This is a genomic window from Streptomyces sp. NPDC002886, assembly GCF_042888445.1.
GTDB lineage: Bacteria > Actinomycetota > Actinomycetes > Streptomycetales > Streptomycetaceae > Streptomyces.
In genome coordinates this window covers 226,750-283,057 of sequence record NZ_JBIAPV010000006.1, presented here as the reverse complement: position 1 = coordinate 283,057, position 56,308 = coordinate 226,750, and the positions used below count along the sequence as shown (strand labels likewise).

General features: G+C 69.0%; 50 protein-coding genes and 4 pseudogenes (2 of these 54 running past the window's edge). 26 read left to right on the top strand and 28 right to left on the bottom strand.

All coding sequences use genetic code 11. The annotated features are described in order from the left end of the window. Positions 1–565, top strand: partial view of an HpcH/HpaI aldolase/citrate lyase family protein gene (locus ACFYYB_RS27335; protein ID WP_389438261.1) — the 3' portion only. It extends 365 nt beyond the left edge of the window; the window shows 565 of its 930 coding nt (coding positions 366–930); its start codon lies beyond the left edge, outside the window; it ends in the stop codon at positions 563–565. Between the two features lie 11 nt (positions 566–576). On the opposite strand, the gene ACFYYB_RS27330 is transcribed toward ACFYYB_RS27335, so the two are convergent. From ACFYYB_RS27330 to ACFYYB_RS27320, 3 genes are read right to left on the bottom strand one after another with little or no spacing between them, the layout of a single operon-like run. Then, positions 577–2,040, bottom strand: coding sequence for an MmgE/PrpD family protein (locus ACFYYB_RS27330; RefSeq protein ID WP_389438260.1), 1,464 nt, complete (start codon positions 2,038–2,040; stop codon positions 577–579). Then, positions 2,037–2,882 (bottom strand): cyclase family protein, encoded by an 846-nt coding sequence (locus ACFYYB_RS27325; RefSeq protein ID WP_389438259.1) that lies wholly within the window; start codon positions 2,880–2,882, stop codon positions 2,037–2,039. Before ACFYYB_RS27325 ends, ACFYYB_RS27330 begins: the two co-directional genes overlap by 4 nt. A 25-nt stretch (positions 2,883–2,907) precedes the next feature. Then, positions 2,908–4,137 (bottom strand): CaiB/BaiF CoA transferase family protein, encoded by a 1,230-nt coding sequence (locus ACFYYB_RS27320; protein ID WP_389438257.1) that lies wholly within the window; start codon positions 4,135–4,137, stop codon positions 2,908–2,910. 163 nt (positions 4,138–4,300) lie between these two features. On the opposite strand from ACFYYB_RS27320, the gene ACFYYB_RS27315 reads away from it, so the two are divergent. The 3 genes from ACFYYB_RS27315 (at position 4,301) to ACFYYB_RS27305 (ending at position 7,763) form a co-directional block, all read left to right on the top strand. Then, on the top strand, positions 4,301–5,746 hold the full coding sequence (locus ACFYYB_RS27315; protein WP_389438255.1) for a dihydroorotase family protein: 1,446 nt from the start codon (positions 4,301–4,303) through the stop codon (positions 5,744–5,746). A 101-nt stretch (positions 5,747–5,847) separates the two neighbouring features. Further along, positions 5,848–6,519: a TetR/AcrR family transcriptional regulator gene (locus ACFYYB_RS27310; protein ID WP_389438254.1), complete on the top strand. Its 672-nt coding sequence runs from the start codon at positions 5,848–5,850 to the stop codon at positions 6,517–6,519. 239 nt (positions 6,520–6,758) lie between these two features. Further along, on the top strand, positions 6,759–7,763 hold the full coding sequence (locus tag ACFYYB_RS27305) for an alpha/beta hydrolase (protein ID WP_389438253.1): 1,005 nt from the start codon (positions 6,759–6,761) through the stop codon (positions 7,761–7,763). A 113-nt stretch (positions 7,764–7,876) separates the two neighbouring features. Here the strand turns inward: ACFYYB_RS27305 and ACFYYB_RS27300 are convergent, their stop codons facing one another. Beyond that, positions 7,877–8,416: a TetR/AcrR family transcriptional regulator C-terminal ligand-binding domain-containing protein gene (locus ACFYYB_RS27300; RefSeq protein WP_389438251.1), complete on the bottom strand. Its 540-nt coding sequence runs from the start codon at positions 8,414–8,416 to the stop codon at positions 7,877–7,879. 130 nt (positions 8,417–8,546) lie between these two features. Between ACFYYB_RS27300 and ACFYYB_RS27295 the strand changes: the two genes are divergently transcribed. Further along, complete coding sequence (locus ACFYYB_RS27295) at positions 8,547–9,440, top strand: DUF4437 domain-containing protein (protein ID WP_389438250.1); 894 nt, start codon at positions 8,547–8,549, stop codon at positions 9,438–9,440. Positions 9,441–9,759: 319 nt separating this feature from the next. Next, positions 9,760–10,011: pseudogene (locus tag ACFYYB_RS27290) on the top strand (cryptochrome/photolyase family protein); the annotation flags it as partial. Here ACFYYB_RS27290 and ACFYYB_RS27285 read toward each other — a convergent pair. Beyond that, on the bottom strand, positions 10,010–11,653 hold the full coding sequence (locus ACFYYB_RS27285; RefSeq protein WP_389438248.1) for an ABC-F family ATP-binding cassette domain-containing protein: 1,644 nt from the start codon (positions 11,651–11,653) through the stop codon (positions 10,010–10,012). The pseudogene ACFYYB_RS27290 and the gene ACFYYB_RS27285 overlap by 2 nt on opposite strands. Positions 11,654–12,465: 812 nt before the next feature. Between ACFYYB_RS27285 and ACFYYB_RS27280 the strand changes: the two genes are divergently transcribed. Continuing rightward, on the top strand, positions 12,466–13,911 hold the full coding sequence (locus tag ACFYYB_RS27280; RefSeq protein WP_389438247.1) for an MFS transporter: 1,446 nt from the start codon (positions 12,466–12,468) through the stop codon (positions 13,909–13,911). Positions 13,912–14,112: 201 nt separating this feature from the next. Here the strand turns inward: ACFYYB_RS27280 and ACFYYB_RS27275 are convergent, their stop codons facing one another. From ACFYYB_RS27275 to ACFYYB_RS27265, 3 genes are all read right to left on the bottom strand, one after another. Next, positions 14,113–15,345, bottom strand: a complete 1,233-nt coding sequence (locus ACFYYB_RS27275) for a mannosyltransferase family protein (protein WP_389438246.1) — start codon at positions 15,343–15,345, stop codon at positions 14,113–14,115. A 427-nt stretch (positions 15,346–15,772) separates the two neighbouring features. Continuing rightward, on the bottom strand, positions 15,773–16,279 hold the full coding sequence (locus tag ACFYYB_RS27270; RefSeq protein WP_389438244.1) for a SigE family RNA polymerase sigma factor: 507 nt from the start codon (positions 16,277–16,279) through the stop codon (positions 15,773–15,775). A gap of 764 nt (positions 16,280–17,043) precedes the next feature. Beyond that, on the bottom strand, positions 17,044–18,048 hold the full coding sequence (locus ACFYYB_RS27265) for an Ig-like domain-containing protein (RefSeq protein WP_389438242.1): 1,005 nt from the start codon (positions 18,046–18,048) through the stop codon (positions 17,044–17,046). Positions 18,049–18,214: 166 nt separating this feature from the next. Here ACFYYB_RS27265 and ACFYYB_RS27260 point away from each other — a divergent pair, with 166 nt between their 5' ends. Further along, a complete protein-coding gene (locus ACFYYB_RS27260) occupies positions 18,215–18,337 on the top strand; it encodes a hypothetical protein (protein ID WP_389438241.1) in 123 nt (40 codons plus the stop codon). 192 nt (positions 18,338–18,529) lie between these two features. Here ACFYYB_RS27260 and ACFYYB_RS27255 read toward each other — a convergent pair whose 3' ends face one another. Both ACFYYB_RS27255 and ACFYYB_RS27250 read right to left on the bottom strand, forming a co-directional pair. Further along, positions 18,530–19,783 (bottom strand): acyltransferase family protein, encoded by a 1,254-nt coding sequence (locus ACFYYB_RS27255; protein ID WP_389438240.1) that lies wholly within the window; start codon positions 19,781–19,783, stop codon positions 18,530–18,532. Between the two features lie 49 nt (positions 19,784–19,832). Beyond that, on the bottom strand, positions 19,833–20,693 hold the full coding sequence (locus tag ACFYYB_RS27250; RefSeq protein ID WP_389438238.1) for an SGNH/GDSL hydrolase family protein: 861 nt from the start codon (positions 20,691–20,693) through the stop codon (positions 19,833–19,835). A 204-nt stretch (positions 20,694–20,897) separates the two neighbouring features. On the opposite strand from ACFYYB_RS27250, the gene ACFYYB_RS27245 reads away from it, so the two are divergent. From ACFYYB_RS27245 to ACFYYB_RS27235, 3 genes are read left to right on the top strand one after another with little or no spacing between them, the layout of a single operon-like run. Continuing rightward, entirely contained in the window at positions 20,898–21,602 is a 705-nt protein-coding gene (locus tag ACFYYB_RS27245; RefSeq protein WP_389438237.1) for a response regulator, read from the top strand. After that, positions 21,599–23,107 (top strand): sensor histidine kinase, encoded by a 1,509-nt coding sequence (locus ACFYYB_RS27240; RefSeq protein WP_389438236.1) that lies wholly within the window; start codon positions 21,599–21,601, stop codon positions 23,105–23,107. Before ACFYYB_RS27245 ends, ACFYYB_RS27240 begins: the two co-directional genes overlap by 4 nt. Continuing rightward, complete coding sequence (locus ACFYYB_RS27235; protein WP_389438234.1) at positions 23,104–23,706, top strand: hypothetical protein; 603 nt, start codon at positions 23,104–23,106, stop codon at positions 23,704–23,706. Before ACFYYB_RS27240 ends, ACFYYB_RS27235 begins: the two co-directional genes overlap by 4 nt. A gap of 637 nt (positions 23,707–24,343) precedes the next feature. Here the strand turns inward: ACFYYB_RS27235 and ACFYYB_RS27230 are convergent. Continuing rightward, positions 24,344–25,195, bottom strand: a complete 852-nt coding sequence (locus ACFYYB_RS27230; protein ID WP_389438462.1) for a polyprenyl synthetase family protein — start codon at positions 25,193–25,195, stop codon at positions 24,344–24,346. Between the two features lie 1,666 nt (positions 25,196–26,861). Between ACFYYB_RS27230 and ACFYYB_RS27225 the strand changes: the two genes are divergently transcribed. The 5 genes from ACFYYB_RS27225 to ACFYYB_RS27205 all read left to right on the top strand — a co-directional run bounded on the left by ACFYYB_RS27225 (position 26,862) and on the right by ACFYYB_RS27205 (position 32,594). Continuing rightward, positions 26,862–27,941: a hypothetical protein gene (locus tag ACFYYB_RS27225; RefSeq protein WP_389438233.1), complete on the top strand. Its 1,080-nt coding sequence runs from the start codon at positions 26,862–26,864 to the stop codon at positions 27,939–27,941. Between the two features lie 1,936 nt (positions 27,942–29,877). After that, positions 29,878–30,069 carry a cold-shock protein gene (locus ACFYYB_RS27220; RefSeq protein WP_389438231.1) on the top strand — a complete coding sequence of 64 codons (192 nt, stop codon included), beginning with the start codon at positions 29,878–29,880 and terminating at the stop codon, positions 30,067–30,069. Positions 30,070–30,949: 880 nt separating this feature from the next. Beyond that, positions 30,950–31,399 (top strand): SRPBCC family protein, encoded by a 450-nt coding sequence (locus ACFYYB_RS27215; RefSeq protein ID WP_389438229.1) that lies wholly within the window; start codon positions 30,950–30,952, stop codon positions 31,397–31,399. 351 nt (positions 31,400–31,750) lie between these two features. Beyond that, positions 31,751–31,900: a hypothetical protein gene (locus ACFYYB_RS27210; protein WP_389438227.1), complete on the top strand. Its 150-nt coding sequence runs from the start codon at positions 31,751–31,753 to the stop codon at positions 31,898–31,900. A 343-nt stretch (positions 31,901–32,243) separates the two neighbouring features. Then, complete coding sequence (locus ACFYYB_RS27205) at positions 32,244–32,594, top strand: hypothetical protein (RefSeq protein ID WP_389438226.1); 351 nt, start codon at positions 32,244–32,246, stop codon at positions 32,592–32,594. Between the two features lie 86 nt (positions 32,595–32,680). On the opposite strand, the gene ACFYYB_RS27200 is transcribed toward ACFYYB_RS27205, so the two are convergent. Next, positions 32,681–34,462, bottom strand: a complete 1,782-nt coding sequence (locus ACFYYB_RS27200) for a SpoIIE family protein phosphatase (protein WP_389438224.1) — start codon at positions 34,460–34,462, stop codon at positions 32,681–32,683. Positions 34,463–34,725: 263 nt separating this feature from the next. Beyond that, positions 34,726–34,923, bottom strand: coding sequence for a hypothetical protein (locus tag ACFYYB_RS27195; protein WP_389438222.1), 198 nt, complete (start codon positions 34,921–34,923; stop codon positions 34,726–34,728). A gap of 58 nt (positions 34,924–34,981) precedes the next feature. On the opposite strand from ACFYYB_RS27195, the gene ACFYYB_RS27190 reads away from it, so the two are divergent. Further along, positions 34,982–35,521 (top strand): SRPBCC family protein, encoded by a 540-nt coding sequence (locus ACFYYB_RS27190; protein ID WP_389438220.1) that lies wholly within the window; start codon positions 34,982–34,984, stop codon positions 35,519–35,521. Between the two features lie 276 nt (positions 35,522–35,797). Here ACFYYB_RS27190 and ACFYYB_RS27185 read toward each other — a convergent pair. Continuing rightward, positions 35,798–37,011, bottom strand: a pseudogene (locus ACFYYB_RS27185) (IS110 family transposase). A 1,437-nt stretch (positions 37,012–38,448) separates the two neighbouring features. On the opposite strand from ACFYYB_RS27185, the gene ACFYYB_RS27180 reads away from it, so the two are divergent. The 3 genes from ACFYYB_RS27180 to ACFYYB_RS27170 all read left to right on the top strand — a co-directional run bounded on the left by ACFYYB_RS27180 (position 38,449) and on the right by ACFYYB_RS27170 (position 39,347). Further along, positions 38,449–38,721, top strand: a complete 273-nt coding sequence (locus ACFYYB_RS27180) for a hypothetical protein (RefSeq protein ID WP_389438218.1) — start codon at positions 38,449–38,451, stop codon at positions 38,719–38,721. Positions 38,722–39,027: 306 nt separating this feature from the next. Further along, positions 39,028–39,240 (top strand): hypothetical protein, encoded by a 213-nt coding sequence (locus ACFYYB_RS27175; RefSeq protein ID WP_389438216.1) that lies wholly within the window; start codon positions 39,028–39,030, stop codon positions 39,238–39,240. Next, on the top strand, positions 39,237–39,347 hold the full coding sequence (locus tag ACFYYB_RS27170) for a hypothetical protein (protein WP_389438214.1): 111 nt from the start codon (positions 39,237–39,239) through the stop codon (positions 39,345–39,347). The genes ACFYYB_RS27175 and ACFYYB_RS27170 overlap by 4 nt, the downstream gene beginning before the upstream one ends. 583 nt (positions 39,348–39,930) lie before the next feature. Here ACFYYB_RS27170 and ACFYYB_RS27165 read toward each other — a convergent pair. Beyond that, on the bottom strand, positions 39,931–40,911 hold the full coding sequence (locus ACFYYB_RS27165; protein ID WP_389438212.1) for a hypothetical protein: 981 nt from the start codon (positions 40,909–40,911) through the stop codon (positions 39,931–39,933). Between the two features lie 136 nt (positions 40,912–41,047). Between ACFYYB_RS27165 and ACFYYB_RS27160 the strand changes: the two genes are divergently transcribed. The 3 genes and pseudogenes from ACFYYB_RS27160 to ACFYYB_RS27150 all read left to right on the top strand — a co-directional run bounded on the left by ACFYYB_RS27160 (position 41,048) and on the right by ACFYYB_RS27150 (position 43,115). Beyond that, positions 41,048–41,272 (top strand): hypothetical protein, encoded by a 225-nt coding sequence (locus ACFYYB_RS27160; RefSeq protein ID WP_389438210.1) that lies wholly within the window; start codon positions 41,048–41,050, stop codon positions 41,270–41,272. Between the two features lie 913 nt (positions 41,273–42,185). Beyond that, positions 42,186–42,512: pseudogene (locus tag ACFYYB_RS27155) on the top strand (plasmid stabilization protein). 246 nt (positions 42,513–42,758) lie between these two features. Then, positions 42,759–43,115, top strand: coding sequence for an STAS domain-containing protein (locus tag ACFYYB_RS27150; RefSeq protein WP_389438209.1), 357 nt, complete (start codon positions 42,759–42,761; stop codon positions 43,113–43,115). Positions 43,116–43,266: 151 nt separating this feature from the next. Here ACFYYB_RS27150 and ACFYYB_RS27145 read toward each other — a convergent pair whose 3' ends face one another. Then, entirely contained in the window at positions 43,267–43,542 is a 276-nt protein-coding gene (locus tag ACFYYB_RS27145; RefSeq protein ID WP_389438207.1) for an isoamylase early set domain-containing protein, read from the bottom strand. A gap of 197 nt (positions 43,543–43,739) precedes the next feature. Here ACFYYB_RS27145 and ACFYYB_RS27140 point away from each other — a divergent pair, with 197 nt between their 5' ends. The 3 genes from ACFYYB_RS27140 (at position 43,740) to ACFYYB_RS27130 (ending at position 45,875) form a co-directional block, all read left to right on the top strand. Further along, a complete protein-coding gene (locus ACFYYB_RS27140; protein ID WP_389438205.1) occupies positions 43,740–43,949 on the top strand; it encodes a hypothetical protein in 210 nt (69 codons plus the stop codon). A gap of 305 nt (positions 43,950–44,254) precedes the next feature. Continuing rightward, positions 44,255–44,650 carry an STAS domain-containing protein gene (locus ACFYYB_RS27135; RefSeq protein WP_389438204.1) on the top strand — a complete coding sequence of 132 codons (396 nt, stop codon included), beginning with the start codon at positions 44,255–44,257 and terminating at the stop codon, positions 44,648–44,650. 409 nt (positions 44,651–45,059) lie between these two features. Next, complete coding sequence (locus ACFYYB_RS27130; protein WP_389438203.1) at positions 45,060–45,875, top strand: sulfite exporter TauE/SafE family protein; 816 nt, start codon at positions 45,060–45,062, stop codon at positions 45,873–45,875. A gap of 391 nt (positions 45,876–46,266) precedes the next feature. Here ACFYYB_RS27130 and ACFYYB_RS27125 read toward each other — a convergent pair whose 3' ends face one another. From ACFYYB_RS27125 to ACFYYB_RS27070, 12 genes and pseudogenes are all read right to left on the bottom strand, one after another. Next, the gene (locus ACFYYB_RS27125; protein WP_389438202.1) at positions 46,267–47,109 is read right to left on the bottom strand and encodes a DUF4394 domain-containing protein; all 843 of its coding nucleotides are present in this window, start codon (positions 47,107–47,109) and stop codon (positions 46,267–46,269) included. 172 nt (positions 47,110–47,281) lie between these two features. Next, a complete protein-coding gene (locus ACFYYB_RS27120) occupies positions 47,282–47,488 on the bottom strand; it encodes a hypothetical protein (RefSeq protein ID WP_389438201.1) in 207 nt (68 codons plus the stop codon). An 85-nt stretch (positions 47,489–47,573) separates the two neighbouring features. Then, positions 47,574–48,650: pseudogene (locus ACFYYB_RS27115) on the bottom strand (transposase); the annotation flags it as partial. A gap of 285 nt (positions 48,651–48,935) precedes the next feature. Beyond that, entirely contained in the window at positions 48,936–49,997 is a 1,062-nt protein-coding gene (hypE, locus tag ACFYYB_RS27110; protein ID WP_389438199.1) for a hydrogenase expression/formation protein HypE, read from the bottom strand. After that, entirely contained in the window at positions 49,990–51,165 is a 1,176-nt protein-coding gene (gene hypD / locus ACFYYB_RS27105) for a hydrogenase formation protein HypD (protein WP_389438198.1), read from the bottom strand. Before hypD ends, hypE begins: the two co-directional genes overlap by 8 nt. Next, on the bottom strand, positions 51,162–51,503 hold the full coding sequence (locus ACFYYB_RS27100) for a HypC/HybG/HupF family hydrogenase formation chaperone (protein WP_389438197.1): 342 nt from the start codon (positions 51,501–51,503) through the stop codon (positions 51,162–51,164). Before ACFYYB_RS27100 ends, hypD begins: the two co-directional genes overlap by 4 nt. Then, a complete protein-coding gene (hypF, locus tag ACFYYB_RS27095; RefSeq protein ID WP_389438196.1) occupies positions 51,472–53,877 on the bottom strand; it encodes a carbamoyltransferase HypF in 2,406 nt (801 codons plus the stop codon). The genes ACFYYB_RS27100 and hypF overlap by 32 nt, the downstream gene beginning before the upstream one ends. After that, positions 53,877–54,698, bottom strand: coding sequence for a hydrogenase nickel incorporation protein HypB (hypB, locus tag ACFYYB_RS27090; protein WP_389438195.1), 822 nt, complete (start codon positions 54,696–54,698; stop codon positions 53,877–53,879). Before hypB ends, hypF begins: the two co-directional genes overlap by 1 nt. Then, the gene (locus ACFYYB_RS27085) at positions 54,677–55,156 is read right to left on the bottom strand and encodes a hydrogenase maturation nickel metallochaperone HypA (RefSeq protein ID WP_389438194.1); all 480 of its coding nucleotides are present in this window, start codon (positions 55,154–55,156) and stop codon (positions 54,677–54,679) included. Before ACFYYB_RS27085 ends, hypB begins: the two co-directional genes overlap by 22 nt. 150 nt (positions 55,157–55,306) lie before the next feature. Next, a complete protein-coding gene (locus ACFYYB_RS27080) occupies positions 55,307–55,411 on the bottom strand; it encodes a DUF6893 family small protein (RefSeq protein ID WP_389438193.1) in 105 nt (34 codons plus the stop codon). Then, a complete protein-coding gene (locus tag ACFYYB_RS27075; protein ID WP_389438460.1) occupies positions 55,408–55,995 on the bottom strand; it encodes a hydrogenase maturation protease in 588 nt (195 codons plus the stop codon). The genes ACFYYB_RS27080 and ACFYYB_RS27075 overlap by 4 nt, the downstream gene beginning before the upstream one ends. Before the next feature lie 71 nt (positions 55,996–56,066). After that, positions 56,067–56,308, bottom strand: partial view of a hypothetical protein gene (locus ACFYYB_RS27070; RefSeq protein WP_389438192.1) — the 3' portion only. 1,174 nt of this gene lie beyond the right edge of the window; the window shows 242 of its 1,416 coding nt (coding positions 1,175–1,416); the start codon falls outside the window, past its right edge; it ends in the stop codon at positions 56,067–56,069.

The window sequence follows — 56,308 nt, the reverse complement described above, 5'->3', positions numbered from 1 at the left end:
CCTGACCGCAGCCGAGGAGCGCCTGAGGCTCCCCGCGCACACCTTCGTCCTCGCGCCGCTGCTGGAGACGGCTTCGGCCGTCCTCGACGTACACCGGATCGCGAGAGCACCCCGGGTACGCCACCTGCAACTCGGCGAAGCAGACCTGTGCGCCGAGCTGGGCATCACGATGCCTGATACGGCGGACCGGGACAGCGCGGCGGCGGGGGCGGCCTTGGTCGCCATCCGTACGAACGTCCTCCTCGCCTCGGCCGCCACCGGCCTGCTCCCACCAGTCGGACCCGTCAGCACGGACTTCACCGACCTGGACGCCCTGGCCCGCAGCACCCGAACCTTGCGCGGGCTCGGCTACCGATCCCGCGCCTGCATCCACCCGAACCAACTGGGCACCGTGAACGACGTCTTCACGCCCACTACCGACGAGGTGACGGCAGCGCGGGCCCTGCTGGAACGCTTCGAGGAGGCGGCGCGGGACGGCTCCGGCGTCACCACCGGGCCCGACGGGCGCATGGTGGATGCGGCTGTCGTCCGCGCCGCTCGCCGGGTCCTCGCGGTCCGCCGCTGAACCGAAGCCCCCTAACCGATCCGGGTCAGAGCCAGCAGTGCGGTCGCAGCCCCGCGCGGCGCCGCGGCAAGCGCGCGTACGGCCCGGACGACGCGGCCCGCGCCGGCCGCTCCGAGCACCGGCTCCGCGTTGAGCCGGAACTTCCCGGCCAGTTGGGCCTGCGACAGCGGCGTGCCGGGTCCACCCAGAGAGCTGGTGACCCGCGACTCCACGACCCGGCCGCCACGAGTGGTGACCCGCAGGACGGCGCTGAAGGTCTGCGGGAACTCCGCATCGCACTGCTCGTCCACGACGACCCCGACCCGTTCCGCCAGGGCGATGCGACGCGGATCGGTGAACGCACCCGCGGAGAAGTCCGCGTGCCCCAGGCCGGGACCGTCGCCGTCCGCGTCCGAAAGCAGCGCCGCCGCGACGGTGTACGGCCCCGAGAACTTTGCGTGGTAGGGGGTGCGGGGGCGCACCTTCTCGGAGTGCGGCTCGCCGATGGTGCGACGGGGAGCGGCGGCCACCCCGAGCTCGGCGCTCACGACGTCCTCGGCCCGGAGCCCGGCCCGGCGCAGGGCCAGCGCGCAGTCGATCCCCGGGTGCGTGAAGTGGTTGGAAGGGTACGGCTTGAAGACAGTCCGCGCGTACTGCCAGTTCGTGACCGTGTCCATCTCCTCCAGTCCGGCCACTAGTGGACCTGGCGTCCACCGATCGTCCAGGAACGCGGTCAGGAATCCGAAGCGGCCTTCGAGTACGGTCGGCGGTCCGGTCACCCCGCCGGCCGCGAACTGGGCGGCGCACACCCCGGAGTGGGCGGCCCACCCACAGTGCAGGCGCTTGACACTGCCCCCGGTCCGGTTCGCCTCGATCACCCCGGCGCCCATGGAACAGGAAATGCCGATGGCGTGCGCCAGCTCGGCGGCGCTCAGCCCGTACAGCAGGCCCGCGGCGACGGCAGCGCCGACGGTGCCGCAGATGGACGTGGCGTGCAGACCCTTCTCGAAGAACACCGAGTTCCGAAGGGCCGGATCGTAGGAGGCCATGCCGAGGCGTACGCATACCTCACCGCCCACGGCGAGCGCGGTCAGCAGCGAGGCCCCCGAGGCCCCCGTGGCCTCGGCTGCCGCGAGCGCGGCGGGCAGTACCGCGGCGGTGGGGTGCAGGACGGACGGAAGGTGCGTGTCGTCGAAGTCCAGGGCGTGCGCGAGCGTGCCGTTGACGAGAGCGGCCCGGTCGCCCGGCATCCGAAGACCGCTGCCCACCGCCGTCGCCTCGCCGGCTCCGCCTGCCGTGCGGGCCATGGCCAGCGCCGCTGCCTGGGGGGAGCCACCGGAGAGCTCGCCGGTGTGTGCACCGAGCGCCCCCAGAGCGTTGCCCAGGCAGTCCAGCGTCCGCGCGGCCGCGTCCGCCATGATCTCCGGAGGTATGCCGCTCTCCACACGTCCGGCCGCGAATGCTGCCAGGCGGGCCGCGTACCTCTCGCTGCTCATGCCGGGACCGCCGTGTCGTGGTCGGGCAGGACGGCGAGCGGGCGCACGGGGGAGCCGGTTGCGCCCACCAGCGGCAGTGGAGCGAGCACCAGGAGAAAGTCGGCCCGCCGTGCCGAGGCGAGCTCGGTGAGGCGCATCGTCTCGACGATGTGGATTCCGGCCTCGACCAGCAGCATCCGGTGGACGGGCAGTTCGGCGTGACCGCGCCCCGGTGCGATGTGTTCGAAGGCGATGGTCTCGCCGCCGGCCACCCGCACGCCGTGGTCCGCGATCCATGCTCCGGCCGCCGGGCCCGGCCCGGGTGCTCCGCCCTCCTGTCCTGTGAAGACGCGCGCGTCGTCCCAGTGCCGGGACCAGCCCGTGCCCAGCAGGACCGCCCCGCCCGCCTCGATGTCCACTCCGGCGGTGTCCTGTGCCCTTTGCAGGTCGGCGACGGTGATCTCGTACCCGGCGGGGAGCACCGGGACGCCGTGCACGGAGGCGACGTCCAGGAAGACGGCACGGCCCACGTACGGCGGGAACTCCTCGATGCCGTGCCGGGAGAACCCTTCGTGGTTCTGGACCGAGGCGGCCGGCACGTCTCCGTGCAGCATCCCCGCCTGCGACACGTGGGCGAGGGCATCGACGTGCGTGCCGACGTGGCCGCCGGTGACGATGAGCTCGTTCGCGGCGGAGCCTCCGTCATCGCGCACGTGATCGCCGTGACGGCGTTCCAGGAGCATGCGGAACGGCGGATGGTTGGGCGACTGCGGCATGCCCCGGCGCATCGGCTGGGCCAGGTCGATCACGGGAGAGCCGGTGAGTGACACCGGCCTTCCGAGGTACCCGTGGACTCTGTTCAATGCTGCCTCCCTGAGAGGGGTCGGGTCAGATCGTGCGGTCTGCGGCGAGCGCGTCCAGTTCGGCGGGTGACAGTCCGAGACGGGCGCCGTAGACGGCGCGGGTATCGCTGCCGTGGGCGCGGCCCGTCCAGCGGATGGCGCCCGGCGTGGCGGACAGCCGGAACAGGACGTTCTGCATGCGCAGCGGGCCCAGGACGGGGTCGTCCACCGTCGTCAGTGAGTCCAGGGCCTGGTACTGCGGATCCTCGAAGATGTCCGCGATGCCGTACACGGGGGAGATCGCGGCCTCGGCTTCTTCGAAGGCGGCAATCACGGTGTCCCGGTCGCGGGCCGCTATCCATTCTCCGACCTGGGCGTCGAGGAGATCCGCGTGCGCCGCGCGGCCGGCGCCGCCGGCGAACCAGGGCTCGTCTGTCACCTCCGGATGCCCGACGAGCTTCATGACCCTCTCGGCAACGGACTGCGCCGAGGTGCTGACGGCCACCCAGGCGCCGTCCCGGGTCGGGTAGATGTTGCGGGGTGCGTTGTTCACGGACCGGTTGCCGGTCCGCGCGGGAACAGTGCCGAGCTGGTCGTACGCGGTGGGCTGCGGTCCGAGCAGGGTCAGCAGCGGTTCGATGATGGCGAGGTCGACCACTTGCCCAGGGCCGCCGTGCACGTCGCGGTGGTAGAGCGCGGTCTGTACGGCTGACGCGGCGACCAGCGCGGCCACTCCGTCGGCCAGCCCGAAGGGCGGCAGGGTGGGCGGACCGTCAGGCTGGCCGGTCAGGGCGGCGAAGCCACTCATGGACTCCGCGAGAGTGCCGAAGCCGGGCCTGCGGGCGTAGGGACCGTACTGGCCGAAGCCGGTCACGCGGGCGATGACGAGGCGAGGGTTTGCCCGGTGCAGGTCCGCCGGTCCCAGTCCCCACCTTTCCAGGGTTCCGGGGCGGAAGTTCTCGATCAGGACGTCAGCCTGGGCGACCAGCCGGAGCATCAGCCCGGCCCCGTCGGGACGGCTCAGATCCAGGGTGGCCGCGTGCTTGTTGCGGCCGAGCATCTTCCACCACAGCCCCTCACCGGCCTTGGACGGGCCGTGGGTGCGGGCCGGGTCGGGCCGCACCGGGTGCTCGATCTTGATGACGTCCGCACCGTAGTCACCCAGGATCGTCGCGGCCAGCGGTCCCGCGAAAAGGGTGGCGCAGTCTAGGACGGTCACTCCGTGCAGAGGCCCCGGAGCGGCGGAACGGGCGACGTGGGGGAGGGGAGGTTCCATCGGGGCTCACGCACCTTCACGGGTCGCTGTTTCTCCTTGTGGAACGCTGTTTCGGAAAGCTAGCATGACCGTCCATTACGCAAAAGGGAAACGGCGTTTCCCCCAAATCCACGGATGCGGAAGGGAGGTACGGGTGGTGCCGCCTGCGGCTACCCGGCCTGTCATGTCCCGTTACGACCTGCTCATCAAGAACGGCACCCTCGTCCAGCCCGGCCTCGGCGAGATCACTGCGGACCTCGCGGTGCGCGACGGCAAAGTGGCCGCCCTGGCACAGCGCATCGACGACTCGGAGGCGACCGAAGTCATCGACGCGGCCGGCCGGGTGGTCTTCCCCGGCGCCGTCGACGCCCACTTCCATCTCGGTATCTACCGCTCCCTGGAGCAGGACGCCGAGGAGGAGACGCGTTCCTCCCTGGTCGGTGGCGCAACGAGCGTCCTGTCCTACTTCCGCACGGGCGAGCACTACCTCAACCGGACCGGCACCTACGACGATATCTTCCCGGAAGTCCTCGCCGCGGTCGAAGGCCGCAGCCACACCGACTACGGCTTCCACCTCGCCCCGATGGACACCGCCCAAGTGCGCGAGATACCCGAGCTCGTCGCGAAACACGGCGTCAGCTCCTTCAAGTACTACATGTTCTACAAGGGCTTCAACCTCTCCGCCGACTCCAGGGACGCCAAGGGATTCCGGATGACCGCCGAGGGCGAGGAGTACGACCTCGGCCACCTCTACCAGCTCATGGAAGCGGTGGCCGCTGCTGGCGCCGCCCGCCCCCGCGGCCGGGTTTCGCTCTCCCTGCACTGCGAACAATCCGAGCTGATGCGGCTGTTCATCGACCGTGTCCGCCGGTCCGGCGACCCCCAAACCTTGCGCGCCTACCACGAGGGCCGCCCGCCGCTTACCGAGGAAGTCGCGATCGGCGAGGCTGCCGCTCTGGCCCGCGCCACCGGCTGTCCGGTGAACCTGCTGCACCTCTCCAGCGCCGCGGCCCTCGACGGAGCCCGCGCGGCACGCGCCGCTTCGCCCGGCCTCGACCTGCGCACCGAGGTGACCCTGCACCACCTGTGCCTCGACCACGAGAGCCTCGACGCCGCCGGCCGCGGCCTCGGCGCCAAGGTCAACCCGCCCATCCGCACCCGCGCCGACAACGACGCCCTGTGGCAGGGCGTCCTCGACGGAACCGTGGACTGGATCGCCTCAGACCACGCCTGCTGCATGGAGGAATCCAAAGGCGACGCCCTGTGGCCCGCCCTGCCCGGATTCGGCGGCACCGCGCTCCTCTACCCGATCCTGCTCTCCGAGGGTTACCACAAGCGCGGACTACCACTGCGCCGCGTCGCGGAACTGCTCTCCGCCAACCCGGCCGCCGCCTACGGCCTCACCGGCAAGGGGTCGCTGATGGTGGGCTCCGACGCCGACCTGGTCGTCGCCGACCTGGACTCCGTGCGCACGGTCACGGCCGACCTCCTCCTGTCCGGACAGGACCACTGCCCCTTCGAAGGGCAGGAGCTGCGCGGATGGCCCACGATCACCATCGTGGGCGGCCGGATCGCCTACCGCGACGGAGCCGTCGCAGCCCACCCCTCAGGGCGCTACCTCTCCCGTTGAACGAAAGCGCGGGGTAGCCCCGTGCGTTGACACAATGTCCGCACGCACCCGACGATGACCGGGCGGTCACCCGGCCGCCCGGTCGCTGTCGGGGAGCGCGCATGCCCACCACCACCTGGACGCACCTCTCGCCGGAACGGCGGGAACGCATCCTGGTCGCCGCTATGGACGAATTCGGCACCCACGGCTATTCGACCGGGAGCCTCAACGTCATCGCCCGCCAGGCCGGCGTCGCAAAGGGCTCACTCTTCCAGTACTTCGCCGGGAAGCTCGACCTGTTCACCTACGTTGCCGAGCAGACCTCCCTGCGCATCTTCGAGGCGATGCGGCCCTGGCTTGACGGCTACCGACCAGATGGCCGCGGCAGCGCCCCGGACTTCACCGCGTACCTCATTGAAGCGATGGACGCCTGGGTCTCCTACTTCGAGACCCACCCCCTGGAACGCGGGGTGACCGCGGCCACCAACATGGAGATCGACCCTGTCGTGCGCCAGGCGGTGCTCGAACCCGTCCAGCACCTCTACCTCGCCGGCCTGCGTCCCCTGGTCCAAGAAGCGGTTGCGGCCGGAGATCTGAGCCCCGACGCCGATGTCGACGCCCTTCTCTCCCTCTTGCTCCTGCTGCTTCCGCACATCGCCCTCGCACCGTTCTTCCCGGCCGTTGCCGGCCCGGTCGCACCAACGCGAGGGGATGAGGTAGCCCGCCGCAACGCTATCGAGCGGCTCGTACAACCCGTTCTCACCGGATTCCGCCGCTCGCCCGCGAGCGGCTGACCAGCACGTACCAGGACTTCAGCCCCGTCACCACGCCCGCGTGACGGGGCTTCAGGCATGTTCCGAACAGGCGGGAGCGGCGCGAAAGAATCCCCGTCGCACTGCTTGACGTGCCGTCTCCGCTGGGGCCCAATGGGACCCGCTAGAGAAACAAAGTTCCAACAGAGGAAACAAGCTGATCCGGTCCGGATCGGCTGGCGCCGCCGCGACGCCACGCGGCCCCCTCCTTGGGAGTCCCCATGACAGACACCGCGCACAGACGAACCTTCCTCCCCCGTGCCCTCCTCGCAGCGGCCCTGACCACCGTCGCGACCCTGACGGCCGTGTCGCCCGCCCCCGCTGCCGAGCAGGCTTCCGCAGGCGTAGTCAAGGTCTCCAACACCGTCGAAGTCCGCTGCGCCTTCCTGGTCTACAAGCGCGCCGGGGACTGGTACTTCCCGGCTGGCACACCGAAGGGGACCGTCTGGCTGCAGCACGGCTTCAGCCGTGCCAACGACCACCTCGAAGACGCCGCCCGCCGTTACGCCGCCGCCGGCTTCGTGGTCTTCGCCCCGACGCTGCCCTCCTCCGACACCTTCGGCTGCACGGTTTCCAACCTCGGGAACAACACGGCATTCCTCAACAATGTCGCCGACCTTTTCGGGAAATCCGCCGACCCTAACGACAAGCTCGGGCGCAGCTTCGCCGACGCCGCGGCCAAGGCCGGCCGGCCGGGCCTGCAACTGCCCGCCGAGTTCGTGTTTTCCGGTCACTCCGCAGGCGGAGAGGCCGTCAGCTACGTCGCCAACCGGCTTCGCACGAACTACCCGAATGCCTTCGCCCGTCTCTCCGGACTCGTGCTCCTGGACCCCGTCAACTCATTCACCGGGCTCAACATGGCAAACGCCCTCAATGGCCTGAACAACACCACCCTCCCGATCCACGCCATCTCCTCGCCGCCCTACAGCGCCAACAGCCAGGCCTCCGGCACCGTCGAACTGACCACCGACGTCCACCGGGACTTCCTTGGCATCAGGCTCACCACCGGGTCGCACTGCGACGCCGAGGGTGCCAGCACCGACTCGCTCTGCACCGTGCTCAACGGCACTCCCCAGGCCGCCAACGTCGCCGTCCTCCAGGAGTTCGCCACCACCTGGGCCACCGATGACGTCAACGGCACGGTCACGGCCACCCACCGTCCTGGCGGCAGCCGATACGAAGCCCTGCGCACGGCGGGCACCATCCAGACGCTCAGCGGATCCTGATCCCTCCCGACACGCTGCCCGCCCCCCAACGCCGACGGGGGGCGGGCAGCATGTCGTGGAAGGGGCACGGCCCGGACCCTTGCATGGCTGGCTGGCTGGCTGCGAGCGGAGCCTCACCGAGGAGCGGCCGGTCGGCGCCGAGCCTGGGCCGACCCGACATCGTCCGCGATCGCGTCGACCGTCTGGTGGGCGCGCCCACGAGCTGCCGGCCTGTCCAGCAGCAGCGAGTCCAAAAGCAGGGGCGAAACGATCGCCGAGACCACCTCGTCCCGTTCGGCCGAAGCCAGACCGGCGGGTGCCAGGGCGGCTCGAAACGGCTCCAAGAGGTCCTCAACGTATCTCCGGCGAAGTCCTGCCATCGTGGAATCCCAGGCCGCCGCCGCGACGATGGCCTGCAAGAAACCGCCGACCGGCTTGTCGCGCAGCCGGTCGCACAAGACGTCGACTTCGGTGTGCAGATCGATCCGGACATCCCCGGTCGGGGTGGCCTCGCGTCGCGGAGCGACCTCGACCAGGGCTGCTAGAACCGCATGGGGAGTGGGCCAGTGCCGGTAGATCGTCGACCGCGAGACCCCCGTGGCAGCGTGCAGCCGCTGCGCCGAAAGAGCCGCCGCGCCCTCGGCGAGCAGCAGGTCCAGGGCGGCGGTCAGCACGACGGCCTCGGTCTCGGAAGTAGGTCCCGCAGGGCGGCCAGGTTGGGTCACCGAATTAACGATACATCTTGTGCCGCAAATAGGTTACCGGTACTTTCTGTATCGGAAACCCGACTCGAAGGGAGCCGCCATGCGGCCGCACGTGGAACTGGTGGACGAGCGCGATCTCATCTGGCACACCGGGGAGTTCGAACACGCGGAGGGAAGTGCCCGCCAGCGCAACCTCAGCTACGACGAGGAGGACGGATCGGCCTCCCTGAAGGTCCGCTTCACCACCGACTGGTCACGGCCGGCCGGCGTCCACCACGCGGCCACCGAGTGGTACATCCTCGCCGGCAGGGTGACTGTCGGGGACACCGTGCTCGGCCCCGAGGGCTTCTGGATGGCCCCGGCCGGAGTCCACACTCCCCCCGTCACGGCCGAAGCCGGCACCGAAATCCTGCTCTTCCGCGAATACGGCGACTGGCACTTCGACCTCACCGCCACCGACCGAGAAGGCCTGCGTCCGGACCAGAAGCTGGTTGTCCTACAGACCTCGGACATGCCCTGGATCGATGTCCGCGACGGCAGCCCGATGCGCTTCGACCTCGGCGGCACACCCGTACCCGGCCTCTACATCAAGATGCTGGCTCGCGACGAGAAGACCGGCTTCTACAGCAGGCTGATCAAGGCCAAGCCGGGCTGGCGCGAAGAACCCCTCGCCCACCACCCATGCACGGAAGAGGCCTACTGCCTCGACGGCGCCTTCGACTACAACTACGGCAAGATGTGGCCCGGAACCTACTTCTGGCGCCCCGCCCTCATCCGACACGGCGACTTCACTGCCGACGCGGAGAAGGGCTGCACCTGGATCGTGCGCTCCGACAGCGACCTCGTGGACTGGTACACCTCCGACGCCCGTGTGGTCAGGGAGGGAGAGGCCACCAACTGGGGTCCCGACCACCCGCACAGCGTCCCACCGCGCTTCGTGGAACCGGTCCGCTCCCGCAGCATCGGCCCCTGGGACAACCCCTCCTACCAGTGAGCCAGTGCTGGGATTCCTCCATCAACTGCACTAACTTCCGAACTGCTTGAGCGGGGCCGCGCGAGCGCACGTGCCGGCGCAGTTCGTGGAGGGCGTGCCGGGGCGGGTCCAGCAGCGCCGACACAGCCCGCCCCGCGCTTGCGGCGTCCAAACCGTGCGGGTCGAGGCACAGACCCGCTTCCGACCATTGGCATTGAGCACTGCCGACACGCGCCCCCTCGTCCCGAGAAGGGCGCCGAGGGGAGGGTGCCCAGCTCCCCACGTGACCAGGCCCAGACTCAGCTCTGGCGTCTGGCAGCAAACACTCTGGAATCGATGGGGAACCGCAGATGGCGGCCGGTGGAACCGGGACCACGACAACCGCGAGCCACCGCTCCGCGGCCGAACCACCCTCGGTGCACCGCCGCTGTACCGGCCGCGCGAGGACGAGATCGACGAGGAGGTCAGGTGGGACCTCGACCGCTGGGAGCGCGACGAGGGCAGCAACTTGGAGGGGCGTGACGGCCCCCGTCTCTTTCCCGTCAGCCGCCGCGAGGCGCTTGCTCAGCCCTCGGAGCGGCTGCGCGGCTTCACACGGGGGTGTCGGTGACCTGCCCGTCCTTGAGGTGCAGTCGGCGAGTGACTCTGAGGGTTTGCAGCAGCCGGCGGTCGTGGGAGACGAGCAGCAGGGTGCCGTTGTAAGTGTCGAGGGCGGCTTCCAGCTGTTCGATGGCTTGCAGGTCGAGGTGGTTGGTGGGCTCGTCCAGGACCAGCAGGTTCACTCCGCGGCCTTGGAGCAGCGCGAGCGCGGCGCGGGTCCGCTCGCCCGGTGACAGGGTGTGTGCCGGTCGCAGGACGTGGTCGGCGCCCAGGCCGAACTTCGCCAGCAGAGTGCGGACCTCGGCGGGTTCCGTCTGCGGCGTGGCGGCCTGGAAAGCGTCGATGAGCGACTCATGCCCGTGGAACAGTGCCCGGGCCTGGTCGATCTCCCCGATCACCACGCCGGTGCCGAGCGTCTGGTGGCCGGAGTCGAGCGGGATCCGTCCTAGGAGAGCGCCGAGCAGGGTCGATTTGCCGGTGCCGTTCGCGCCGGTGATGGCGACGCGGTCGGCCCAGCCGATCTCCAGCGAGAGCGGCCCGAGCGTGAATTCGCCGCGCCGGACGGTGGCGTCGCGCAGCGTGGCAACCACACTTCCGGAACGGGGTGCGGTGGCGATGTGCATGCGCAGCTGCCACTCCTTGCGGGGTTCCTCCACTTCTTCAAGACGCTCGATGAGCCGTTCGGCCTGCTTGGCCTTGGCGGCCATGTTCTCGCTGTTCTCCATACGGGCGCTGCGGGCGAACTTGTTGTTGTCCCGGCCGCGGCGCTGCGCTGTGCGCACTCCCTTCTCGGCCCAAGAGCGGGTGATGCTCGCCCGCTCCTGCAGAGCGGCCTTGCGGTCGGCGTACTCCTCGTACTCCTCGCGGGCGTGTCGCTTGGCGCGCTCACGTTCCTCCAGATAGGCCGTGTAGCCGCCTCCGAACAGGCGCACCTGCTGCTGGGCGCGGTCGAGTTCGAGGACCTGGGTGACGGTGCGGGTGAGGAACTCACGGTCATGACTGACGACGACCGCGCCGGCCCGCAGCCCGTGGACGAACTGCTCGAGTTGTTCCAGGCCGGCCAGGTCGAGGTCGTTGGTGGGCTCGTCCAGGAGGAAGACGTCGTAGCGGGACAGCAGCAGAGATGCCAGCTGAGCGCGGGCGGCCTGTCCACCGGACAGGGACGTCATGTCCTGCTCCAGGTGGACCCCGAGACCGAGGGTGGCGGCGACCTGTTCCGCGCGTGCGTCCAGGTCAGCCCCGCCCAGGGCCAGCCAACGCTCCAGACTGTTGGCGTAGGCATCATCCGCCCCGGCCACGTTGTCGGCCAAGGCGTGTGAAGCAGTGTCCAGGGCGTGCTGGGCGGCGGCGACACCGGTGCGCCGGGCAAGGAAGGCATAGACGCTTTCGCCCGGGCGACGGTCCGGCTCCTGGGGCAGATACCCGACTGTCGCTCCGGCCGGGGCGGTGTAGACCTGTCCCTCCTCGGGTCGGGCGAGCCCAGCGAGGATGCGCAGCAGGGTGGACTTGCCCGCCCCGTTGGCGCCGACCAGCCCGATCACCTCCCCCGGGGGTACGACCAGGTCGAGGCCGGTGAACAGGGCGAGGTCTCCGTGGCCTGCGGAGAGGTTCTTGGTGGTGAGGATCGCGGTCATGTGGTCGCCTTACGTACGCGTCCGGCCACCTTTGGCGACCAGGAACGAATGCGGAGTGTGAGAAGTTGTGCACGCTCGGCAGCAAGGCGGCAGGTGGGAGTGCAGCGCATTCGACATCGAATAGTGACTAGGACGCAGGCAGCGTCAACCGGTACCCAAAGGGCCGGGACGAGGCGCAGAGGTCGCACGCACATCACCACCGCCGGCACAGCCGACCGCGGCAGGGCAGCACAGGCGAAACGCCGTGCTGACAGCAGGGGCACGAACCTCAGATGCGCAAAATCCACCTCAATCGGCGACAACAGAACCGTCCACCACCGTACACATTGACCCCACCACCAGACCATCCCCCTTTCGGCCGATGCCACCAGCCAGTCGACCCAAGAGGGCAGGCCATCTGCCCAACGCCTGCTCTCATGCACCCACTTTCCTGAGTCCGTGCACCGCCCCCCGCCCACGAGGAAGACTCCGCTGGGGGTGAGTGAGCCGATATGCGAAGTGAGACTGCCCGCTTTGCGTGGATAGCAACTCTTCCTCTACGCTAATCGGGTACCGTCGGCTCCTTTCCCGGACCCGGCCATTCCCGATTCCGAGGTGACTCCGATCCGCCAGGCCCTCTAGCCGCTCGTCTTGAGGCTCCCCACCAGCCGTCCGCAATAGCGGACCGCTGCCGCATGCCTCGACGACGGCGCCCTCCCATGGCCTGGGCCCGTTGTACCCTCTTCGCTCCACCCTGTCGCGCTACCGGCGTGCGGGGGCCTGCCCAGGCCCGCCCCTGTCACGATCCCCTCCATGCGAACAGGAACTTCTCCGTGTTCACCAAGACCCCCACGCACACCCACCCACGCCCCGCAGCTGCTCGCCGCGGCCCCACGATCATCCTGGCCGTGGTGCTGATCGCCGAGCTGATGAACGCGCTCGACGCCTCCATCGTCTACACCGCACTGCCCCCGATCCAGGCCGACACCGGCGCCTCCAGCGCCGCGATGCAGTGGATCCCGGCCGCCTACGCCCTCACCTTCGCCCTCGGTCTGATCACCGGCGGACGTCTCGGTGACCTCTACGGACGCAAACGCGTCTTCCTCGCTGGCACCGCCATCTTCACCCTGGCCTCACTGCTCTGCGGGATCGCCACCAGCCCGCAACTCCTCGTGGCCGCCCGCGCCATCCAAGGCATCGGAGCGGCGGTGATGGTCCCTCAGGTCCTGGCCACCCTCGCGGTCACCTTCGAAGGGCCCTCCCGGGCACGGGCCTTCGGCCTCTACGGCATGGTCATGTCGCTCGGCGGAATCCTCGGCCCGGCCCTGGGCGCCGTACTCACTGCCGTCGACATAGCCGGCCTGGGCTGGCAGATGATCTTTCTGATCAACCTCCCGATCGGCCTGGCCACCTTGCTGTTCGGAATCCGCTTCCTCCCCGAGTCCCAGGCCCCCCAAGCCCAACGCCTCGACCTCGCCGGCGTGGCCCTCTCCGCCGCAGCGATGCTGCTCATCGCGTATCCGCTCACCGTCGGCGGCGAACAGCACTGGCCGGCCTGGAGCGTGGGCATGCTGGTTGCCGGAGCTGTTGTGCTGGCCGTCTTCCTTTTCCAGCAGCGGGCCAAAACCACCAAGGACGGCTCGGCGCTTGTAGCCCTGTCCCTGTTCAAGAATCGGGCCTTCACCGGCGGCCTCGCCGCGCAGCTGCTGTTCGGCCTCTTTCTGGGCGTATTCCTGCTGACCTGGGTCCTGTTCATGCAGGACGGCCTCGGCCTGACGCCATGGCAGTTCGCCCCGGCCAACATCGCTATCTCCGTCGGCGGCATGGCCGGCGCGATGCTCGCCTCCAAATGGGCCACCCGCCACCAGCGACGAGTGCCGCAGGCCGGCACGGCACTGATCGCTCTCACCCTGATTGCCTATCAGCTGATGATCTCCAGTCAGGGCACCCACATGCCCTTCGCGGCCGCCGCTGCCCCGATGATCCTGATCGGCATCGGCCTGGGCGCGATCGGCGCCGGCCTGTCGGCACTCACCCTCAGTCAGGTCAGCAACGACGATGCAGGGTCCGCGGCCGGGCTGTTCAACACCGCCATGCAACTCGGCACCGCACTGGGACTGGCAATGGCCTCGTTCATCTTCTTCAACCACGCCCCAGCCGGCAGCCACGGTGCCACCGTCACTACCGCCTTCGCGGAAACCGCCTGGTACGTCATCGCGGCTTTGGCCGGTATGTGGGCGCTGATGTTCATGCTTCCTAAACCGCCCAAAGCTATTTGATCGAGAGTAGAATTTCTTTCACCCGTCGAGGGCCCGCCGTTCAGGAATGGCAGGCCCTCGACTTTACTTACTGAGATTCAAGCGGATCATCCTGCATGATCTCAGTATCCATGCGCGTGTACGCGTATGGACGCGTCGGCGATATGACGGCATCCGATTTGCGGCTTCGATGCGTTGCGTCCCCGCCGTCGCCCACGTCACTCAGCCGGCCCACCGGCCGGTGAGGAAGGTGATGGCGACGATGGTGGTGAGGGGGCCCGCGGCGTAGAAGTAGAGGGCTTGTACGCGTGGGCGGCGAAGGCTCCATCCGGCGAGGACGATCCACAGTGGCCACCACAGGAGTGTGGAGCGTGGGATCGAGGTGTACCAGTAGGAGGTGCCTAGGGCGTACAGGGTGAGTCCGAGGTAGAGGGCTTCGGGGAAGTGGCGCCGTCGCACGAGAAGGACGAGCAGGGCGATGCCGGCGAGCATGGCGAGGAGTTCGGCCTGCCACATGAGTGCGTTGCCGGTGGGTTGGGTGTGGCCGAAGGCGGCGGTCCAGGTGTTCGCCCAGGCCTCCCACGGTGTGTGGAAGTCCCGGTACCAGCCGCGTTCCTGGGCGTGTTTCCAGGCCATCCAGTCACCGGTGTGTACGTGGAGGTACCAGAAGTACAGGGCAGGGGGGAGCGCGGGCAGGGCCAGCCAGGGCGCCGCACGCCAGGAACGGTGCTCCCGGCCGGTGAGGAAGAAGTGGAGCAGGAGCGCCGAGGCGAGGAACAGTCCCGTGACGCGTACGGAGCAGGACAGGGTGGTGAGTACGGCGGCCGCCGGCCACTTGTGGTGCTGGGCCGCGTGCCAGGCGGGCAGGGCGAGGGCGAGGAAGAGGGCTTCGGTGTAGCCGGCGGCGAGGAACACGGCACACGGGGAGAGGAGGAAGAACAGTGCCGTTCGGCGTCCGGAGTCCGGGTCGGTGAGGTGGTGGCGGGCGATCCTTGCGAGGGTCAGGGCGGCGACGGCGCCCGAGACGAGCGAGATGAGTGCTCCGGATGCGGCCCAGTGGGGGATGAGTGTGTGGACGGCGCGCAGGGTGAGGGGGAAGCCGGGGAAGAAGGCCTCGCGGTTGTCCCATCCTGGGGTCCAGGGGCCTGTGTGGTTGGGGAAGTAGCCGCCCTGGGCTATGTGGAGGAAGTGCCACCAGTCCCATTGCTGCCAGACGGTCAGGAACGAGCGAGGTATGCGGTCGGTGCGGTTTGGGGGAAAGAGCCAGCCGACGGCTCCCGCGGTGGTCCAGATTCCGACCCGTGTCAGGAGATACAGCCAGAGGACCTCACGGTCTGCGGCGCTGAGCCACTGGTGCAGATGTTCGAGGGGTCTCCGGTCGTGGCTGGAACGCCTGCCTCGCTGTGCGGATGGGGTGGGTTTCCTGGGCGGTGCGTGTGGTGTGGACATGGGCATCGTGGGGTTCCGAACGGGTTGAGGGTGTGAGGAGCCAGGCTCTTGGCCTTGGGCCAGGGACCGTGATGGAAGCTGTCGGGTTGGTTACGGCTGTGGGGACCGGGTGGTGGACGCGCCGGGGCTTGCGCTCCGGGTCGGGGTGCCGGGCGGTGTGGTGGGGAGGGTCGATGAGGTCGTGACCGGGGATGGGAGCGGGGGAGAGGGGGTGGTCGCGGGAAGGACCGGTCGCGAATTGCTGGGGAGGAGTACCGCCAGGGTGGCTGCGGATCCGCCGAAGAGGAGACAGCAGGCGAGGGCGATGCCGGTGATACGGCGCTGCCGGGCCCGCTCTCCGCGGCGGGTGATGACGGCGATGGGCGCCAGTCCGGTCCTGGGCTGGGCTGCGGAGGCCGTCTCTTGGAAGAGTGACCGCAGCGGATCTCGGGGGTCAGGCACCGTGGGCCTCCTCAATGCTGGGATCCTGCAGGTGCCTGGCGAGGGCGGTCCGGCCCCGGGACAGGTGGGTTTTGACCGTGCTTGCAGACAAGGAGGTCTCGCCGGTGATCTGCTCGACGGTCAGGTCACACACGTAGTGCAGGGTCATGATCCGGCGCTGCTTGAGCGGCAGGTGGCGCAGTGCGTCGACGAGTGCGACGTGTTCCGGCCCGGGCCCTTGGACGTGCCCCCCGATGTGGTTCCCGGCGGTGCGCTGCCAGGCGTCGGCAGTGCGCCGTCGCACTCGCCACCGGCTCACCGCGAGCCGCCATGCGACGGTGCGGATCCACGCTTCGGGCTGCCCGTCGCGGTCCAGCTTGTGCCGTTGCCCCCAGCCCTTGACGAAGGCCTCCTGGACGACGTCTTGAGCCTCGTGGTGATCGCCGAGCATGACGTACATCTGCCCTGTGAGCCGGCTGGCGGCCTGTGCGTAGAACTCTTCGAACTCCTCGCCGGTCAAAAACACTCCTGAATCTGTGTGTCCTTCTCACAGCGCATACGCCTGCCGCACCTCATCCGGTCTACACGGAATCCTGTGACAGCGCTCACAGCCAGCTGTGGTGGGTGTTGATACGAGCCTCGAATTTTTGCCCTGACCAAGGTCTTGTGAGGATCTTCGGGCGACACCCGATCGGTGTCGAAACGGAGGATGGTCAAGGGCGCCGCGGTTTCTGCGGGCTTCGATTTCGGCGGACGCGCTCTGGAATGGTGTGCCGGATCTGCCTTGCTGCAGCTGACGGCGTGCTTTCCGCGACGTGGAGGTCGTGTCCGCCAGAACGCGGTCGGACCGTGTGCCGGCCAGCCGGCCTGGCTCCGATCAGGGGAACGAGGACACGTTCCAAAAGCGCTCAAGCTGAGGGCCGTCAGGGCCGCAGGCGACGAGGATTCGGCTGAGCGATCGGTGCCGGTCCGGCGACATCAAGAGGGACGCGAAGGACGCGTCCATCATCGCGGCCGCTGCCCGCGCTGCGGGTGATTGGCGGCGAGGGCTGGATCATCGCCGAGCTGGAAATGCTGTTGGGTTCGCCATCGATCTGGCCGACGAGGTGACCCGGGTAGCCAAGCGGCTCCGCATCCTGTCGACGCAGATCTGTCCGTCGTCTGAACGTGTGCTCGGGCTGACGCTCACCTCACAGTTTCGCGCCGGCCGAAGGGTTCCTCCGCGCCGGCGCGACAGCCGTCTCATCAGGATTCGTTCGCAACCACCTTGTTCATCGCAGGCTGTCAGGAATGGGCCGCGCTTAGCGCCTGCCACTGGTCCCAGGTCAGGTTCCAGTCGGCGTAGCCGTTGCCCGGGCCGCCCAGGGGGCCGGTGGCCTCTTGGCCTTGAATGGTGACGAGGTCACCTAGCTGGGAGTTTTCGAACAGCCACTTGCTGTTGGTGTCGGACATGCCGATGCATCCCGCGCTGGTGTTCTTCTTCCCCAGATCGCCCTTGTCGTCGGCCCAGGGCGCGGCGTGGAGGTAGCCGCCGGTGTCGGTGAAGCGCATCGCCCATTGCACGAGGGTGTCGTACTCTTTCGGACCACCCACCGACGCTGATGTCATGCGGACTTGTTCTTCCTTGGTCTTGAGGACGAATATCCCCGGGCGTGATGCGCGGTCCTTGACTGGTTCACCGCCGGACATGGGGATCGTTTTCACCGCCTGGCCGTCCCGTGTCACGGTGAGGGTGTGCTTGTCCAGATCGGCAACCATCCGCTGGTCGCGGCCGATGGTGAAGGCACGGTCGAGAGTGCGGGTGAAGTGTCCGTTGCCGGGGTCGACGACCGTTAGATCGCCTTGCACTCGTACCTTGGTGTTCGGAGTCCAGTAGTCCTTGGGACGCCAGTCCAGGCGGTCATAGCCGGTGGGGGTCTTGACCCAGCCCCAGGAACCTTCGGTGCCGTTGTCGGTGGTGACAGTGAGGGCGTTCTCCACGGCGGCCTTGTTCTTCACTGGCTTGTGGAACTGCAGAGACACCGGCTGGCCGACACCGACCGTCTTGCCGTTGCCCGGGGTCAGGTCGAAGTCGAGTTCCGGACCGGTGGTGACCTTGGCGGGGGTGCTCGGCTGCGGGCTTGCGTCAGCCGGGGCTCCCTGTGCTTTAGCCTCGTCCGCGGAGCTCGGCTTCGGATGGTCACCCCCGCTATCGCTGCACCCGCTCAGCAGGAGCAATGAGGCGGCCACCACGACGGCCGATGCGCACGAGCGGGCAGGGCGGTCAGCGAGGGAAAGGAGGGTGGGCATGGTGACTCGCTCTGTTCGTCTGGGGCTTTTGGAATGCTCTGGTCATGTGGAGGGCCGAGCCGGCTGGTGTCGAATGAAATGGGCGTTTTTCAGGAGGTGGTGGTGGCGCCGACCGGAACTCAGGGTGGGGTCTGGCATCCGGCACGGAGATTGCGAGGAGGTGGTGGTGATCATGTTCGTGGCCAAGGCTGTGTTCCCCGCCGTTCAGGAGAGGTTGGATCGGGCCGAGGCCGCGGTGCTGGCCGCTCATGCCGCGAAGCCGCTCGTCGGGGCGCTGAGCGCGGGCTAGGCCTGTAACAGGCCGGCGCCGCTGGTTTGGTTGGGCTGCCCTCGCGGGGTGGAGGCCCTGGAGCGGTGCTTCCTGCCGTATCTCCCCCGGCCGCCCCGCTGGGTAGCCGCACGCGGGTGTGGGGGAGGGGTCCGCCTTCGTGGCAGGACGGAGAGCCTTTTGGTGGGGGCTTGGCGGGGGTGTGGTCTGCGGTCAGGGGGGCGGTAGGCGTGTCACGTCAACGGCTGGGGTGGTGTCGTGCAGGAAGTGGGGGAGGGCCAGCCACAGTACGGCGAGAGCCGTGACGGCGGTGAGGAGGGCGAGGGCGCCTGATCGGCTGTGTGCCCAGTGGGCTCTGTAGCGCACGGGATCCTCGAGGAGCTTCTTCGAGAGAACGGCCGCGGCCAGGGTGGCTCCGCCGAACAAGAGGGTTTGCATCCCGCTGTTCAGCGGGGGGCCGGAGTTCTCCAGGAGGAGGATGAGCGGCCAGTGCCAGAGATAGAAGCCGTAGGAGAGTCCTCCTAGTGCAGTTGCGGGGCGCCACCCCAGGATTCTTCCGACTGGGCCGCGAGGGGCGCGGGCGAGCAGGAGGATGAGAGCTGCGGCTGCCGCGGAGTGCAGGAGCAGCCCACCGCGGAAGAGGAGCGGCAGCCGGCCGTCGCAGGCCAGGGCCCAGCAGGCGGCCAGCAGTGTCCCGGGGATCAGGGCAAGGCGCCCTGCCGTTCGGGCGGGGAGCCCGGCCGCCCAGCGCCGGACAGGGGGCGAGGCGGCGAGTGCGCCGAGCAGCAGGGAGAAGGCGCGGGTGTCGGTTCCCTCATAAACGCGGGTCGTGTCCACGGGGGCGACCAGCCAGGCCATCAGGGCTGCCGAGGCGAGTGCACCGAGCAGGGCGGTGATGGCGAGTGCGCGACCTGAGGCTGAACCGCTGCCGCTGCGTCGCCGGCGCAGGAGGAGCAGGAGCAGTGGTGGCCAGAGCAGATAGAACTGCTCTTCGACGGCGATGCTCCACATGTGAGTCAGGACCCGGGTGGGGGTGGCCTGGAAGTAGCCGACCTGCTCGGTGATGAAGTGCCAGTTGGCGAGGTTGGCCAGGACCCAGGGAGCGTCCTGGTGGGCGAAGCGTTTCATTGCCGGGGTGCCGAGGAGCGCTGTCAGCACCATGGTTCCGGCCAGGCAGGCGAAGAGGGCGGGAGCCAGGCGGCGGGCCCGGCGGCCCCAGAAGGCTGCCAGGTCGATCCGGCCCTCGTTGATGGCTGCCTCTCGGACCAGGAGCCCGGTGATAAGGAACCCGGACAGGACGAAGAACAGATCGACGCCGAGGAACCCGCCTGGCAGGACACCGGTGTGGAAGAGGAAAACCCCTAGGACGGCGAGACCACGCAGGCCGTCCAAGGGCGCGATGTGCGAACGGCGGGCGCCGCCGGGATCGTGGGTGGAGGCAGCCCGCCGGTGCCTGCCTGGTGTCACCGGGCTATCGGACCGCGGGTCGCTCGGTGTGATGGGTGTGGGGCGCATGTCAGGCGCAGTTCAGCTTCGAGAACACATCCGACTTGGTCCACTCGCCGGCCGCCCACTTCTTTGCGTCGGCGGGCTTGAAGCCATCCAATTCGCCGAGCTCGCTGATGAACCACTGAGCGAAGGAAGCGGTGCCCTGCTGACAGGAGTGGATCTTGTCGGAAGCGCGCTGGGCCTTCGGCGCCTTGTAGTCGGTGCCCCACAGGGCGACTGAGTCGAGGAAAGAGGCGTCATCGAAATGGGCGGCCACTGCGGCCTTCGCTGCCTTGGGGGCACTGGCGATGGCGGCCTTGGACTTGGCGTAGAAATCGGAGTCCACATCGAAGGGCGGGGAGGAGACGATCAGCGCACGGGCGCCGGCGGCCTTCGCGGTGGTGATCAGCTTCTCGTACGCCGCCTGCTGCTCGGCGGCGGTGCCCCAGTCGTAGGTGGTGATCTGGTAGGCGACGGTGTCCGGGTGTTCGGATGACAGCTTCTTTGCGAGCTCCTGCCAGGTGGCGTCGGTGATCGGCTTAGGTCCCAGGACGCCACCGCCTCCCTCGGAGGCCATGGAGGCGAAGCCGATCCCGGACGCCTTGAGCGAGGCTTCCAGCGGCAGGGCCTCACCGACGGCGACCGAGTCACCCATCCACAGCACCTTCTGGGGCTTCTTCCCCTGCGAACCGGTAGAGAAGACTTGTCCGCCCTGGACGGCGGGGGTCTGGGCGTCGCTGTCCTGAGGGGCGTTGCCACAGGAGGTCAGGGTGAGCGTGGTGGCGAGCGCGGCGGCCGACAGGATCGCGGCTCGGCCCAGACTGCGGCGGAACGCGGTGGCCTCCTCAGAGGCGGGGCTGGATGCGGTGTAGGGCTTGGTGTTGTTCATGTGGAACAGGCAAACAGCCGCCGGTCGGCGATTCCGGGCTCGTCATCGTCCCGTCATGGAGCCACAGCCGAGCCGTCACTGCAGCCCGCGGGCCTACTGCCTTCCGTCGTTGTCCCGTCATGAGCTACGAGTCCAGCCGTCACACACCCAAGGCAGATGATCAGGGACAATGACCAGACTGCTTCGAAATGCCCGGAAGGTCTCATGGTTCACGTTTTGCTCATCGAGGACGATCCCGCGGTCCGCAAAGGACTGGTTCTCGCACTGCGCCGCCGAGGCCACGAGACCACCACCGCTGCCACCGGCGAGCACGGCCTCGACGCCTTCGAGGACCTCAGCCCCGACCTCGTCCTCCTGGACCTGATGCTCCCGGGCATCAGCGGCCTGGAAGTGTGCCGCCGCATCCGCGCCACCTCCAGCGTCCCCCTCGTCATCCTGTCCGCACGAGGCGAAGAACTCGACATGATCGTCGGACTCGAAGCAGGCGCCGACGACTACCTCGTCAAACCCGCCAGCAGCGAACTCCTCGAAGCACGCATGCGCGCCGTCCTTCGGCGCGTGGCACCCGAGGACCCCGAGCAGATCACACCCCGCCGCACCCACGACGGCCCCGAAACACACGGCTCACTCACTATCGACCGGGCCTCCCTCATCGTCTTCAAGAACGGCACCGAGACCACCCTCGCGCCGACCGAACTGAAACTACTGCTGTTCCTCTCCGGCAACCCCGGCCAGGTCTACACCCGCCAGCAGCTCCTCGAACGCGTCTGGGAGTACACCTTCCACGCCGACGTCCGCCTCGTCGACGCCTGCGTCCTGCGCCTGCGCGCCCGCATCGAGGACGACCCCCGCCACCCCCTCCTGATCCAGACCGTACGGGGCTTCGGCTACCGCTTCGGCCCCCTGTGAACCGCCACCCCACGGCATGGACCAGCGGGCTCCGCGCACGCCTGGTCGTGGCCTTCCTCCTCGCCACCGCCTTCGGATCGCTCCTCACCGCCGCCCTCACCTTCCGCGAAGCCCGCACCGCCGCCCTGGAACGCACCCAGAACTCCGCCGTACGCGACCTGCGCACCCAGCTCACCTCGCTGGCCCCAGACCTTCCCCAGCCCCCCACCGTCGCCGACCTGAACACCCTCACCGCCCAGCTCGACCTGGCGGGAGGCTCACGCAACTGGACCACCACCGCCGCACTCGCAGACGCCACCCCCATACCGGCACCGGACCGGCCGGCGGCCCCTGCCCCGCCCCAATCCCTGACCAACACAGTCCGAGACGGTGCGGCCTCCGCCTACCAACGCTTCGAGCACGACGGACACCCCTGGCTGGCCGTCGGCGTACCCCTGAGCGCCACCACACCCACCGGCGACACCCGCCCCACCGGCCTGCACGTCTACGCCGTGTTCCCCCTCGACAACGAGGCCACCGACGTCTCCGCCCTCCTCACCGCCGCCCAAGCCGGCATCATCCCCGCCCTCGCCCTCGCACTCATCCCCGCCCTCCTCGCCGCCCGCCGCGTCCTACGCCCCGTACGCCGCCTGCACCACGGAGCCCAACAACTCGAAGCCGGCCACCTCGAAACCCGCCTCAAAGTCACCGGAAACGACGAACTGGCTCAACTCACCACCACCTTCAACTCCATGGCCGCCAAACTCCAGCACGACGACGCCCAACTACGCCTACTGGAAGACAACGCCCGCCGCTTCGCCTCCGACATCGCCCACGAACTGCGCACCCCACTCGCCGCGATGTCCGCCGTCACCGACGTCCTCGACGAAGACGCCGCATCCGGAGCCCTACCCCCCGACACAGCCGACGCCGTCGCACTGATCGCATCCGAAACCCGCCGCCTGGTACGCACCGTAGAAGACCTCATGGAAGTCGCCCGCTTCGACTCCGGCCACGCCGAACTGCACGCCGAAACCTACGACCTGCGCACCGCCCTGGCCACAGCACTGCGCCTTCGCGGCTGGGAGGAAGACCCACGGATCACTACCGAACTGCCGGACGCGATAAAAGTTCACATCGACACCCGGCGCATCGACGTCGTGCTGGCCAACCTCATCGGTAACGCCCTCCACCACGGCGCGCCACCGGTGACCGTCACCGGCCGGATCTGCCCGCACCACGCCACGGCCGTACTCACCGTCACCGACACCGGCCCCGGAATCGCCGAGAAGGACCTCCCGCACCTCTTCGACCGGTTCTTCAAGGCCGACACCGCGCGGCCTCGCTCCGAAGGCAGCGGCCTGGGCCTGGCCATCGCCGCGGAGAACACCCGACTGCACGGCGGGACTCTCACCGCCGCAAACGCCGCACACCCCAGCGGCAAGAGCGGCGCCGTGTTCACCCTGAACCTGCCTCTGTCCCCACCGCCGGCAAGCACGGTGCCCGGAGCTGAGGAACCCACATGACCCCCACCCCTCGAGCCCGCCGCCTCCTCCACACCAAGGCAGCGGCCGCAGCCTTGGTTGCGGTCGCCGGCTGCGGCATCAGCACCACCGACGCGGTACGCGCCGGCGGCCCGGCCACGGGCGTCCAGCAGCAGCCGGGCCACACCCAAACCGTCCAGCTGTACTTCGCCAGCGCGTACGGAATCCGCCAGGCCTCACGGCCCGCCACCGGCCCCACCACTCCGCAACAGGCGCTGAACCTGCTGCTGGAGGGCCCGACCGACAGTGAGCGCGCCCGGGGTCTGGCCAACCACATTCCCCAGATGCCACACCGCCCCAGCGCCTTCGCCGGACCAGGCACGGTCGACCTGTTCCTGCCCCTTTCAGTGGCCGCGGGCGAACTCGACAACATCGTGCTGAGTCAGATGGTCTGCACGCTGGTTCACGCCAAGAACCTCGACGACACCCCGCCCGACCGCATCGTGGTACGGGTCCACGAGACCAGTGCAGGCCGGCCCGCAGAGGACGATGCGGGTTTCCCGGTCCGCTGCGGAGCCCGCTCCCTGTCCGAGCCCGGCGGCACCCCACCGGGCGGCCTACCCGGGACAGAGGTGAATTGACGTCGTCGAAACGAACGATGGGTCCCGAGTGGCTCCCTCGTCTCTCCCGCGCTGGCTCTGCAAACGCGGTCACCTACGGGCCTGCCCTGATGACCTTGGGCCACCGCATGTGCAGGGGTGGCAGGAACGAGCACATGCAGAGATGCATAACCCCGGTCTGTCCCCCCACACTGGGTAGTTGATGAACTCGGCAGTTGGGCGCCTGGCCGGCCCCAGCGGTCATGAGACGGGACGAAAGTGCCACTGTGCGTGTCGATGGTGCCGAGCAGGTCCCTGCCGCCGTGGCCCTCGCTGCCGCTGCCGCTGCCGCTGCCCTCTGTCGGAAGTCCCATCTGCACGCAGCCTGAGCCGATCGGGGCTCATATCGCCGCCAGGGGGATACATTGCCCTGCACTATCCGGTGAGGGCTCCCCATTCCTTTCGGCCAGGACTCCTCGGTGGCTACCGGCTGGGCTCCGAGTTGCTGGGCCTCGACGACGGTGCCGTAGTCGTTCAGCTGCGGCGTGGGCTGGACTAGGATTCAACGGCAAGCCACGCCGCCGTTGCGGCCTCCCATCCAGCGACTTCGCACAACCGCTAAACCGGAGGAAAACGACATCTCTGAATGGCGCCAGCGATCAGCGCCTGGTTCAGGGTTTCAGCGGTCGCGGTGGGTGATCATACGGGCGAGGACGTTCAGGTCCTCGGCCGCGCCTGGGCTAGGACAGGCGGCGACCAGGTGGCGGCGTGCCGCGCGGATGTGGCTGGCGGCGGTCTTCTCGGCCCACGCGCGGCCGTTGGCCTGGTCGACGAGGCCAGCGACCAAGGTCAACTCCTCCTCGGAGAAAGGTTCCGCCCGCGCGTACAGCTCGCCCAGGCGCGCGGCAGCCGGGCCGCCGGCGTTCAGAGCGGCGGCCACGGGAAGGGACTTCTTGCGAGCGCGTAGGTCCGAATAGCCAGGCTTGCCGGTCTGTAGCGGGTCGCCCCAGATCCCGAGGATGTCGTCGACGAGCTGGAACGCTGCGCCCAAGTGGACACCGAACCGCTTCAGAAGCGAAATGGTGGCGGGTGAGGCGCCGCCAGCCAGAGCCCCGAGCGCGCAGGCCTCGGCAATCAGCTCCCCCGTCTTGGCTTGGGCCATGGCCTCGACGACGGACAGGGGTGCAGAGGTCTGCTCTTCGAGAAGGACGTCGGTGTACTCGCCCCCGATGAGCTTCTGGGTGGCTGCGGTCAGCGAGTTGATGCCGCCGACGGCGAGAGGGCCGCCGGCGTCGGTGAGAACGTCGATTGCGAGGAAGAACAGTGCATCCCCGGCCAGGATCGCGGCAGGCAGTCCCAGCTGCGCCCACAGGGTCGGGCGGCCGCGCCGTGTGGCGTCGTGGTCGATGATGTCGTCGTGGAGCAAGGAGGCATTGTGGATCAGTTCCACGGCGACGGCCGCGGGCAGGCCCTGCATCTTGTCTCCGCCCACGGCGCGGCAGCAGGCGAGTACCAGAGCGGGGCGGACCATCTTCCCTTGCGACGCCCGCAGAGGTCCGCCGGTGAGGTCCCACCACCCGAAGTGGACACCGACCGCGTGCCGGACGTCGGGTGCGAGACCGTCGACCGCCTCCCTGAGCGCCGGCACGGTCAGTGCAGATGCCCCGGCCAGGATGCGAAGGGCGGTGTCCTCAGGAGTGCCGCGTGGGGATGGGACCCCCGATGGCACCAGTGTTGCCCGGGTAGATGAGACGTCGGGCGGGTTGTGAAGTGGACCAGGCAGACTGGGCGTGGGGATGTGTGGCATCGCTGGACTCCTGTCGGTGTTAGAAGAGCGGCGCGGGCATCTGCGAATTTGCCTTCCGCTGCATTCCTCTGGCGGTCGGCGGGGGACTGCAGTTGCCCGCGGCGAGAAGTTCGCCGATCACTAGCGGCGGCCGGACCGATGATCGCTGTGAGTGCGTTCTCGGTAAATTGGGGCCACCGCAAGTTGTCGGGCACCAACGGCTGTCCGCTTTGCGACGTCCTGCACCAGGCCGGTGCCGGTACGGCTACCCAGGGAAACTCCTGAGCAGCGCCGACGGGACGGCGCACCGGAAGCACGCAGCGCTCGTTCACTGCCCGGCACAGCCGAGCACACACCCCTTTCCCAACGTGCTCCGGTGCTCTACGCCCCCTGCGCCCGCCAACGCAAACACCTGCGGTCAGCTGACGATGCCGGCCCAGCCCTGCTGAACTGGATGCGGCGGCAAGGGGGGCGTATTCCTTGGACCGGAGGGTGGAGCACAAAGATCGGTCGCCCCTTTGAGGCACTGCCCACGCCCCGCGAGACTTCCGGCGCGCCGGGCCCGGGTTGCTCTCCGGCATGGCGGGTCACGGGATCGGCCGGGATTGAAAGAGGTGTGCGCCGGTCGTGCGCCGGCACGGTCCCCATCCGCATCCGCCCCGCACAGGCCTGGGCACCCCCACCGTTGCTTGGCAGGCCGGCGCAGAGCCCCGGCCTGCACCCGGCTACTGACCGCTTTCTGCAGATTCCTGACACCGCGCCCGCTAGCCCACTGGACGCTTCCTGCCAGCAGTCAGGCAAAGCCACGCGCCGAGCGCCGACCGACCACCGCGGCCGTGGGCTCTGGCATTGTCGGCATGCGTACCGTTCTTGCTCACCCGCCTGCGGAAGGCTGGGGGAGTGGGGACAGCCGGCCATCCGACGGCCCGAGATCGGACACGACGGCGTCGCCAGGCAATATCTGAGCGCTCAGCAATGTCGCGATGTCTCGCCCCGACAACGTGCCTCGCGGAGTCGAGGGGCGGCTGATGCGCCCAACGAAGTGCGCTCCCCCTCAGATCATTTGGGATTGCTCGTGAGGCATTCCTGCTGTTGCCCATCCGGCGTTGCAGCATTGGCTCAGAGGATTGACCATTCCGCAGTGAGCGGGCTGGTTGAGCTGTTTGCTTCCGCACGCCCCGCACTGCGCTCTGCACACAATCAGACCACCGTGACACGCTCGGCACACACCAGAGGAATCCGCGAACCGCGGAAGTCAACCGCAGCGACGCGAAGACTGCGTGACGGCTGGGAGCGCCCAATGGGTCTGGCAGCAAACTCGTCGCCTGAGCAACCCGCCTGTCGCAAGGACCTCGGCATCTAATGCTCATTCCGGCGAACGAAACCGTCGAACACTACAAGGAGCCATGCAATGACCGACGACTCCACCACGCGCGCACAACCCGAGACAACGGCACAGACCACGAGCTCCGGCGCCCCTCCGGCTCTCAACCTCACCTTGTACTGCCCCTTTCCCCCAGGTAAGTATCAGGGGCGGCCCTGGCGCGCTATCGAGGAGGAGTCGGTCGCCTGGTACGCCTCGTTCGAACCACCCACGGCCCCCGAGCTCTACGGAGGGACGGCCTCTGCCCTCCTGGTGACCGACGCCTACCCCGCCCCTGCAAACGACAACGTCCTGCGGCTGATCACCGATCACGCGGTCTGGGGCTTCTTCTACGACGACCACGTCACCTCAGGAACCGCGGACCCGCAGCACACCCGGGTCTGCTTGGCCGCCGCGCAGCGTGTGCTCGACACCCCTGAGTGCCCCGTGCCAGACCCGTGCGTCTTCGTCAGGTGCTTTCGAGACTTCGTACGCCGCCTCTCCCGGGCCGTCACGCCGGACCAGTGGGCGCCGATCGCGGAGGGCAATCGCAGGTGGCTGACTGCAATCATTCCTGGCCGCGCCATCACCACGGTGAACGACTACCTGCCCTGGCGCGTAGACGACGATTCCAGCCCCGTCTACACCGGCGCGGTCCCGGCCGTCGGAGGATTCGAACTGTCCGCAGCCCAGTGGGCCGACCCGCGGCTGGTGGCCATCCGCGAACTCATGGGCGCCATTGGCGGCATCGACAACGATCTGGCGTTCCCACCTGCCGAGGAGGCCAGTGCGCACATTCTCGACGTACTCGCTACCGAACACGGCATCACCCGCACAGAAGCGATCTCCCCCGCGGTAACCCTTCGCGACAGGCTCTCTTGCCAAATGGGCCGCCTCGCCGACGACCTGGCCGCATCCGGGGACATCAACCTGGCACGTTCGGCCCAGGCCAACCTCCAGATCGTGCGAGCCAACCTCGACTGGTACGCCACTACCGCCCGTTACCGCCAGCGCATTGCCGGTGCCTCTACGCCTCCCGTCACCTTCACACTTACCGACACTCACCCCGAACACGACTGCGTGACACCACCGCGCTATCCCTCCGTAGCCTGGTGGTGGAAGGTCTGACTACCACTGGCGCCCAAGAGGACGAGCATGAACCCCGGGTGACGAATGAGCTCGTGCATGGTTGGCGTGATGAGGGTTGGGCTGGGTCGTGGGGCTGTTCGTGGTGGGATCGCAGCACGCAGTCTGATCATGTCTGGATGTCGGACCACGGGACTCTCAACCTCCGTGATCGCTGACCTAGTAGCGGAAATGGGGCCGGCCCGGCAGAGCCGCAGATAGGCCGAGCTGCTCCTCCGGGGCCCGGGCCTGAGAGCTCTCTCGACAAGACGAAGCTGGCTCACGCCCAGCAGCCTGAACAGGAGTGTTCGAAATCAGGCGCGGTTCGTTCTTCGTGAGCCACAACGACGTCCTGTTGCTGCGGGACGCTCCAGCTCCGGCTCTGAGCCGGTTGGCTGTTCGTAGTCCGAGCCGGTGCCGCGGGTCACCTCTCAGCTCTGCTTCAGCCTTCAGCTCTGACCCAGACCGAGGGCCGCGTGACTCGCTGGGGTTGCCGACCGGTCGCGGAGCCCGCAAGCGGGCCATGACCAGCGGAAACACGGTTGCGTCCCCGGCCTGTCCAGCTCTGATCACGAAGGCCAGGGGCCAGCAGCGACTATCGGCCGCAACGTGAATCTTTATAGTCAGTCCGATGCAGGAGCGCCCGAGAACATGATCGTTCAGCTCGCTGGCCGGGGCCCTCTTGACAGGCCCCGGCGGCGTGCTGATGAGCACGCACGATCGTGGAATCGACCGCGACGACCCATTCAAAGTCGCCTTCGGCGTCGGCCTGAGCGAGCAGGGCGGTGAAGACCTTCTACCAGGTCCGTCGGCGGCCCACTTCCGCAGCCGATTGTGGTCACCCTTCCAGGACCAAACCGCTCGGGCAGCTCTATCCACGGCGTGCCCTACGCTACTTGAACGCGATCGCGTCGATCACCTGCCGGTGTTCACGCCACCGACCGCCCCTCTTCGGCATCCGCTGCGCCAGGAACGGCCCGAAGCACGCCCCCTGCGAGTCAGTCAACGACACACTCGACCAACGATCCGATGATCCGAAGAAAACTGCTCAACTGCCATGGCGCTGCAGACGCTCTTTAAGTCGCTGCACATGCCTGGCGTACGGCCCGGCCCGCGGCCTCTGAGCCCGAACGATCGAAAGTACATGGGTATCCGCCGCGCGCTCGTACAACTCGACTTCGAAAGGGTCTGCGTCCACCTCGACAAGCCGTGCCAACGCGTCCCGATCCTCAGCCGTCGGACGCACGCGAACCTCGTTCGCCCACAACTGACCGCTCGCTGCGGCTTCGTCCACCTCGCCAATACATGTACGGACAGGCCGCATGCGGACTCCTCCGAACCAAGATCCGAAGGAGAAGGCCTAGACGCTGAGCTCGCCTCGGTGGGCGTGGAGACCGGGCATGACATGGAGACTGTCGGCGGGGCAGGCCGTAGGTACGCTTGAAGACGCACTGGGGTCAGGGCAGCGAGAACTTGACGATCTGGTCGCGGAAGACCTTTGGCTTGCCTCCCTCCGTTTCCGCTAACTCCGGTTCGACACCCGACAGCGGCCGGTGGATGCTCCCTGTAGTGGCCGTTTATCTGACACTTTGCGACCTTGAGTAGGCCAGATGCCTTCCCGGACCTGGACGCACGTCGGCCGGCGAAGCCGGCTGGTGTGGAGACGCGCTGGCCTATAGGCGCGCGCCTTGACACGGTTTCCCTTCGGGCTTTGAGCCGGTGGTGCGCCGGGAGTACGCGTGGCCGTAGGCGAGCCTGCATTCACTCCGGGAGCCTACGGAATCACCCGCTGGAGCGGTCTTCCGCATGAGGAGGACGAAGCGGACGAGACGCATGGCGAGGGAACCACCCAGGCATCCACGCTGACCAGGGTGATTCCGCCAAGAACGCCAGGCGGGAGCGCACGATGTATGAAGCCGAAACACTCGAGGAGCGGGTCATGGGGTTCGTCCGGTGGTGGGACCGGCAGCATGGCCGGGGCGAGATCATCCCTCTGAACTCGCAGGTCCCGGTCCCCGTGGTACGGGCCGACCTGCTGAGCAGGTCCGGGAGCCTTTCGGCGGGCCAGCGGGTCACCTTCACCCTCGAACTGGGTCCCACACGCTTCGAAGCCAGAGAGGTACGCCCCTGAACTGCCACGTCCCGCCTCGCACAGCCCCACCCGACACGGCCACGCTGCGGACTGCGCGGCACCATCTGGCTGCTGCTGTCCTCGCGGAGGACCCTGACCGGTGACACCGTCCCCCACATCCACATCGCCGACGTATTGGAAGGCGCTCTGTGCACAGGCAGCTGGCCAGACGGCGGACCGGCGCTGATCGTGCCCGTCGTCCTGGCCGGCGGCACCAGCAGGACCCTGGCCATGACGGAGTAGGTGGCCGCCGCCTATGGGGCTCCCTCGACGGCCGCGACCCCACCCTGCTCGACCCACCGCCCACACGCGAACCCTGAGGAGCAAGACCGGTACAGACCCACAGAGCCAGTGCTGGCGAGCGCTGCGCCATAGTCAGTGGCCATGGTCTGGTTTTGTGGGATCGCGTTCTATTCGAGGTGAGACTCCACCCATGCCCTGGAGGTCTCCGACCATCTCCCGGAAAGCCATCACGATCTACGGCGGCACACGTGTTCTCCCGCGCGAACGGCGTGGTGCACACGACCGAGGCGGGCATCCAAGGGGACGCCCCCGACACCGCGCTGTCGTTCGGCGACGTGGGGGCGATGCCGAGCCGGGCGCGCAATACCCACTCCATGAGCGCCGGTGCGTGGGCCATGCACCGCATGGCCCACGCACCGGATGGGGCATCAGCGACGTCGGGGCCACCCGGCGGGCCGCAGCGCAGCACCCCATACCGCAGGGGGGACCACCGTCCCCAGGGAGGATCCGCACTACGGGGATCGTGCGTCTGTTCGGGGGACATGGATGAGGGTAGCGGGGGCAGAGGCGACGGCAGGGGAAGGTCTCCCCGGGTACGGCCGGGCACAGCCCGGCTGGCGAAGAGGAAGGAAGCCTTGTGTCGAAGGTCGAAGAGTCCATCGAGGTCGACGTTCCCGTGCGTACCGCCTACAACCAGTGGACGCAGTTCGAATCGTTCCCCCACTTCATGGACGGGGTCGAGCGGATCGAGCAGCGCACGGACACCCTCACGCACTGGGTGACGAAGTTCGGCGGGGTGGACCGCGAGTTCGACGCGGAGATCACCGAGCAGATCCCCGACGAGCGCGTCGCCTGGACCACCGTCGGGGGCGAGGTGAAGCAGGCCGGTGTGGTCACCTTCCACCACCTCGCCGACAACAAGTCCAAGGTGATGCTGCAGCTCGACTACGACCCGGAAGGCTTCGCCGAGAACGTCGGTGACAAGCTCGGGTTCGTCAAGCGGCAGATCACCGGCGACCTGAAGCGGTTCAAGGAGTACATCGAGGACCGCGGCCGTGAGACCGGCGCCTGGCGCGGCAACGTCTGACCCCTGAACCCTGCTGAATCGTCAGCGCACCCGCGGCTGCCTCCAGCGCTGCGGGTGCGTTCGTTTCCCGACTACATGAAGACGCGTCCCAGGGTTCCTGCGAGGCCGTCCAGCGCCCCGGCCTGCGTCACCAGCGGGCCAGCTAGCACCTCCAGATCGCCCTCGAGGCCGCCGCCTAGGCCACCGGCGCCGCAGTGAACGTACTGGAGGCGATGAACGTGATCCTGCCGTCCCGACTGGTCGTGCCGGGCATCGTCGTCGCGGACGCGGACGCTGCTGCGAGGACAGGATCAGCATCGACGCCGACGCCATCCAGCCGACCGTCGACTCGTCTCACCCGGCAACCAGACCATGGACCGCAAGTTCAAGCCCGTGCTCTACGCCAAGGCCGGCATCCGGCACCACTGGCGCCTGGAGCTCGACCCCTCCCCACGCCTGATCATCAGCGAGCTCGCCGACGGCCGATCACCACGAAGACGACCGCTCTGCCCAGTGCGGTAGCTCGCGTTGAGGCTCCATTCGTCTTCGAAGTCAACCCAGCCGGACTGACCGAGCCCAAGAGGCGTGACCTGAGGCCCCGACGGGGCAGTTCTCGCTACGCAGGCACTGCACGGTAAGCGCACCTCCGGCCACACCACGGCCGTTAAGCCGAACACACTCACAAACAACCCTTGGTAAAGTCACGTCGATCGGCTTCTGCCCGTGTCCAAAGACGGTGGCCTCCCCACAGCTCCGACCGACACCGTTGTTGTCAACTCCAGCCACCACGAATCGTGACCGGCCACCCCCATGGGAGGTTGCTCTCCGGGAGCCCGCCTCTGCCGGCTCCGGGACAGGGGAGAAGATGGACCTGCACAGTCGCCTGCTGCTCGATGACAACATCTTGATCATCACCGTCCACGACTCCGTCGACACCGAAGAGCGTGCCGCACTGACCGAGGCCATCGACCTGCTCATTGAGGAACACCACCCCGCGGCCCTGGTCATTACGCTCGAACCTGCCGCCGGCACACCCGCTGGCGTCTCCGTCGTCCTGCGCACGCACCGCCACTGCACCGAAATCGGCATCCGCATGACCGCGGTCGCCCCGCACCCCGCGACCCGCTACCTGATCAAGTCCAACCAGCCCACTCTGCCCGTCCACTCACATACCGAGCACGCACTGCTCACCGCCCGAACGCTTCTACGCCGGTAGTCCCCGCCGAGAGCCAATGCCTGCCCCTCACATGGACCGGCCGCGCGGTGCCGCGGGCGCGTCCTGTCGTGTGCCGATGGCGGCGTCTAGCTCGCGGGGATGCGGACCGCGAAGAGCACGGTGTCGTCCTCGGCCTCACGCGGACCGACCGCGTCGAGAAGGGACCGCAGCAATGCGTGCAGCCGGATCCCCGGTGGTGATGTTGAGAGGAGGTGGGCGAGCCGGCCGATGTTCACCTCGATGTCCTCGCCGCGTTCCTCGACCAGTCCGTCGGTGTACATGAGCAGGGTGCTGCCCGGGGCCATTGAGCGGCCGGCGCAGGTGCGGGGTCGGGGCGGCAGGGCGTGGTGCAGGAGGATGTCGTGCTGGGTCAGGCTTTCCACGACGCCGTCGGCGGTGACCAGCATCGGGGCGGGGTGGCCGGCGTTGCTCCACTTCAGATGCCAGTAGCCGTCGGCCGCCGGACGGATATGGGCGTGGACGGCGGTCCCGCTGGCTTGGAGATCCAGTCGGCGGCAGGCATGTTCGAGTGCGGTGAGAGCTTGGTCGGGGCCCTTGCCGGGGTGGTCGTGGTCGGCCTGGCGGAGCATGCTGCGGACCTGGCCCATGAGGGCGGCGGCCTGCATGTCGTTCCCGGTGATGTCGCCGACAGTCAGGGCCAGTCCTCCCGTGACGTCGCCGTTCGCTACGCCTGGCAGCGGGTAGGCGTCGTACCAGTCACCACCGACCATTTCGTCGTGCATGGCTGGCCGGTACAGGGCGGCCAGCTCCAGGCTGGGGGTGTCGGGGAGCTTGGTGAGCATGGCCCGCTGGAGCTGGTGGGCGGCGGTGACCCGTTCGTCGAGGTGCAGGGCGCGCTCGACGGCCTGGGCGGTGTAGCCGGCGAGCGTGGTCAGCACCGCACGCTCCTCCACACCGAACTGGTAGGGGGCGTCCCAACCCAGGACCAGGACACCCAGGATGCTGCGCGTCCCGCGCAGGGGCAGGCAGGCGGCGGTCGCAAGGTCCTGGGTGGCGAAGGCCGGACTGGCCAACGGGCCGCTCGCAGTGCCGTTCTGTGACGGTGCATCGACCACGACCATCCGGTTCTCCCGCACCGCCTGCGCGGCAGGCCACGGCGAACCAAGATCGAACGACTCGGGAATATCAGGCCATTCACCGTCGATGGGACTGCGGACATGCTCGAGCCTGCCCTGCCGCAGCAGGACCAGGTCGATACAGGCGGGCTTGAGGTCCCCGCTGACCAGGTCCCCGACACGCTGGCGCACGTCGTGCAGGCCGCTGGTGTCGGCGAGATCCTCCGCCGCCCGCAGAAGTAGCTCGGACCGGTTCAACCGTTTCTGCGCGCGATGCGCTTCCCCCTCAGCCGCGTACGCGGCCTCCTCGGCGGCTTCGCGGGCCAGACGTCCGTTCTCGGAACGCTTCCGCATCCGCATCTGCGCACTGCAGGCCGCAGCGAGGTCCGACAGATCCTGTTGGTCGTCCTCGCTCCAGACCCGGGGCGAGGGGTCAACGACGGCAAGGACCCCCAGGAGCTCGCCTGAACTCCCTATGAGGGGTACACCGGCGAACGCGAAAGCCGCCGCACCGTCCTCGGCGCGCGCGAGGAACTGGGGGCGTCCGCTCTCCGCGACCACCCGGCAGCGCCCCAGCACCTCTGTGCCGGGATCCGTTTCGGGCGGCCAGCACTCGGGGAGCGCCCCCGCGGCCGTGCCTGCGGGCTCCAGCCAGACCAGCCCGAGTGGGGCATCCAGGACCCGGGTGGCGAGCCGGGCGAACCGGTTCAAGCGTTGCCCTCCAACGAGCGTGGGGTAGAGCAGGGCGAAAGCTTGTCGCGACCTGGCCCGGGAGACCTTTGCCTCGGGCACCTCATTTTAGGCGGGAGAGCGCCGTGAAGCGCGTACGCCAGCCGGGCGAGCGAAAGTCCCCGGAGGCCCTCGACTACCTGCGATCCGGCGAGACCTCTATAGTCCCGTCGCTCGAGCGGCTCGGGCGCTCCAACCAAGACCTCATCTCCACCGTGTCCAGCCTACGCAAGTACGGGTATCGGCTTCACGGCGTGGTCGTGGCTGAGCCCGGCCGGATGAGCTACTTGGTGCCGGCCGGGCTCTGCGTGCGTTGGTCTGCGGGCCTAGAAGTCGTCGTCGCGTTCGCGGTCGTCACGGACCAGGTCTTCCTGGTGGCGCCGCTCCATCTCCTCGGGGCGCTGGCCACCGCGGGAGGGGGTGCGAGGCTCGGGGTGGACCGGGTCTTGCCCGTGGCGCTGCGGGTGCTTCTGCTCTTCGCGGCCCTTGCCTGGCTGCTGGTGCCTGTCCTTCATAACGCCCATGACGGTGACTCCTTGATGCGTGGGGGACGATTCCTCGCTAGCCAAACTTGCATGAAGAATGGCAAATCGCATCCCCTCGGCTGTGAAGCGAAGCGAGAGGGCGATATATCGAGCAGGTTCCCGTTGCGACGGAAGGCGGGGCCGTGCCTCGGGTGCGAAGAAGGGGGCGTCGACATGTGCCCCCACAAAGGCCGCGCGCCGGACTCCGCGCGCGTGCTGCGCCAGACGGGTCCATTTCGCCGCTGCGTCAGCTGGGCCGGTACAGCCGTACCCGCCCGGCAGCCGGGCGGGTACGGCTGCGCCGGTCCTTTTCGCCGCACCAGGGCACCACTCTGCGGGGGTTTTGCGTCTGCTGGAGCAGGGGAACGGGATCCCCATGAGTGACTACGACACTTCGATCACCGTGGCGGTTCCGGCGGCCACGCTGTTCAGCTACCTCGCCGACGTGCAGAACCTTCCCTCCTACATGCCGCGGCTGACCTCCGCGAAGCCGCACGGCGGCGACAAAGGTCACCGTCACCGCGCACATCGAACCACCCGGCGAACCGGAACAGGACGTCAAGAGCGAGGCCTGGATCCACGTCCTCGAAGAAGGTAAATCCCTGGAGTGGGGCGCGGCCGGCCCGCACGATTACCGCGGCCGGCTGCACGTCGCCGCCGGAGACGACGCCAACCACTCCCGGCTCTCCGTAGAACTGCACACCGAGCGCGTCGAAGGCCAGCAGGTTGACGACGGCCTCACGGAAGCACTGGAGGGCATCAAGTCCGCCGTCGAGGCGGCCGAAGCCGGACAGTAGCCGACGCTGGGCACCGGGGGGTGTCTCTATGTCCTTCGTCAAGGACGTGGTGCCAGGTATGTGGGTGTTTGGGCTGGTCATGCGGCGAGGGTGATAGCCGGGGTCCGGGATTCGTAGAAGGTGCCGTCGCGGAGCATGGCGAACAGGACGCTGATGCGTTGGCGGGCGAGCCGCAGGAGTGCCTGGGTGTGGGTTTTGCCGCGGGCTCTTTGCCGGTCGTAGTAGGTGCGGGAGGCGGGGTCGGCGTTCATGCAGGCGAAGGCGGAGAGGAACATGGCCCGTTTGAGCTGCCGGTTTCCGCCTCGTGGTGCGTGCTCACCATGAATCGAGGTTCCCGACGACTTGGTGGTAGGGGCGAGGCCGGCGTAGGACGCGAGGTGGGCGGCGCTGGGGAAACCGGTGCCGTCGCCGATGGTGACCAGCAGGACGGCGCCGGTCCTGACGCCGACTCCCGGCATCGAGGTCAGGATCGGGTGAAGAGGGTGGGCCTCCAGCAGTGTGCTGATCTGGGCCTTCAGGGCCCGGCGCTGGTCGTGGACCGCGGCGAGTGAAGGGGCCAGGGACGGGATCACGATGTCGAGGGTGCCGGTGCCGGGAACCATGACGGTCTGTTCGTCAAGGGCGTCGAAGACGTCGTTGCTCAGCCGGGCCGCCATGCGCGGGGCCTTGGGACGGATGAGTTCGACGAGTCTGCGGCGGCCGGCCTTCCTCAGAGCGGCCGGGGATCCGTGGCGTTCGAGGAGCCAGGCGACGGCGGGGTGGTCCAGTCGAGGCCCGAGCACTCGCTCAAGCGCTGGTGGGACTGGGTGAGCAGGCCGCGTATCCGGTTGCTGGTGCGGGTCGCCTCGGCGGCGAGGTCCTGGTCGAAGCCGGTCAGGACGGTGAGCTCGGCGGTGATCTCGTCCGTCAGCTCCAGAGAGCGCAGAGTGTGAGGCATAGTGCGGGCCGCGTCTGCGATGACCGCGGCGTCTTTTGCGTCGGTTTTCGCCTCGCCTGGATAGAGGTCGGCAATCCGTCGCATCGCGAGTCCGGGCAGGTAGGCGACCTCGCAGCCCGCGTCGCGGGCGACGGTCAGGGGCAGGGCGCCGATCGAGGCGGGCTGGTCCACAATGACCAGGACGGTGCCGAACTTGGTCTTGAGTTTGTCGAAGACGGCCCGCAGTTTCTCTTCGCTGTTGGGCATCGGCCTGTCGAAGACCTTCTTCCCCGCCGGGGGGAGCCCGTGGCTATGGTGGGCGGTCTTGCCGACGTCTATTCCGAGGAAGACGCCCACCCCTTCGGTGTCTAACATCGCACCCTTTCCAGCTCGTTGACCGGGCCGGCCTCGGCAGTGGCACCGTGCTCGCGCATCCACGTTATGCAGACCTGCCGCCCGCAGGCTGCCCGGCATTGCACCGGACCGGGCAGTAGCCGGGTCTCTCATCAGCGTCTGTGACGGCACCTCCCAGGCCCGGCGACACCACCCCCCAGCCCCATTGCAGGACCGCGAAAAACATAACGGGGGCAGCCCGCGCCGATAGGGCGTGTGCGGGTCAGGCCCAGTGCCCGCCTTGATCGGGGGCAGTACCGCCGGGCAGCCTTCAGCCTTCCGTACGGCGTGGTGACTCCCTTGTCCGCTCCTGCCCTTCAGATCGATTCGGCGACGCCCACCTCTACCCCAACGCCCGGCCCGCGCTGCCTGCGAGCGGCCGCCGCTTTGTAGGCGGCTGCAGCCCTTTGACGTCGCTACGCGAGCAGGGGTGTGGGGTCGCCTGTTCCGGCCGGATACACCTCCAGGCCGCCGTCGGGGTTCAGTACCGGCGGCCTGGGCAGGGTCGTGCGGTGTCCAGGTCGAGCTCGTCGAAGTCACCGGTGAAGACGATGACGCCGTGGAGGAGTTCCACTTCTGTGCGCCGGTGGGCCACCGTGCGAGCAACGCTTCCGTGCGAGCTCGGCGGTGGGGCGGGTGCCCTTGAGGACAAGATTGTGGCAGCCCCGACAGAGCGACCGTGCGCTGTCGTCACCTCCTCGCCGCTGAGGAAGAGGCAGCCCAGCCCACCATTTTCAGCCGGAACCCACATGGAGGCACCAACGGGGCAGGATGGGGAAAGCCCGTGTACTAATGAAGCAGGCGTTCACAGGCCGTGGCCCTCACGCCATTCCTCTCCCACACTCTGGAGCCCCATGTATCGCCTCGCACGCATGACCACAATCGTGTTCCTCGGTACCGCAGCGCTCTTCACCAGTACCGTCACGGCCCATGCCGATGTCATCGATGACACATTCTGCATGACCGTACGATTCTATGACGCCTTCAGCCACGAACTCGCTTGCTCAACTCAGCGCGCTGAGGAAGCAGTGCTCAATAGGAGCCTCAACTGCGTTCAATGTGTCTGAGCAACTACTCCTGGCCTCCCCGTCGCCCCTGAGCTAGCTAGCTGCCCCCTCGGCTTTCCCGGACGGCCCACCCCGGCAACCGGCCAACGGCCGTGGAGTTGGCACACGTCTTGAGCCGAGGGCACGGACGGCAGAGCGTCCGTTCGTGCCCGTCTCTCCAGCCGGCGCCCTCACCGGCATAGTGGGGGCGTTCGTATGTCCGCAGGTCAATCTGTCAGCATCACATGCGTTCCTACGGCCTGCGAACGGGAAGCCAAGCTGCGGTGACTTGGAACATGGTCGGGAGGCTCATTCCCGTCACCGACCAGTACCTCGCCACCCCGCCCCGGCCCACCGCGAAGGAATTGAGATTGTGACCCTCGTGCCCTCGGCGAGCATCGGCCCGATCCAGATCGGCGTTTCCTGCCCGGCCACCGAAGGCGTCGCGGCGCCCTACGAGCTTCTGCTGGGCAGGCGCCGCTCGGCGCAGGCCGGGCTGGGGCAGGGAGCAGGTAGCAAACACATGGTGCTGGAGGCCGATACGCAGATCAGCGCCGCCCACCTTGCCGACCGACGCGGCACCCGCGTGATGCCGTCACTGTCCTGCCACCGTCACCCACACCGCAGACTTCCTCGTACCGTCTGACGCTCCCGCTGGCCACCCATCTTGCCGGGGAGACCGTCCTCAGCTGGCTCAGCCTAGGCAGCGGTCTCCTCGTCACCGCCATCGGCCTACGCCTGCTGCACTCGCCCTGCGTGGCCGCCCTATCCACCACGGCCAAAGTCACGTACACCACCTCTGCGATCACAGCCACGCACACCACAGCGACCAGAGCCATGGGCATCACCACTGTGACGACCACGGACACAGCCACGAGCCACCGGTAGGCACGCCGGTCTCCTCTACCGCCCACTCACCCACGGTCTCCGGATCGTACGAGAGGCCACCGGAATGGAACGGATCAATCTCGGCGACTACATCACCGCCCCGGCTCAGGGGATCGTCGCCACGACCGCAGTCGGCGACCTGGAGAAGTTCGAGCTGGCCGCATTCGTGGCCCAGTGGAAGGGCCTCCAGCGAGAAGCCCTGGTCACACTAGGCGAGGACCGGCGCATCACCCCTCCGCGTTCATCGACCCTACAGCGATCATCGGAGACGACGTGATCATTGGACCGGACGTCAAGGTTCACGAGTTCACCACTGTCAGGAAGGGAGGCGTCCTGTGCGCCGACGCCCATGTCGGCTTTAACACCGCCACGTTCGTCGGGTAAGGCGCCGTCCTCGGGCACCGGATCGGCTTCAACCGCACGACCCTCGGGGCCCGAGCCCACCTGTCCGCCAGCGTCACCGTCGCCGCGATCAAGATGACCACTGACATGCGCAAGCCAGACCGAGAAGTGATCATGCGCACTGGTAAGGCCTGTACCGGTCGGGCACCACCGAGTTCGGGGCCGTCGTCGGGGACGACACACAGACCGGCAACAACATCAGCATCGGACCCGGCGTCGCCATCGGGCGCCGCTGCCAGAGCACCAGCGGTGTCACCCTGGCCATCCGCACCGTGCCGAAAGACTGCACTGTCACCGCCCCGCACGCGCATCCGCCGTCGCCGGAGCACTTTCGCACGCTGATCCACAGCCGACCGCCTGCACGTCCACGACGGCGGGCAGCAGCTACGGGACCCGGCCTGCCACTGCCCCGGCCCTGATGGGACTCTTGCGTGCCAGGCACCCGCTAGAGAGAGCGACAACCCTCCGCCGGGTGCCTGCGCGGCCGCGAAGCGGGCTGCGAGGCCGACCCTTCCGGTGGGGAGCAGAGCGACCGCGACTGGGACCGTGGGACGGAGCAGCGCGGCTACGGCCCCTCGCTTTTGTCAGCCTGGTGCTGGAGGAGAAGGATTTCCCCGCACAGGATGTAGGTGTTCAGCGCGCAGAGGTTCGCTGCCTGCAGAGCGACGGAAGCGTGAACGCCCTGGCTTGTCAGTTCGTCGATGGCCACGAACCGCTCGTGCAGGCCCTTCCCCAGTGCCACCGTCACCTTTGCCGCCGTTTTGCTGGTGTTTGCTTCCTTGATGAACTGGAAAAGCCGGTTGCGGTAGGCGGGCTGGTCCAGCTTGTGGCCTGATTCGCTCGGCTCGGAACGAGGCCGCAATACGTGGTCGACGACTGCCTCAAGGATGCGGCGGCAGGTTGTCAGAGCGTGCGAGAGCTCCTCGCCTGCCGGCCCGTCCGGGTCGCTGGTGGCGGCATCGTTCATGCGCCTGTAGACAGCGGTGAACTTCTCCACCAGGTCCGGGACGCCTTCAGCCAGCATTTTGTCGACCTGTGCTTTGTAGTCGCCGAAGATGGACTCGTTGACCGACACATAGCCAAATCGCCGCTCCCACGCCACCAAGTAGGAGAACGTCCGCAGCCGCGCCCTCTCAGCGATCTGCCGCAGCGCGAAGTCGGCTTCGAGACCAGCGGATGTCTGGGTCATCGGCGGCTGCTTAGTGAGGTACTCGATGTTCGCGAGCGAGTGAGCCAGGACCGTTCCCGCGGCGTCGCCCTTTGCACGGTCTCGTATGTACTCGCGCATGGCGGTTACGGCAGGGCCGGGTTCATCAGGTGACTCCCAGCGGGATGGGTCAGCCATCAGCCGATCAAGGTCGCCCCGGTGCTGGGCAGGGTCGCCGCCAGTGACCTGAAGGTCGAGCCCGAGGCGCACCGCTGCATGTGAGTCGCCGATCAGACTGGCGATCCGTACAGCCCGCCGCACCGACGTTTCGAGCGGGTGGTCATCGAACTCGTCCAAAGCTCGACGAATGAGATCCAGAATGTGTGCAGTGGAATCCATCATGAGAATCTACCCGAGCTGGAATTCCACCCACCCAGGGCACCTAACCGCGGCGGGCCGCGCGGCGAGCGCCTGGAGCTTGTCGGCGGTCAGCTTGGCCCGGCAGCTGATGCTGTTGCTCAGGAACACCCCGCGCTTGACCTCCGACCCGTCCGGCAACGCCTCCGTGCCCCACGTCGCGAACGCGCTGACCGAAACCCTGATCTTGCAAGAGGCCGCGAAGGTTCCCTCCGAGGACTACACCGGCGGAGCCTTCCGCCACGGACCCATCGAACTCGCGGGACCTGGCCTCATCAGCGTGATGTTCACCGGAACCGCCCCGATCGCGTGTCAGGCGTGGCAGTCCTCCTGGGCGGACTAAGGCTGTTGGAGGCCGGAGTGCAAGGCCGACGTGCGCCGAGATCGTGCCCGGCGCACTAAGGAGCTCAAGGTCGGTAGGCCCGCTCGGATCCCCGCGGACGATCCGGCATCCCATGCCTGCCAGTTACGAGTGAGCGGATTGTCGGCGGCGGACATCGCTGAATTCTCCGGGGTCTCGGTCACTTTGGTCCGGCGGCTGCTGCGACCAGCCGGCCAACGCCCGGTCCTGGTTCACCGGGCCACCTCCGAAGCCATCCTCGGTGTACCCCTGACCAGTATTTTCCGACGGGATCGCTCCCTGCCTGGACTGGCACCTGCAGACCAAGCCGGCGCACTCCTGCAGAGCCTCGCGGAACGAGGGTGGCCGACGAGCTTCCTGGCCAGCGATCTAGAGATGAGCACGCAGACCGCCGCCGTGGTCCGCAGCCGCGGGCGTCGCCGGCTCTCCTTGATGCTAACCCGCAGGATCCAGCGCCCTTGCCGGACGCCTGATGGCGAGTGATCCGGTGGATCACGGCATAACAGCCCAGCGAAGCCGCCGCGTCCAGACTGCGGCTCTGCGGCGAGGCCAAGCGGTGATGGCAAGGCCGGTTGGAGCAGTGCACTCTGCAGCGTGATGCCGTTTGTGGTGGCACGTGGACCGGGACGCCGCGCTTCGCGCGGTCGCCGAACGCGCCACGGATCGAGCCGACCTCGCACGGCTACTGGATATGCTCGGGCTGCGGCCCGGTGACGATCCGCCGACACCAGGCAAGGCCACAACGTCGGCGGAATCAAGGCTCTCGATGACGGCGTAACACGGCATCAGATTGGAAACCGGACGTGTCGCGATCCGGGTGAGCCGGACACCGGGTACGCGAAGTCCTGACAGAGCGGGTGTGGCCGAGCGGCTGTGCTGGTCTGGAAGGAGGGTCATGCCGCAAGGTTCCAGCGCGAAGCATGAACGTCCATGCGAGCGCATCAAGGAGAACGCCGAGAGTCTCGGTACCGCCAAGGACCGGGCCAAGGAATTCGCGGCCCGCACCGTGAACAGGGAGCTGGCCCGCTCCGGAGAGTCCGCGACGTCCAGCAAGACATCCACAGGCGACAAGACGTCCGCCCCGCAGCGCGGAGGCTAGCGGTCGCACAGCGGTGCGCAGGGGCCGACTACGGACGAGCTGTACGCGGAGGTGGGGAAGCGCGGTATCGACGGCCGCTCGTCGATGAACAAGCAGGACCCGGCAGGGGCTCTTGGGCGCTGACCAGCCGCCGGAGCGTTGCTCGCCGCAGAAAGCCTTGCGGCGCCAGAGGCGCGGCACTCGGCGGGCCCCTGGGTATGCGTCACTGTTCGATGCATGAGCCTGCAACCTCCGCCGCCGACACGGCGCGGGCACCTTCCGTACGCGCGCTGGGCGGCCCCGGGCGCCCCCACGGGTGCGTCCGCGCTGGTGGACATCTCACCACCGCAGGCATTCCCTGGCCATACAGCAGGACACCCAGGAGCGTCGGTGGACGACTTGTTCCGTGTCACGGTCCGCCATGTGGGGCCGGGCGTGTGTGAGGTGCGTGTGGCCAGGGAGCTGGACGTCGCCACCGCCCCGGGACTACGCGATGCCCTCGGTCAGGCGATGGTCGGCTGCCGGCAGGTCACGATCGACCTGGCGGGCGTGGAATTTTGCGACTGCTGCGGTTTGAGCGTGCTGCTGGCCGCGGCTCGGACTGCCAGGGCCGACGGTGCCGAGATCCACTTGCGCGCCGTCCCCCATGCCGTGTCCAGGCTTCTGCGGCTCTTCGACACCGTCGGCGCCTTCACCATCGAGCCGCCCGACCATCCCGGCTCAGACCGCCAAGCCGTCACCACCTAGGGTCCGTCCACCGCGGGAAGGGCTGCGGCCCCGCCGCCGGGCGCGGTACCGGGGCCGCACGCTTGCAGCCCGCGGGGTGAGGGGGCCGCAAGCGCGCGTCGCCGTATCAACGCCCTGCGCAGGCTCAGGTCACGCCTGGTGCCGGGCCGGTTCAGGTGTGGAGGCGGCTGTTGCGGCCGTCTTGGTCCCCGGCGCTGTCGTCGTTGAACCAGTAGTCCCCGGCCGCCAGGTAGCGGAACGAATGGACGCTTGCACTTGGCAGTGCGACGGTGACGGCGCGTTTGCCGTCCTTGCGGGCCTTGAGGGTGTGCACGCCGGGCTGCCAGTCGTTGAAGTCGCCCACCACACTGACTGGCCCCAGCGGGTTGTCGGGGGGAAGGATGAAGGTGACCTCGGTGCGGTCCTTGTGCAGCGTGCGCTCCAGCATGGGGTGGTCTCCTGACAGCGGCGGATAGGGGCAGGCGCCCATCGTCGGCGCTGGAAGGGCCCGCCGCACTGCGACTGCCCTGCCCCGCCCGGACATCACCCGCCCGCCACAATCAGTGACGCCTGTGATGAGGTGAGTCATGTTCGGTGTCGGCGTGGAAGGAGGAGGCTTCAGTCGCGCATCAAGGAGTCGCCGTCATGGGCGGTACGCACAACCAGCGCCAAGACCCGGACAAGGGCCGCGAGCGCGAGGAGCAGGAGCGGATGCGCCGCACCGGCCAGGACCCCGTTCACGCCGGGGCCGGCGAACGCGATTGGGGCAAGAGCCCCGAGGAGCTCAAGCGGCGCCGCGAGGAAGACATGAGGCGCGGGCTCGCCGAGGACGAGATGCGCGACGAGGAACGCTGACCCGTTAGCGCCGTCAGCCCACGCACTCCAGGAGCCGGCCGGGCCCGTAGTCACCCGGCCGGGTCCTGGCCTGTGATCCCGGCTCCAGGCCCGAGGACTCATCCCAGGCCAGGGCACCGGGTCTCCTGCCGGGGCGACCCGGCAGGAGACCCGGTGCCCTGGGTGGCGGAGTTGCGGCCGTGCAGCGGGCGGGAGGACCATCGAGGAGCCACCAGTCCGCGGTGGTGCGCGTCAGCTTGTTGTGGCGATTCGAGACAGCCATGGGAAGCGAATTCCGGATCAGGATCAGGCGCTACGGCCCGACCATGCACCTCACGCCCGTGGGAGAGCTGGACCTGGACACCAGCCCCGCCCTCACCAGTGTGCGGGCAGCCCTGGGCGACGGGATCGCCGTGGTGGCCTGCGACATGCACTTTCTCTCGTTCATCGACGTAGTCGGCCTGCACCGCCTGCTCGACCTCGCCCGCCACACCCAAAGCCGGGGCAGCGCCTTCTTCGCCTACAACTGGCAGCGCCAGCCCCAGTGGCTCTTGGACCTCGTCGATGACCTCGACCCCGCAGGACAAGGCCGGGGAAGCCACACCTCGCCCACCAGCCCGCTGCGCCGCACCCTCCGTGCGCCCAGGTCGGTCAGCCCCCCCCGGGCAGCCCCGCTCGGTGACCGTGCCCCGCACCGGTACCCGCAGGCGGCTGGCGGCTAACTACACCCCGCCGGTCCCGCACACCGCGCTAGCGAGGGAAAGGGCGTCGCCGAGATCAGAGAGGTCGCTTTCCCGCTGGGCGCGTTTCTCGATCAGGCGGTGGAACCCCGTCAGGGCGTAGCGCTCTCCCGCCGCGGCGCCGGGCCCCGGCATTCCGGCGACGTGTGCCATGAGCTGTTGGGGCTGGGGCTGCCAGCCGAGCATCAGGACGCGCAGGCCCAGGCATTCCGCGCGCCGGTGCAGGTCCAGCAGGTGCAGCAGGCCGGCGGAGTCACCAGGGCGCCGTCAAAGGCCAGGGGAGGCGGCTGTCGGAGGTCTCCACGAATCCGCATCGGATGTCCAGTGCCTTGCCCCGAAGGTGAGGGTGTGCCGTAGCCGAACGGCCTCTCCACCAGCGAGGATGCCCGTCATGCGTATTGCCCGGACCCTGCATCCTCTCCGACCCACGTACTCGGCACCGGTGGTGTTCGGCGCGGGTGCAGCCATCGGTGTTCTGGGCGGGATGATCGGGTTGGGCGGCGCGGAGTTCCGCCTGCCGCTGCTGATCGGCCTCTTCGGGTTCGCCGCGCTCTATGCGGTGATCCTGAACAAGGCGATGAGCCTGGTCGTGGTCCTGGTCGCGCTGCCCGCCCGCCTCGCGGCGGTCCCGGCCGCCGAGGTCGCCACTCGCTGGCCCGTCGCGGTGAACCTGCTGGCCGGCAGTCTCCTGGGCGCCTGGGCAGGTGCATCCTGGGCCGTGCGCATGCGCAGCACCACCCTCTACAGGGTGCTGGCGGCCCTGATGGTCCTCATGGCTGCCGCCCTGGTCCTCACCCACACCACCCCCCTGGGCACCCTCGACCTGCCACGGGCGGCCCAGATCCCCGTCGGCGTCGCGGCTGGCTTCGGCATCGGCGTCGTCGCCGCGATCATGGGCGTGGCCGGAGGCGAGCTGCTGGTCCCGACGATCGTCTTGTTGTTCGGCGAGGGCATCAAGACCGCCGGAAGCCTGTCCCTGCTGGTCTCCCTGCCGACCATGCTCGTCGCCTTCGCCCGCTACAGCCGCGACGGCAGCTTCGCCGTCCTCGGTGCCAATATCCGCTTCACCGTCACCATGGCCACCGGCTCCATAGCCGGGGCCATCCTCGGCGGTCTGCTCTTGGGCGTCTTCCCAGACGTGGTGCTCATTCCCGCGCTGGCCGTGATCTTGCTCGTTTCCGCGGTCAAGCTCGCCCGTCACGACTGAGCTGCTGGGCGCCTCCCAATCTCATGAACATCGACCCCGGCCCCGGCGGGGCGCCTCCCAAATCCGTGAACAACTGACTTCACGAGTGAGTCGTGAACAAAGCCAAGGCCTCTCGGCCATTGCGCGGACTTCTGGTTTCGCTCTCCCCGCCCCGGGGCCAGCGGTGTGACGGCAAGCCTGGGGGCGGGGGGCGGTGGGCTGCGGCCGCTCTTCCCGGAGTGACCGAAGCTCCACCAGAACACTGCAGATGTCCTTCGCCCGGAAACTCGCCACACCGGCGAAGTGCCGTCTGCCACTCGTACGCCAGCCGCCGTTCGCTCACAAGGCCTTGAAGTGCCGGTGCACGGGCGGGGCCGGTCTTAGGCGGCGCGGATTCGCCCGAGGCCGGGGCCTACCTCTGGTTGAGGGGCAGGGCGACGTCGACGACCTGCTGGTCGTTGGGGAAGGCGCCGGCGTCGCGGGCCGCCCCGGTGAGCGGGTTGACCTTGTAGAAGCGGTAGGAGCCGTCGCTGGAGAGCGCGGCGAAGCCCTTGTTGGAGCCGTCCTTGGGCGAGAAGTAGATGTCGAAGCCCGCGCTGGGCCCGGCGTCGACGCCGAGGTTGCCGGTGGGGGCGAGGGTGCCGGAGTTGGCCGGGGACTGCAGGACCACGCGGTCGCCGGTGGTGTCGATGTCGAACAGACTGGTCGCGGTCGCGGCGTCCAGGTCGTTGTTCGTGTACGCGGCCCCGGTCACGCCAGCGGTGGGCGTGGTGGCCGGCGGTGTGGTGAGCGGGGTGTCGGCGAGGGTTCCGCCGGTGGCGGCGTTGACGTTGTGGCGCAGGTTCTGTCCGGTGTCGCTGATGATCCGCAGCCGGTCGGCGGCCGGGTTGAAGTCCACGCCGAAGGCGGTGCCGGTCAGGGCGATGCTCAGCTGGGACACCTTGGTCGCCGCGGCGTTGGCGGTGTCGAGGGTGTAGACGCCGCCGGCGTTGCCCACGCCGTAGAGCAGCCCGTCCTGAACGCGGTAGTCGATCCCGACCAGTGCCGTGTCACCCGCGAGACCGGTGACGGCGCCCGCCGTGGACACCCGGTCGGGTTCGCCGGTACGGAAGGACACCAGCTGCTGGTCGTCGGTCAGGCCGGTCACCTTCAGACCGCCCCTGCCGTGGTCGTGCTGGTCGCTGTCCGCGGCGACCGCCGGTCCGGTCACGGACAGGGCGGCGGCGAGCGCCATCACGAGGACTGCCTTACGCATGAGTTCTCCACTGAGTCGAGCCGCCCGCACAGCCGGGGGTCACCTGGCAGACACAACCAGTCACATCCCGCAGCCAGATGGAGGCCTACTCAACAAGCCTTCTGTTCAGTGCCGTGGCTAGGCCCGGAGCATCGCGACGTGCTTACCGCTGTCCGGAAGCCGTGGCCACGTCTCAAGCCCACACCGCTTTGACCACGGCATGGCCTGCCGAAGCCGCCCGCTCGTAGAACCCTTGGAGGTTTCTGTGATGGTCGAGGAGTTCCTGCCTGGTCCAGCCGAGGGCACTGAACCTGGCGCTGACAACGTTCCATAGCTCGTCGAAAGAGACAGGCGCAAGGAAATGCGCGGCCTGTGACACCCCAGGCGGCTCCAGAAGCATCAGCGGGGGATTGGAGGGGTCGGCGTCAGCGCTGTGTACCACGGGGCGGCCGCCGTAGATCGGCAGTATCCAGGGCTCGTCGGCGTCTGTAGGTGTGTTCCACGTCGAAGCGGCGCAGGAACGCCTGCCAGCACCGGTCGACGTCATCCGTGGTGGCGCCGGTGCCCGACCACCACAGCCAGACGGGCCTATTCACCCCGCCGCTTGGCAGCTTCTCGACCGCCAGGCGGATCACGGTGCCCTCGATGATCGGCAACGGTCCCTCGTGGTCGATCTACGCGGCCCGGCGGGTCAGCCGGGGATGTAGCCGGTCCCACGCCAGCACGGTCACCGTTCCGTACCGGTCGGTGCTGGTGACGGTCACTGCGGTGACCTCACCCCAGGTCTCGGGGCGGCCGAAGACGAACTCACCGCCGTGCTTGGGCGGGCACCCGCCCTGCGGCGGGCAGATCCACGGCACCGGGACCGGCTTGCGCATCACCCGGTCCGACCGCAGCCGGCCCAGCACTTCGACCAGCAGATCACTCAGGAGGTGGGCGATGCGGGGAGCGTCATAGTCGGCGTCCAGCACGACCAAGATGTTCGGGTCCCCTGCCTGCCACTGGTCGGCTTCCAGGAGGCGTTCGACGACGTCGCGGACCTGGCCGGCGGTGACCGCGGCCAGGTCGGCACCTGGCTCCAGTCGGATCGCGTCCAGCAGGGCCGTCCATGATGTTCGGCCGGTCTCCAGGGCGGCGACGATCGAGTACGGCCAGCCGGGCACCATCTGGTGCTTGCCAGGCCGCGGCCGAAGGTATGGCAGAGGGAACGGTCCGAGCAGGTGTCGGCATCCGGCCGCAGCCACGGGGAGACATCCACGGCCAGCACCAGGCGGCCGTCACTCGCCCGGGGCAATGGCACACCCGTCAGCGCGCGACGAAGCCGGGCGACGTCGATTCGGCCCCGGTTGATCCCGGAATACAAGGCCCCATGCCCGCGTCGGTGTTCCGGCGCGAGGGCCAGGTCCACAAGGGTGCAGACTGGCCCGTCGGTGCACAGCAGCGCGTCACAGGTCGAACAAGGCATCAGCTCGCGACGTCAAGCACGCGTACAGCTCCGACCGGAAATCCGACACCATCGCGAAAGCGTCTCGTTGAACGCCTTGCTCGACCAGTCCCACCATCCCGGCCTCCACGCTGTTCAACCCTGAGCACAGGATCGGGGCCCTGCCTCGCGCACGTCCGCTGAACTGGGGAAACCCGAACAAGTTCGAGCCCAGTTCAACGCCCGGTGGATAAACGACAAGCTGACTCCGGAGACAAGGGAATGCACGGCCTCGGCCCGCGTGGCCGTTCACAGCGCCCAGCGGAACGAAGCACGCCTTCGCGACGACCGGGGTCGATCCTCAGGACCTGGACGGCACGCGCAGCGCGGGATAGGTCGGACCGCAGCCGGGTCCGGGTGTGCCTCAGCAGATGCGCGGCAGTTGCTCTCCGATCGGCAGGTCGACCACGCGGGTGCCGCCGAGGCCGGTACGGGCCACGACCATGCCCGGGTGGGCCTCGACCGCCTCACCGATGACGGCCGCCCGGCGGCCGAGCGGGTGCGCACGCATCGCGGCGAGTACGGCCTCCGCGTGCTCGCGGGGTACGAACGCGACGAGCTTGCCCTCGTTGGCCACATAGAGCGGGTCGAGGCCGAGGATGGCGCAGGCGTTGGCGACGGGTACGGGGACGGGGACGCGGCCCTCCTGGATGACGACTCCCGCTCCCGAAGCGGCGGCGATCTCGTTGAGCGAGGCCGCCAGACCGCCCCGGGTGGGGTCGCGCAGTACGTGCAGATCGGGGGTGACCTCCAGCATGGCCCGCACGAGGCCACCGAGCGGGGCGCAGTCGCTCTCGATGTCCACGCCGAACTCCAGGCCCTCGCGGACACTCATGATCGCCACCCCGTGGAGGCCGATCTCCCCGCTGACGATCACCACGTCGCCGGGTACGACCCGCTGCGGCCGCAGGTCGACTCCCTGCGGGACGATGCCGATGCCCGCGGTGTTGATGTAGATCCCGTCCCCGTGGCCGGCCTCGACGACCTTGGTGTCGCCGGTCGCCACCTCGACCCCGGCCGCGCGTGCGGCGGCGCCGAGGGCCTCGGCTACGCGGGCCACCACGGAGATCTCGATGCCTTCCTCCAGGATGAATCCGCACGAGAGGTAGGCGGCCTGGGCTCCGTTCATGGCCAGGTCGTTGACCGTGCCGTTGACGGCGAGGTCGCCGATGTTTCCGCCCGGGAAGAACAAGGGGCGCACGACGTAGGAGTCGGTGGAGAATGCCAGCCGGACCCCGCCCAGAGTGACCGTCGCGGAATCGCCCAACTGGGACAGTACGGGGCCGCCGAAGGCGGGGGTGAAGAGGTGCTCGACCAGTTCGGCCGAGAGCGCGCCGCCGCCACCGTGGCCCATCACTACCCTGGGGCGGTCGCGCAGCGGCGCCGGGCAGGTCCAGCCGATGATGTCGAGGGTCGTGTCAGACAACGGGGCTCGCCTCCAGTGGCGTGTCGGTGGTGCCGGCCGGCACGGCGGCAGGGCTCGCAGGGGCCGTACGGGCCGGGGTGATCTCCAGGCGCCGGTAGAGGTAGTACGCGGCGCAGGCGCCCTCGCTGGAGACCATCGTGGCGCCGAGCGGGTTGCGCGGGGTGCAGGTGGTGCCGAAGGCCTCGCACTCGTGGGGCTTGAGCAGCCCCTGGAGCACCTCGCCGCTGCGGCACTCGGCCGGTTCGAGGGTGGTGATGCCGGTCACCGAGAAGCGGTGCTCGGCGTCGAACTCCCGGTAGCGGGGTGACAGTCGCCAGCCGCTGTCGGGGATCACGCCGATGCCGCGCCAGGCTCGGTCGGTGACCTCGAAGACGTCACCGAGCATGGCGAGCGCCGCCGGGTTCCCCTCCGGACGCACCGCGCGGGCGTACGCGTTGTCGACGGTGTGCTCGCCGCGCTCCAATTGCCGTACGGCCCTGCGCACGCCCTCCAGGATGTCCAGCGGCTCGAACCCGGTCACGACGATCGGGACGCTGTGGCGCGCGGCGAGCTCTGGGTACTCGCCGGTGCCCATGACGCTGCACACGTGCCCGGCGGCGAGGAAGGCCTGGACCCGGCAGCTCGGCGACTGCATGATCGCCTCGATCGCCGGGGGGACGCGGACGTGGGACACCAGCAGGCTGAAGTTGCGGATGCCGAGCTTCTTCGCCTGATACACCGTCATGGCGTTCGGCGGGGCCGTGGTTTCGAAGCCGATCCCGAAGAACACCACCTCGCGGCCCGGGTTCTGCTGGGCGATCCGCAGGGCGTCGAGCGGGGAGTAGACGACCCGTACGTCACCGCCCTCGCTGCGCACCTGGAACAGGTCCCGGCCGGTCCCGGGCACGCGCAGCATGTCCCCGAAGGAGCAGAAGATGACGTCGGGGCGGGAGGCGATCTCCAGGGCCTTGTCGATCACCTCCAGCGGGGTGACGCACACCGGACAGCCCGGCCCGTGGATCAATTCTACCAAGTCCGGCAGGAGTTGGTCGATGCCGTGCCGGATGATCGTGTGGGTCTGGCCGCCGCACACCTCCATCAGCGCCCAGGGGCGGGTCACCGTGGAGTGGATGTCCTCCAGGAGCCGGCGTGCGAGGTCGGGGTCCTGGAACTCGTCGATGTACTTCACTGCTGTGCCGCCTCCCGGGCCACGTCTTCGGCGTCGTCGGTGTCGTCGGCGAAGGGCCACGGATCACCGCCGGCCTGCGCCGCCTGCTCCCAGGGATCGCCGAACTCCTCCTGGAGCATTCCGAGTTCCGCGAAGAGTTCCAGGGTCTGCTTCGCGGACTCCTCGTCCAGCCGCTGGAGTGCGAAGCCGACGTGCACGATCGCGTACTCACCGACCCGGAGGTCCGGCAGATACTCCAAGCACACCTCCTTGACCACCCCGCCGAAGTCCACGGTGGCCATCCGGGTGCCGTCCTTCTCCTTGATCTCAATCACTTTGCCGGGTACCGCCAGGCACATAAGCTTCTCCTTGCTGGGGTGGGGGCGTCAGGAGGGCGGAGCCGGCCGCGGTGGCGGTGGCGGCCGCCACCATCAGCTGGCCGAGGGCCAGGCCGCCGTCGTTCGGCGGCACGCGGTGGTGCCGCAGTACGGTGAACCCGTGGCCGCGCAGGCGGCGGGCGCAGAGCGAGGACAGCACGGTGTTCGCGAAGACCCCGCCGGTCAGCGCGGCGGTCTCCACGCCGTACCGCTCGCGCGCCAGGAGGCACAGCTCGACGACGAGTCCGGCGACCCCGCAGTGGAAGCGGGCCGCGATCAGCGGGGATGGCGTACCCGCGCGGACCTCGGCCACGACGGCGGCCAGGACGGGCCCCGGATCGGCGACGACCGGGCCCCCGGCGCCGGGAGCGGGCGGGCGGAGGGGGAATCGGTACCCGTCCTCCTCCAGGGCCTCCTCTCCCGCGCGGCGCGCCGCCGATTCCAGTTCGATCGCGGCCTGGGCCTCGTACCCCGCGTGGTGGCACACTCCGGCCAGTGAGGACACGGTGTCGAAGAGCCGCCCCATGCTCGATGTGGGGGCGCAGTTCAGGTCGCGATCCAACTGGGAACGCAGGAGGCGTAGTTCATCGGGCGGGCAGGCCGTCGTGCAGGGCAGGTCCGGCGCCCAGTCGAGGCCCGCCGCCCGCAGGTGCGACAGGGCCATCCGGTACGGGCGCCGCACGGAGGCGTCCCCACCCGGCAGCGGTACGTAGGCGAGGTGGGCGAACCGGTCGTAGCCGGCGTAGTCGGCGAGGAGGAACTCGCCTCCCCACACGGCCCCGTCGTCCCCGTAGCCGGTGCCGTCGAAGGCGACGCCGATGACCCGCCGGCCGCCGTCCAGACCGTGCTCGGCCATGGCCGAGGCGACGTGAGCGTGATGGTGCTGGACGCGCACCAGCGGCCGGTCGCCCGCGTGCCGCCCTGCCCAGTGCGCGGAGCGGTACCCGGGGTGCCGGTCGGCGGCGAGCAGCAGGGGCGCGACACCCGTGACGGACTCCAACTGCCTTTCGGCGCGCTCGAACGCGTACTGCGTGGCCAGATCGTCCATGTCGCCGACGTGTGCGGACAGCCAGGCCCGGCGTCCCTCACCGAGGCAGAAGGCGTTCTTGAGGTCCCCTCCGACGGCGAGGCCCGCGGGGACGGACACGGGTAGCGGCAGGGGCAGCGGGGCGTGCCCGCGCGAGCGCCGGACGATCAGCGGCTCGCCGTCGCACACACGGACCACGGAGTCGTCGCACGGAACGTGGATCGGCCGGTCGTGGGTCAGCCAGGCGTCGGCGAGTCCGGCCAGCCGCTCCAGGGCGTCGGCCTCATCGGTGGCGATGGGCTCGCCCGAGAGGTTCCCGCTGGTCATGACCAGGAGCCGGGGCCCGGGCGGATCACCGGGCAGCCCGAGCAGCAGGTGGTGCACGGGGCTGTACGGGAGCATCATCCCGAGGTCGGGACTGCCCGGGGCCACCTCGGCGGCCAGGCCCGCGGTGCCCGCGCGGCGGCGCAGCAGCACGATGGGCCGCTCCCGCCCCGTGAGCAGCTCCCGCTCCTCGACGCCGACGTGGACGAGCCCCTCGACGGTGGGCAGATCACGGGCCATCAGCGCGAACGGCTTGTCGCCGCGGGCCTTGCGACGTCGCAGCTCCCGGACGGCGTCGGCGCGGCCGGCGTCGCAGGCCAGGTGGTAGCCGCCGATCCCCTTGACCGCGAGGACCGCCCCGGCGGCCAGGAGCCGTCGCGCGCCGGCCACCGGGTCGGCGTGGTCCGTCTCGCGCGGCGGCGTGCCGGCGAGCAGCCGCAGCCGGGGTCCGCAGGCCGGGCAGGCGACCGGCTGGGCGTGGAACCGCCGGTCGGCGGGGTCCGTGTACTCGCGGGCGCAGGCGGGGCACATCGGGAAGCCGGCCATCGTGGTGTGGGGCCGGTCGTAGGGGAGCGCCGTGACGATGGTGAAGCGAGGCCCGCAGTGCGTGCAGGTGATGAAGGGATGGCGGTGGCGCCGGTCGGCCGGGTCCGCGAGCTCGGCCAGGCAGTCGGCGCAGGTGGCCGTGTCGGGGGAGACCAGGGTGCGGGCGGGGCCGCCCGCGCGGGAGGCCAGGATGGTGAACCCGGCACCGCCTACGGCCGGGACCTCGGCATGGTCGACGGTGTCGACGACGGCGAGCGGGGGAGCGTCGGCCGCGAGCCGCTCGCAGAACTCCGCGACGGCCGACGGCGCGCCCTCCACCTCGGCCACGACGCCCTCCGCGGTGTTGGTGACGTGGCCGGCCAGTCCCAGGCCCGTCGCGCGGGTGTACACATACGGCCGGAACCCGACGCCCTGCACGACCCCGCGGACCGTGACCCGGCGGCGCTGGAGCACTTCCATCAGGACGTGCGCGCCGCGGCGGGACGGACGTGACGGCTGGGATCGGGGTGCGGGTGGGTGTGGTCATGGCCGTGGCCGTGGCCGTGGTCCGGTCCGTGTCCGTGGTCGTGCGCGTGCGTGTCCTGGCCGGAGGCTTGCCGGGCCATGACCGGCGTGTGCGTCGCCGCGCCCTCCGCGACCGCGGTCGCCCGGTCGAGCAGGATGCCCGCGCCCTCCCCGGAGCGCGCGGAGGTCAGTACGATCTCCACCCCCGGATTGACCTGCTGGACGTGTGCCCGGAAGGCCTCCTCGTCGAACTCGACCGGCCCCGCGAGGTCGGTCTTGGTGACCACCACGAGCTGGGCGAGCCCGAAGGCGGTCGGGTACTTCAGGGGCTTGTCCTCGCCCTCCGTCACCGAGGCCAGCACGACCCGCAGGGACTCGCCGAGGTCGTAGGAGGCGGGACAGACGAGGTTGCCCACGTTCTCCACGAACAGGAGCCGGGTGGCCTCGGGCAGCCAGCCGTCCAGGTGCCGGCCGAGCATGCCGGCCTCCAGATGACAGAGCCCGTCGGTGAGGACCTGCTTGACCGGTACGCCGGAACGCGCCAGGCGTACTGCGTCGTTCTCGGTGGCCAGGTCGGCGGTGAGGGCAGCCACCGCGATCCCGCGCTCCCGGGCGAGGAGCAGTTCGCACTCCAGCAGGGCCGTCTTCCCGCTGCCGGGGCTGGAGAGCAAGTTCACGGTCGCCGTGCCGCGGGCGGTGAGCTCGGTGCGCAGGGCGTGCGCGGCGGCGTCGTTCTTGGCGAGCACCGCCTGCTTCAGGTCGACCACTCGGCACATGGTTCGTCGCTCCTCGGAGTTCGGTTCGCGGAGGGGTCCGCGATGGGCGTCGACGGGGTCGCGGGCGTCGCGGGGGTGGCGGCCGGGGTAGCGGGGGCGGCCGCGCTGGCCTCGTCCCAGTCCACGCTGAGGATCTGCAGCTCACGGCCCGACAGCAGCTCCACGTGCGCGGCGCTCCCACAATCCGGGCAGCACAGCCGGGGCGGCATTCCGACGGCCCATTCCCCCGTGCAGGAGGTGCACAGCGCGCGGGCCCGCACCGGCTCGGTGACGAGCTCGGCACCGTCGAGGACCGTGCCCACGCAGGCCAGTTCGAAGCAGAAGGCCAGGGCGTCGGGAACCACCCCGGCCAGCTCGCCGACCTGGAGGCGCACTACGGTCACACCGCTCGCGCCGGCGGCTTCGGCCGCTTCCTCCACCTGGCCCACGACGGCCATGGCGATCGACATCTCGTGCATCGGACTCCGTCCTGCCGGGGCTCATTACAGCGGCAGGACGGGGACGGTGCGCCCGGGCACGCCGACACATCGTCCGCCGGGTACGCCGTTCGGGCGCTCCGCGGGCCGGTCCGGCGTGCGCGGGGCCTCGGAGCGGTGCGCGCCGTCGTGTCACATACGGCGCATGCGCAGGTAGCGCCTGAGGTCGGGGAGGATCTGCTTCAGCACGGCGACGAGCGCCGCCGCGGCCGCGCCGCCGATGACTGCCTTCTTCACGGGGTCCTCCTCAACTCGGCGACCGGGGCCCGCGCGACGTCGTGCCCTTCGCCTGCGTGCCTTGCGCGTTCGTGCGCTTCGCGGTCGTGTCCTTCGTGGGTACGGACCGGCTCCCCGGGGCCGTCCCCCAGCAGCTCCAGGATCATCCGTACCGCTCCCGGCAGCGCGGCGGCCACCGACTCGCTCAGCCCGATGCCCTCCTCGATCGACTCGGGCTCGCACCCCACGACCAGGATCCGCCGGGGCGGGGTGGAGCCGGTGCCCTCGCACAGGGTGCCCAGCAGGGCCAGTACGGCGTCGGGGGACATGTGGTGGCCGTCCAGCAGGGCGGCACCGGGCTGGACGGAGCCCGGTTCGCCAGCCTCGATGAGGTACAGCGTGCCGGGGGCGCCACCGCGGGCGGTGGCGTCCGCCAGGACCAGCATGTCGTAGCCGTCGAGGAGCTGGTAGGCGAGGTGGACTCCGCGCACGCCGAAGTCCACGGCCTCGACGTGGGGCGGCAGTTCGTGTGCGGTCAGATGCCGCATCACCTCCACCCCGAATCCGTCGTCGCCGAGGAAGACGTTGCCGATGCCCGCGACCAGGACGCGGCCGCCCGGAAGGGCGCCCGGAAGGCCGCCCGGAAGGCCGCCCGGAAGGCCGCTTGCCCTGGCACTCACGTGTCCGCCAGGGGCGAGAGTTCGTCGGGCTGGAAGTAGAGGAAGCGGCCCTGCTCGCGGCGGATGTCCGCCCCCGGATCGCCCTCCACGGTGACGGCGAGGTGCACGCCCCCGTCCACATCGTGCAGGACGGCCTCGACCAGGGCGGAGCGGCCCCGCAGGAACAGGTCCTGGGCGTCGGTGCGGCGCAGGCCCGGGCGCAGCAGCACCCGGCTGCCGACACCGATCGGTACGCCGT

What these genes read in the sequence shown, in the direction of transcription:
- ACFYYB_RS27330 (WP_389438260.1), bottom strand. Translation starts at nt 2,040, where the DNA reads ATGAGCAGCGAGAGGTACGCGGCCCGCCTGGCAGCATTCGCGGCCGGA.
- ACFYYB_RS27320 (WP_389438257.1), bottom strand. Translation starts at nt 4,137, where the DNA reads ATGGAACCTCCCCTCCCCCACGTCGCCCGTTCCGCCGCTCCGGGGCCT.
- ACFYYB_RS27315 (WP_389438255.1), top strand. Translation starts at nt 4,301, where the DNA reads ATGTCCCGTTACGACCTGCTCATCAAGAACGGCACCCTCGTCCAGCCC.
- ACFYYB_RS27310 (WP_389438254.1), top strand. Translation starts at nt 5,848, where the DNA reads ATGCCCACCACCACCTGGACGCACCTCTCGCCGGAACGGCGGGAACGC.
- ACFYYB_RS27305 (WP_389438253.1), top strand. Translation starts at nt 6,759, where the DNA reads ATGACAGACACCGCGCACAGACGAACCTTCCTCCCCCGTGCCCTCCTC.
- ACFYYB_RS27295 (WP_389438250.1), top strand. Translation starts at nt 8,547, where the DNA reads ATGCGGCCGCACGTGGAACTGGTGGACGAGCGCGATCTCATCTGGCAC.
- ACFYYB_RS27285 (WP_389438248.1), bottom strand. Translation starts at nt 11,653, where the DNA reads ATGACCGCGATCCTCACCACCAAGAACCTCTCCGCAGGCCACGGAGAC.
- ACFYYB_RS27275 (WP_389438246.1), bottom strand. Translation starts at nt 15,345, where the DNA reads ATGCCCATGTCCACACCACACGCACCGCCCAGGAAACCCACCCCATCC.
- ACFYYB_RS27265 (WP_389438242.1), bottom strand. Translation starts at nt 18,048, where the DNA reads ATGCCCACCCTCCTTTCCCTCGCTGACCGCCCTGCCCGCTCGTGCGCA.
- ACFYYB_RS27250 (WP_389438238.1), bottom strand. Translation starts at nt 20,693, where the DNA reads ATGAACAACACCAAGCCCTACACCGCATCCAGCCCCGCCTCTGAGGAG.
- ACFYYB_RS27245 (WP_389438237.1), top strand. Translation starts at nt 20,898, where the DNA reads ATGGTTCACGTTTTGCTCATCGAGGACGATCCCGCGGTCCGCAAAGGA.
- ACFYYB_RS27235 (WP_389438234.1), top strand. Translation starts at nt 23,104, where the DNA reads ATGACCCCCACCCCTCGAGCCCGCCGCCTCCTCCACACCAAGGCAGCG.
- ACFYYB_RS27230 (WP_389438462.1), bottom strand. Translation starts at nt 25,195, where the DNA reads ATGGTCCGCCCCGCTCTGGTACTCGCCTGCTGCCGCGCCGTGGGCGGA.
- ACFYYB_RS27225 (WP_389438233.1), top strand. Translation starts at nt 26,862, where the DNA reads ATGACCGACGACTCCACCACGCGCGCACAACCCGAGACAACGGCACAG.
- ACFYYB_RS27220 (WP_389438231.1), top strand. Translation starts at nt 29,878, where the DNA reads ATGGGGTTCGTCCGGTGGTGGGACCGGCAGCATGGCCGGGGCGAGATC.
- ACFYYB_RS27210 (WP_389438227.1), top strand. Translation starts at nt 31,751, where the DNA reads ATGGACCGCAAGTTCAAGCCCGTGCTCTACGCCAAGGCCGGCATCCGG.
- ACFYYB_RS27205 (WP_389438226.1), top strand. Translation starts at nt 32,244, where the DNA reads ATGGACCTGCACAGTCGCCTGCTGCTCGATGACAACATCTTGATCATC.
- ACFYYB_RS27195 (WP_389438222.1), bottom strand. Translation starts at nt 34,923, where the DNA reads ATGGGCGTTATGAAGGACAGGCACCAGCAGCCAGGCAAGGGCCGCGAA.
- ACFYYB_RS27190 (WP_389438220.1), top strand. Translation starts at nt 34,982, where the DNA reads ATGGCAAATCGCATCCCCTCGGCTGTGAAGCGAAGCGAGAGGGCGATA.
- ACFYYB_RS27175 (WP_389438216.1), top strand. Translation starts at nt 39,028, where the DNA reads ATGGAACGGATCAATCTCGGCGACTACATCACCGCCCCGGCTCAGGGG.
- ACFYYB_RS27165 (WP_389438212.1), bottom strand. Translation starts at nt 40,911, where the DNA reads ATGGATTCCACTGCACACATTCTGGATCTCATTCGTCGAGCTTTGGAC.
- ACFYYB_RS27145 (WP_389438207.1), bottom strand. Translation starts at nt 43,542, where the DNA reads ATGCTGGAGCGCACGCTGCACAAGGACCGCACCGAGGTCACCTTCATC.
- ACFYYB_RS27140 (WP_389438205.1), top strand. Translation starts at nt 43,740, where the DNA reads ATGGGCGGTACGCACAACCAGCGCCAAGACCCGGACAAGGGCCGCGAG.
- ACFYYB_RS27135 (WP_389438204.1), top strand. Translation starts at nt 44,255, where the DNA reads ATGCACCTCACGCCCGTGGGAGAGCTGGACCTGGACACCAGCCCCGCC.
- ACFYYB_RS27130 (WP_389438203.1), top strand. Translation starts at nt 45,060, where the DNA reads ATGCGTATTGCCCGGACCCTGCATCCTCTCCGACCCACGTACTCGGCA.
- ACFYYB_RS27125 (WP_389438202.1), bottom strand. Translation starts at nt 47,109, where the DNA reads ATGCGTAAGGCAGTCCTCGTGATGGCGCTCGCCGCCGCCCTGTCCGTG.
- ACFYYB_RS27120 (WP_389438201.1), bottom strand. Translation starts at nt 47,488, where the DNA reads ATGCTTCTGGAGCCGCCTGGGGTGTCACAGGCCGCGCATTTCCTTGCG.
- ACFYYB_RS27100 (WP_389438197.1), bottom strand. Translation starts at nt 51,503, where the DNA reads ATGTGCCTGGCGGTACCCGGCAAAGTGATTGAGATCAAGGAGAAGGAC.
- hypF (WP_389438196.1), bottom strand. Translation starts at nt 53,877, where the DNA reads ATGGAAGTGCTCCAGCGCCGCCGGGTCACGGTCCGCGGGGTCGTGCAG.
- hypB (WP_389438195.1), bottom strand. Translation starts at nt 54,698, where the DNA reads ATGTGCCGAGTGGTCGACCTGAAGCAGGCGGTGCTCGCCAAGAACGAC.
- ACFYYB_RS27085 (WP_389438194.1), bottom strand. Translation starts at nt 55,156, where the DNA reads ATGCACGAGATGTCGATCGCCATGGCCGTCGTGGGCCAGGTGGAGGAA.